Genomic DNA, 57671 nt, shown 5'->3' on the forward strand with positions numbered 1-57671 from the left:
GCCGATGGTACTGCGGTAACACGTGGGAGAGTAGGTCGGTGCCAGATCTTAAAGATACCCTGTAGTGAAAACTACAGGGTATTCTTGTTTATAAAAAAAAATCTATTAAAACAATAACCCTCACTCAATAGCATTACGCTAAGTAATGCTTCTTCTATTTTAGGTTTATTTTAATACTGGATAGTAACTGTTAAAAAATGTGAAATCAACATCTGCGCTTTAATATTACCGTATATTGTACATTGGATAACTTATAATGTAAAAGGAATGAAGTTTAATAGATTGTTAGTCATCGGGTTTTTGTTTTTATATGTTTCTGGATTTGGACAAAGTAAGGATGTAAAACTTCCTGCTAATTGGTTCAATTTGGACCTCGTTAAAGATGGTTATTTTGGTATTAGCACTGAGAAAGCATACAATGAGATTTTAAAGAATAGGAAGCCTAAGCAAAATATAATTGTAGCGGTGATTGATGGTGGAGTGGACATAAATCATGAAGATTTAAAAGATATTTTATGGACAAATACTAAAGAAATTGCTGGGAATGGAATTGACGACGATGGTAATGGGTATGTTGATGATGTTCATGGCTGGAATTTTATTGGCTCTAAGGGCACTAATCTTGAGTATGATAATTTGGAATTGGTACGTATAATAAGGAAATATAAGCCTCTTTACCAATCTTCATTGCCATCAACAGTAATGGACAGCACGCAAAGAGAAGAGTTTAATCTGTTTAATAAAGCACGTAGAGAGTTTGGTATAAAATATAATGAAGCTGATGAGAATTTTAGATATCTAAGTCTTATAACCCATGTTATTGACTCTGTTGCAAAAGTTACCAATAAGTCAGTCCCTTCTTCAGAGGATTTGGATAAGTATATTGCAGATAGTGAAGAAGAAGAACAAGTTAAGAAAGTCATCCGTTCTGGTATTAAGGAAAGTGGTAGCGTTGATAAGTATGTGAAAGATATGAAGGAAGCATATAAGCAATATGATGTTATGCTTAGGTACAACCTCAATCTTGAATACGACACCAGACAACAACTTGTTGGGGATAATTACGCAGATGTAAATGAAAGAAGGTACGGAAATAATGATGTTAAAGGGCCTAATGCTGACCATGGCTCCCACGTATCTGGAATTATTGGTGCCAAAAGGGATAATGGAATAGGCATTAATGGAATATCAAACTCTGTAAGTATAATGGCTGTAAGAGTGGTTCCAGAAGGTGATGAAAGAGATAAGGATGTGGCCAATGGAATCAGATATGCTGTAGATAATGGTGCCCGTGTTATTAATATGAGTTTCGGAAAGGGATTTAAGTGGGATAAAAAGGCCGTCGACGATGCAGTAAGATATGCAGAATTGAAGGGCGCACTTCTTGTACATGCCGCAGGTAATGATAGTGAGAATAATGATTTTTCAGATAACTATCCAAATAAGTATTATGATACCCCTGAAGCACTTGCTTATCAGAAATTAAAGAAAAGGAAAATGGCAATGTTGCCGGTTATAAAAATGGATCAACCAGATGTTTCAATGAATAGGGGCCGTCGTTATCCTTCTTTGCCCAACATCAAAAAGATTGAACCGGATACTACTAGATTTGGATTTGCTCAAGCAAGTAACTGGATAGAGGTAGGAGCGAGTGCTTACGCAAACGATGCAAATTTAAAGGCCTCTTTTTCCAACTATGGGAAGCATACTGTGGATGTGTTTGCACCGGGGTTTATGATCAAGTCGACTGTTCCGGATTCTAAGTATGAAGAATTTGATGGAACCAGTATGGCTTCGCCAGTTGTTGCTGGACTTGCTGCTATGATTCTTAGCTACCATCCAGAATTTTCTCCATCTGATGTCAGAGATATTATCATGAAAAGTGTAGTTAAAGTGCAACAGAAAGTTCGATACAGAAATGAAAAGGGCGAGACTTTAAGAGTACCACTGAGTGACCTTTGTGTAAGCGGTGGGATAGTAAACGCTTACCAGGCGATGCTACTGGCCGATAAATATAAAAAATAGATTTCTTGAGCAATAAAAAATCCCTTAACTTTTACATTAAGGGATTTAACCAAGTAGCGGGGAGCAGGATCGAACTGCCGACCTCAGGGTTATGAATCCTGCGCTCTAACCATCTGAGCTACCCCGCCGGAAATCTTATTTTTTTAAGAGTTGCAAATATAGAATAAATTACTTTTCTTTAGAAACAAATAGTAAAAAAATTAGTCTATTATTTCAGGTATAAGAATTAATCAATGTCGGATAAGAAGAAGTTTACTTTGGAGTATGAGCTAAGATCATCTCCTCGAATTTTATTTAGTTTTATAAGTGAACCAAATGGTTTATCTCAATGGTTTGCAGATGATGTTGTGTTCAGAGATCAAGTTTATACTTTTACATGGGATGATGAAATTCAGAAAGCAAAGCTATTAAGTATAAAGGAAAATAAGCTTGTGAAATTCAAATGGATAGATGATGAACCACATTGTTATTTTGAAATGGAAATTGTCCAAGACGAATTAACAAACGATGTGGCACTATATATTACTGATTTCGCTACTGACGAAACACTTGCTGAGAGAACATTGATTTGGGACAATCAAATTACCTATTTACATAGTGTAATTGGGGCTTAATCTTCATGTCTTTTTCTAACTTTGTAACTTGAAAAAGATACATCTACTTCTTTTAAAAGCTTTTATTAGGCCGTTTATAGTCACATTTTTTATTGTGATGTTTATACTACTAATGCTTTTTCTGTTTAAATATGTTGATGATCTGATCGGCAAAGGTTTTGAATGGTATACGATTTTGGAGTTGATGTATTATGCATCTGCATCCAACGTTTCAATGGCTTTACCATTATCTGTGCTCCTGTCATCGATAATGACATTTGGCACGTTAGGAGAGAACTATGAGCTTGTAGCAATTAAATCTGCCGGTGTATCTTTACAAAAAGCAATGATGCCTTTGTTTGTGCTGATAATCGGTCTTGCAATTGGATCTTTTCTGTTTTCAGACTATATGTTGCCGAAAGCGAATTTAAAATTTGGTTCTTTACTTTGGGATATTAGGAATAAGAAATTATCATTTCTGATAAAGGAAGGTATTTTTAATAACAGTATACCTGGCTATTCTATTAGGGTAGACAAGAAAAGTAAAGACGGAACGCTTTATAACGTTATGATCTATGATCACACCAATACTTCAGGTATAGCAAAAATCATTATTGCAAAAGAAGGCGAAATGTCAAGTAATGATCAGTTCTTGCTATTAAAGTTAAAAGACGGCATCCGATACGAAGAATCTCAAGGTAGGAATACTTATAGCAACCCAAGACAGGAGCTAACTAGAATGAGGTTTGGAGAAACTGATCAAAAGTTTGACATTTCTAGTTTTAAGATGAGCCGAACAAATGAGCAGGATTTTAGGGGGAATACCCAGATGCTTAATCTAAAGGGCTTAACAAAAAAAAGGGATTCTCTGTCTAATGAACTTGACAGTATTAACAAATTTGCTGCTACTAGTATAGGGACCTATTATAAGCAATATAATTTTGTTAAGGGGTACACAAAAATTAAAACGCCAGTAAGGAAGATTGGTAAAAATATTCTGGATTTAATACCATCAACGAAAAGATTAGGGGTAGTGCAAACAGCGATCGACCTGGCAACCTCAATTAAGCAAACCACTTTTGGAAGGATAATCGATCATGAAGAAAGAGCTAAAAATATTATAAAGGTAAAGATGGAGTATCAACGAAAATTTACCTTGGCAGCATCTTGTCTGCTTTTATTTTTTATCGGTGCTCCTCTTGGCGCAATAATCCGAAAAGGTGGGTTGGGTCTACCTGTAGTAATGGCCATTGTGTTCTTTTTGTTGTATCATATCATTGCTACTGTTTCTGAAAAATCTGCTACCACTGGTTCGCTTAATTCATTTTTTGGGATGTGGTTATCCATCTTTGTGCTTTCACCTCTTGGCGCATTTTTAACCTATAAAGCAACTGTAGATTCTGCACTTTTTGACATCAACTATTTTAAACAGATTGCACTAAATTTGTTTAAAAGGAAAAGGTAAGCTCTAATATAAATTACATTACTTATTTGTGATAATTTTATTGAGCATTATTGCGGCTTAAGGTTGTAACTTTGTTGTATATTAAAATTAGTCAACCTGTTAAAGTTGATCTTTTAGAGAAATAAATAATGGAAATCAAACTTAATACGATAGAAGAAGCCATTGACGATTTAAAGGCAGGTAAAGTTATTATCGTAGTTGATGATGAAGATAGAGAGAACGAAGGGGATTTTGTAACTACCGCAAGTAATGCAACTCCTGAAGTAATAAATTTTATGGCTACCTACGGTAGAGGGTTAATATGTGCAACTTTAACGGAAGAACGTTGCGATGAACTTGGACTTGAGTTAATGGTAAACAAGAATACTGCAGTTCATGAAACAAATTTTACTGTTTCAGTTGATCTAATCGGTCATGGTTGTACCACAGGAATTTCGGCATCTGACAGATCGAAGACGATCAAAGCTTTAATAAATCCAAAAACAACCCCTGATGAATTAGGAAGGCCAGGACATATTTTCCCATTAAGATCTAAGGATGGTGGAGTACTAAGGAGGTCTGGTCATACTGAGGCATCTATTGATTTAGCCATACTTGCCGGTGTAGAGCCTGCAGGCGTGCTTGTAGAAATTATGAAGGATGATGGTGAGATGGCTAGGCTTCCAGATTTATTTAAGATTGCTGCTCAGCATCAGTTAAGCATTATCTCCATTGAAGATTTGATTGCCTATAGGATCAGTCAAGAGAGTTTAATCAAATCTGAAGTTACAGTAAATCTTCCTACAGAGTGGGGTGATTTTAAAATGACTGCTTATACTCAGCTCGATACTAACGCAACTCACCTTGCAATTAGTAAAGGAGAATGGAAAGAAGATGAGGCCGTTCTAACAAGGGTACATAGTTCATGCGTGACAGGTGACATATTTGGTTCATGTAGATGCGACTGTGGTCCGCAGCTTCATAAAGCTATGGAGATGATTGACAAAGAGGGCAAGGGTGTAATTGTATATATGAATCAGGAAGGAAGAGGTATTGGACTCATAAATAAGTTAAGATCCTATAATTTGCAGGACGTTGGATTTGATACAGTTGAAGCGAATATAAAACTTGGTTTTAAAGGAGATGAGCGTGATTATGGTGTGGGAGCACAAATTCTGCGTGCACAAGGAGTTAAAAAGATGAAACTTATGTCCAATAACCCTACTAAAAGAGCAGGTTTGATCGGTTACGGATTGGAAATTGTTGAGAATGTTCCCATAGAGATAGAAAGCAATGTTCACAATGAACAATACCTTAAAACAAAGAGAGATAAAATGGGTCACCAGATTATGAAGGGATAGTTTAGTTTTTCTTCTGTTCTTTCTTTTCTGGAATTGAAGCTGCAGGTGTTATAACCGGTAATTTGGCCGGAATTGGTTTTTGTTCCTCATCCTTTTGCTTTTGGCTTTTGCGATATTGACCAGTAATTTTTTGAAGAAATTCATGAAAGGAATCAAACTGTTGGGTATATATCAGTCCAAGAGAAGTTACATTGTTATTCTGGCTTAATCCTAAAAAATTGTTCACTTGTGCTGGTGGTTTGTTTGCCAGCTTTCCTACTAATGTTCCGTCTTTTTTTATAAGTGTAAGTATTTCAACCTCCCCACCTACATTATTCTTTGTAAATCCTATCGGTGACAAATCATTCGTGCTACGCCTGTCTATAATTCCAGCATTCAGGATGACCCTGTCGTTAAATAGTCTGAAAGATGCATTGGCCTCACTCAAAGATCGAATATTGATGTCTACGAAATTCAAATTTAATGAGGACAGTACGTTATTGAATTGATTAAAAAGTAATTCAGTAGCGGTACTGGCCACGCCTGATGTTAATTGTTTTCCTAAATCCTCTTTACCAGTGCCAGGAGCGAAGCTTCTTCTAAGAATTAAACTCAATGCCTGCAAATTCCGGTTGTTTTCATCATTAAAGTAGGATTGAAGTTCTTCTTTAATTGAAGGATTTGAAGGGAAAAATATATCCAATGTAATCTTAGGTTTTAATAAAAGTTCTGTTAAGCCCATTTCTACTTCGGTAAGGACTCGCTCACTTGAATTTCTACCTTCGCGATTAGCGGCAGTATAGAGGTCACTAAGGCTTGCTCTGAGCGAGTAAATAGCCTTTAAATTAATCTGTGCAGTAGTTGGATTTCCCGTCCATCTGATAGTTCCACCTTGCCTGATTTGAAATTTTTTATTAATGATTTCTTGGGCAGTGAAATCGAAACTCCCACTTTCAATAATATAGTCGCCCGACATTTCAAAATCGCCTAAACTATTGATGTTCAGGTCTAGGTTTTTTGAATAGCCACGGCCTGAAAGATTACCCAGACTTGTAAAAATATTTGCAGTGGTGTTCGCATCCACATCTAATTTTAAACTCATGGTTAGACCATCAAAATTTGTGTCTTTTTTAATGACTTTTGTAGTGTCTTTGCTAATGAATGTTATAAAATCTTTGTTCGATACAGTTTCTGAGCTATTAAGGGGTAAATTAAATACTGTTCCACGCTCTGTTTTGGCATCAATGTCAATAAATATTTTGTTTGTTGGTCCTTTAAATTTGAAGATGCCGGTACCATATGCACGACCAAAGTAAAGTGGGTTGTCTTTTGATGTGGTATTGAGCGCCATAAAATTTTTGGCATTCACAACTACATCAATTGTTGGGTTGTTAATGTCATTTAAATCAACTGAACCATTTGCAACGGCTTGATTATTCTCAACATCGATCAATTTAAGGTCATTTATTTTTATTACGCTGTTGTCTACAGTCACACTGTTTGTGATGCTGTATGCAGTTTTTAAGTAATTAATGGTCATTGCTCCCTTGTCAAAAGAAATTTCTCCATTAATAGCAGGTGCGCTAAATGAACCTTTTACTTTAAGATCGGCTGATATATGGCCTTTTAAATCTGATACGAGATTTTTAACAAAAGGTCCTAACACGGCAAGTTCGCTTTGATTAAGTTTGATACTCATATCAATATCCTTTTTTTCCATGTTAAGAGTTCCCCTAGCCTTTAGAGTTTCCTTACTTTCTGCAATAATATTTGTAAATATATTAATTGCATTCTTTGTTCTGTCGTAGGAAGAAGTGTCTGTGAGTGTCCCAATGTAAGTATCGTTAAATCTTAACGAATCAATTTTCAAGTTATCGGAAAGGCGCGGGAATTTTAAAATATTATATAGTTTAGTTTCACCATTGGCCTTGCCAGATAACTTAACACCTAGGGTTTTTACAAAGGGATTGACAGTTTTTAAATCAAAATTTTTAAATCCTACTAATAAGAGATCTTCAGGTGATTCGGAAAGTATACCATCAACTGTTAAAAGTTGTGTGCCATTACTGAGATCGAAATTAGTAATTTCTGTTTTACCATTTTGAAAGCTGATTCGTACTTTTTGTTGAATTTTCCAATCCTCATTGTTGATTTTAAGAATTGATGGTAGCACACTAATTTTGGCAGTGGTATCACTTGCAAATTCTACTAGGCCGTTTAAATCTAATTGATTAATATCATCAGAGTTTGATAGTTTAATATTAAGAGCAAGGCTGTCATTCCTCAATATATTTGATATATTGACGTTTTTGATGTACAAGCTATCATTTAAGTCCACTCGATCTGACGTCATAGTTGCTTGTAATTGATCGGCTGAAGTGTTCTCATCTAATATGATGTTGTTAATTATTATGCCCTTGTATTTTAGTTTTTTAACAAATCCATTAAGCGTTGCTATGTTTTTTGGGGAGTCAAATTTTCCTATTAGAATTGCCTCATCCTCGATTTCCAGTCCTGGGGCAACAAGTTCTGCTATGGGTTCAAATTTCTTAATCTTTAAATTAAGATCGAAAATCTGATCGCCATACTTTAAACCTTTAGTTTTTAACGACGGTATATATCTTTTTGCCAGAGCAGTATAATAAGTTGCTATTGTGTTTAGGTCGTATTGACCTTTTAGACTTGCATCCAATATATCAGAGTTTATCGTCAAACTTCTTTCACGACCTATTCCGCTAGCCTGTAGTCCTACTGAGTCGATATTGTATATTCCCTTTACATTGTCAAGTCTAATTTCCTGAATCATTAATTTACCTTGTATATTATTGAGGTTGGTTCCAGAAAAATTTGTTTTGAACTTAGCATCTATTTTTAGGGAGTCTTTGTAGAGTTTAAGGGCTTTAAGCTTTGCATTTTTAATGGTTGCATTGAAGTTAAAAACAGGCAATTTCGGATTTAGATTAACACCACCATCAAAAGCCAGTTGGATATTTTTATCATTTATTTTAACTGAGCCATTAAAATATTTTTTAATAAAAGTGCCGTCTATTTTAACGTTTCGATAGCGGTAGTTTTTGAAGTCAACATAAGAAATATCGCCGTTAAGTTTCTCTGAAAGACTTTTAATTTCGGTACCACGGCCTTCGACATACAATTTAGCAGAAATTCTGCCAAGCATTTTCTCATCTATCAGGTTTCCAAGATTGAAGTCATAAGTTTTGACATTACCAAGATAGGAGGGGATTCCCTGTTTATCAATCTTCATATTAACATCTGAAACTATACGGCCAAGTTTTGTCTTAAATTCACCATAGGAAATAAAGTCATTCTGAAACCCCGTAAAGGACCCGTTAAAATTTATATTACCAAATTTTTTGACAATTGAAGGGACTAGATTTGATTTCTTTCTTGTTATGCCTGTAAGTATTTCGTCAAGATCGCTCTTATTTGTTCCGGCCATCTCAATCTTCAAATCCATAAAAGTATCCTTAATATTTGGCAACCCTTTTACGATAAAATCTCCTTTGATATAGGTCGCTTTACCTGCCTTAACAGAAAGTTTTTTTGCTTTTAAATTATTGACCAATCCAGAAACCTGCCCATCTAATTCAAGATTTAGAATAATATTGTTTAATTGCGAGGTGAAATAACTCACATCATTTGATGAAAGGAAGCTATTTTTGAAATTGGCTTTCATTCTAACCTTATTTATATAATCCCTAAAATCACTATATTTAGAAAAGCTCATTCTGAAATAATCTGCCAATCTGCTTTTATTCGTCACGAGCATTAAATTTTTTAACTCTATCTGGTTTGTATCGATTGTGACAAATGATGTTAAGTTCTTTAAATAAAACCCGCTTTTTTCCTTAAAATTCAGATTTTTAATATTTGCTTGTAAAATATGATCAGAGGTATTTAGCTGTTCGAATATGCCGTTTAGCGCATTAAGTTCTATGTCATCAAAATTAACGCCTTTTATTAGGGTGTCAATCCGTAAATTTTTATACTTGAATGAGATATTGTTAAGGATAATTCTATTAAATGATACCTTGTATGGTTGTTTCTTAGACTTTATTTTTGGTGATCCTGAGCTGAAATAGTTAATTATAAAATCCAGGTTTGTAGACCTATCTTTGTAAGATTTTAAGAAAAAGTGACCATTATTGATTTGAACGGTATTTACTTTAATGACCCTTTTTTTGAGCGAAAACTCAGTGATATCTATTAAAAATTCAGGTGTATTTAAAATGGTATCCTTTTGTAAATCGAGTAAAACAAGGTTTTCAAGTACAACAGATTTAAATGGTTTAATATAAATACCAGTTAATGATACGGTTGTATTTAATTCTTTTGAAAGATAAGACGCAGCTTTTTTTGCTACGTAAGTTTGAACGGGCTTAAATTGAATTGAAAAAATAATAATCGCTATCAATAATATAACTGATGCAACTAACCAAAGAAGTATTTTTAATAGTTTTTTAATAGTTTTGTAGCTTAATAAAATAAAACGTGTCGATAATACTTGCTATAGAATCTTCTTGTGATGAAACTTCGGTTGCTATTTGTAATAACGGCAAAATTACTGCCAATGTTATTGCAAACCAAACTATTCATCAAAATTATGGGGGTGTCATTCCTGAGCTCGCCTCGCGGGTCCATCAGCAAAACATAGTTCCCGTAATTCAGCAAGCTCTAATCGATGCTAAAGTTAACAAAAATGATGTGAATGCTGTTGCATTTACTCAGGGTCCAGGCTTATTAGGTTCTCTTTTGGTTGGGGTTTCTTTTGCAAAATCGTTTGGGATGGGGATGAAGTTACCTTTGATAGCTGTTAATCATATGCACGCCCACATTTTAGCTCATTTTATCGACGATCCTAAACCTACGTTTCCATTTATATGTCTAACAGTTTCTGGTGGTCATACACAAATAGTTTTGGTAAAAAGTTACTCTGATATGAAAATTGTTGGGGAAACTTTAGATGATGCAGCTGGCGAGGCTTTTGATAAGACCGCTAAAATATTGAACTTACCTTATCCTGGCGGGCCACTTATAGATAAGCATGCTCAGACAGGTAATCCCATTGCTTTTAAATTTGCAGTACCACAAATAAAGGGGCTTGATTATAGTTTTAGTGGATTCAAGACTTCAATCCTATATTTCTTAAGAGACCAGGAAAGGCAGAACGAGAATTTTATAGTCGAGAATTTAAGTGATATTTGCGCATCAGTACAATTTAGTATTGTGAATATTTTGCTAGATAAAGTCAAAAAGGCAGCAAAGGAATATAATATTGATCAAATTGCTATTGCAGGAGGTGTTTCTGCCAACTCGGGATTGAGATCTGGATTAAAAAATTTAGCAGATGAGCAAAATTGGAACATATTCGTACCAGCATTTGAATATTGTACGGATAATGCTGCTATGATTGCTATTGCAGGACATTATAAATATCTTAATAAAGATTTTGTTGGCCAGGATGTTGCTCCTTTATCCAGAATGGAATTTTAATCTAATTGATTGTTATGAGTATAATGAGTTTTGTTTTTTTCGGTTTGATGCTTTTTCCGCTAGTTTTATTTCTAATATGGTTGATAAAAAAAGATAAAAAAAGGGACTATTTGGGGCTGCTTGTACTAGTTGCTATGGCAATTGTGGCAATATATGCGATTGTGAAATTTGATAGCAATTTTATGGAAAGCAATCCTGCTGTAAATGGCAAGTCACAATCCCCCAGTTACAGGTAAGAAATAAAAAAAGAGTCTTTAAAATAGACCCTTTTTTTATTAATTTAATTAAACTTTTTCTTCTAGTTTTTCGCCGCTGACTTCAGCTCTGATTTTTCTTTCTATTTCTTCAGATAGCTCTGGATTGTCCATTAGTAATTGTTTAACTGCATCTCTTCCTTGTCCAAGTTTAGTTTCTCCATAAGAGAACCATGATCCAGCTTTTTTGATGATATTAAAGTCTACTCCAAGGTCAATGATCTCACCTGTTTTGGAAATGCCTTCACCAAACATAATATCAAATTCTGCAATACGAAAAGGTGGGGCAACCTTATTTTTAACAATCTTAACCTTTACCCGGTTTCCTGAAACTTCGTCCGAGTCTTTGATTTGAGAAGTCCTTCTGATATCAAGGCGAACTGAAGCATAGAACTTCAATGCATTACCACCTGTTGTAGTTTCTGGGTTGCCAAACATTACACCAATTTTCTCTCGTAATTGGTTAATAAATATGCAGCAGCACCCTGTTTTTGCTATAGTGCCAGTAAGCTTTCTAAGAGCTTGTGACATGAGTCTAGCTTGAAGGCCCATCTTTGAGTCGCCCATTTCACCTTCTATCTCCGCTTTTGGAACCAATGCTGCAACTGAGTCAATTACAATCACATCAATTGCTCCAGATCTAATTAGGTTGTCTGCAATCTCTAAAGCCTGCTCACCATTGTCAGGCTGAGATATTAATAGATTGTCTACATCTACTCCAAGTTTTTTAGCGTAGCCCTTGTCAAATGCATGCTCCGCATCAATAAATGCAGCAATGCCTCCTTTTTTCTGAGCTTCTGCTATTATGTGTGTTGCAAGTGTTGTTTTACCAGAAGATTCAGGGCCGTAAATCTCAATTACTCTTCCTTTTGGTACTCCACCAATTCCTAATGCTATATCCAGGCTAATTGAGCCTGTGGAAATCGATTCAATTGCTTCTACAGCACTATCACCTAATTTCATAACAGTACCTTTACCGTAAGATTTTTCTAGTTTATCTAGAGTGAGTTGTAATGCTTTTAATTTATCTGCGCTAGTGTTCATAATATTTTATTCAAAAAAGTTTATTTGAGACTTTGATATACTAATTATATTAGCAAATATATGTATAATTTAAATAAACGTACAACTTTATTTCTCTTTATTTTTTTTATTAAATTATTTCACTAAAAAAATTAGTTATTTAATTAGCTCGTTGAAAGAATTTGCAAAAGCTTGTGATTTCACAAATACTGCATTTTGGTGATCTTGCTACGCAAACATATCTTCCATGCAAAATCAGCCAATGATGTGCAATATTAATCGTTTCCTGCGGTAAATATTTAACTAATTCTTTTTCAACTGCAAGTGGTGTTTTTCCTGTGGAAAGTCCAATTCTGTTTGCCACTCTAAAAACATGTGTATCAACGGCCATGGCAGGCGCATTAAATATTACTGAGGCGATAACATTTGCGGTTTTTCTTCCTACTCCTGGTAGCTTTTGAAGATCATCTATGTCTGAAGGAACCTCACTGTTAAAATCTTCTACCAGCATCTTAGCCATTCCTACAAGGTGTTTGGCTTTGTTATTGGGGTAACTTACACTCTTGATATAATCAAATACTAAATCTGAAGTAACCCCTGCCATTAATTCTGGGTTGGGAAAACGACCAAATAATGGAGGGGTAACTAAATTAATTCTTTTATCGGTGCATTGCGCAGATAAAATCACGGCTACTAAGAGCTGGAATGGACTATTGTAATTTAGTTCTGTTTCAGCATTAGGCTGTTTAACAGAAAAATGGGACACAAAAAGTTTATAACGTTCTTTCTTGAGCATAGACAAACTTATATAAATTGTACGAATCCGATTGAAGGAAATTCAAAAGGTTAGTCACAAGCTATATCTCACCAACCTTTTTTAGCGTCTTAATTTTTGTTTTTAATTACTTTTTCATGGAATAGGCAAGAATCTTATTGATTGTTTCATCTAAAGGATTCCTGGCCAAAGCATCAAGCTCGGGTTTAAGATTTTGGTAAAATCTCAAATCAACAGAATCTATATTTTCAATAGTAGATTCCATGATTGTTTTTTCGTAATTTAGTTGATTAATTGAAGTAGAGGTTTCCATCATACGCGATTAATAGTTATAAGTTGCTATTAGAACGTAATCAATTATAATTTATTTTACTTAAGAAATAATTTCTGCGCGTAAACGCTCACCGTTAAGATATCTCTTTCACCTTCATCATCTTTCGTAGATTGCTAAGTGCATATCTCATTCGTCCAAGTGCTGTATTAATGCTAACTCCTGTCAGTTCAGCTATCTCCTTAAAGCTAAGGTCTGCATAATGTCGCATAATCAAAACTTCTTTCTGGTCATCCGGTAATAGCCGGATCATCGTTCTTAGTTCAAGATGTGTCTGTTCGCGCAGGATTCTGTCTTCTGCGTTTTCTTCATGGAATTGAAGTAGGTTAAAAATATCTGTACCATCGGCGCTTGTAATAACAGGCGCCCTTTTTTCACGTCTAAAATAATCTATTACCAAGTTGTGTGCAATTCTCATAACCCAAGGCAAAAACTTACCTTCTTCGTTATACTTACCGGATCTTAACGTATTGATTACTTTAATGAAGGCATCCTGAAAAATGTCTTCCGCAAGATATTGATCCTTAACCAAAAGATATATTGAGGTGTAAATTTTCGATTTATGCCTCCTTAAAAGTTCCTCTAAAACGGATTCTTCTCCATTTAGATATAATTTTACCAGATCTTGATCGTTGTAATGCTGTAGTTTCATAGGAGTTCCCTTACTAATTTCCCTTGCTGTTGGCTAAAAAATACTTAGTAGATGTTTGATTCGATATCGATTCTCCTATTGATGTTAGATGTGTGAGTTGACTAAACAGTTATAAATTCAAAAGAAGTAAATTTTTATCATATTCCAGTATAAAAAATGTTAAAAAATATTATTTCTCTCCAATTGGTATCAATTTAGCCCGCTGGTTCAAATCTGCATATTCATTATTTCAGGTATATTTGCAGCTTCTATCTAAAAACCAATGAGCAAAGAAATAGACAAAGATCCGCATAAACATATTATCATAAAGGGTGCAAGGGTACATAACCTCAAGAATATAGATGTGGCCATTCCAAAAAATAAACTTGTTGTTGTTACAGGGATGTCTGGCTCTGGAAAGTCCTCACTCGCATTTGATACACTTTATGCCGAAGGTCAGCGTAGATACGTAGAAAGTCTCTCTTCTTATGCCAGGCAGTTTATGGGGAGAATGAATAAGCCTGACGTTGATTACATTAAAGGCATTGCTCCTGCTATTGCTATTGAACAAAAAGTAATCACATCTAATCCAAGATCCACAGTCGGTACTTCAACTGAAGTTTACGATTACTTGAAACTTCTTTTTTCAAGAATAGGTAAAACCTATTCTCCAATATCGGGCAGTGTTGTAAAAAAAGATACGGTTACTACCATGGTTGATTTTGTAATCGGTTTAGGTAATGGTACTACTATAACTATTTTCTGTCCTTTGTTTCCTCATAACAACCGCTCAATAAAGGAGGAACTTGCAGTTTTGCTGCAAAAGGGATTTTTAAGGGTTTCTTATCAGGATGAAATTCAAAAAATTGAAACCATACTGGAAGATGAATCATTTGTCGATTTTGAACTGAAAGATGAGCATACGGTTAAAATATTGATTGATCGTATTGTGGTCAGTGAGGAAGAGGAAACGCTCAGCCGAATGGCTGATTCCGTACAAACTGCCTTTTTTGAGGGTAAAGGTGATTGCTATGTTTCGTACGAATCAGAGCTTAAGCACTTTTGTGATCGTTTTGAGCTGGATGAAATGAGGTTTGAAGAACCCACTCCTAATTTTTTCAGCTTCAATAATCCTTACGGAGCTTGTAAAAGATGTGAAGGATATGGAAACGTTATTGGTATTGACGAAGACCTCGTAGTGCCTGATAAAAGTAAAAGCGTGTTCGATAATGCCATTGCTCCATGGCGTGGTGAGAAAATGCGTGAATGGCTAAATAAGCTTATAAAAACAGCATCAAAATTTGACTTTCCAATTCACAGGCCTTTTAGTGAGTTAAACGAAGCACAGCAAAAACTGTTATGGACTGGTAATAGTTATTTTCAGGGATTGGATGCTTTTTTCAAAGAACTTGAGGAGCAAACTTATAAAATTCAATACCGGGTAATGCTTTCCCGATATAGAGGAAAAACCGTCTGTCCGGATTGCAAGGGTTCCAGGCTTCGCAAGGATGCTTCTTATGTAAAGATCAATGGCAAGTCTATCATTGATATGGTTTTGATGCCTTTGGAAACCATTTTTAGTTTTTTCGATAGCCTGGAACTTTCCACTACCGAAGCAATGATTGCCAAAAGACTTTTGGCCGAAATTGGTAACCGCATCCTTTATCTTAACAACGTAGGTTTAGGGTATCTTACCCTTAATAGGCTATCAAATACGCTTTCCGGAGGAGAATCACAACGCATTAATCTCGCAACTTCGCTTGGGAGTAGTCTTGTAGGGTCAATTTATGTTTTAGATGAACCTAGTATTGGCCTACATCCAAGAGATACAAATAAGCTGATCGAAGTGCTGGTCTCGCTTCGGAATGTTGGTAATACCGTTTTAGTGGTGGAGCATGAAGAGGAGATGATGAGGGCTGCAGATCATATTATTGATATTGGTCCCATGGCAGGAACGCATGGTGGTAACCTGGTTTTTAGCGGAACTTATGATCAGATTCTTAAAGATGAAAAAAGCCTTACCGGCCAATATCTTTCAGGTAAAGAACAGATTGCTATTCCGGGTAAAAGACGTAGTTGGAAAGATCATGTTATGATCAAAGGTGCCAGGGAAAACAACTTAAAAAATATAGATGTTAAATTTCCTATCGGCGTTTTCACTGTAGTCAGCGGCGTTTCCGGATCAGGTAAAACCAGTTTAATAAAAAAGATTCTTTACCCAGCACTCCAAAAAGCTATAGGTAAGTATTCAGGAGAACAAACCGGTGCCTACGATGGTATTTTCGGTAATTATGAACTAGTTAGCGAGGTTGAAATGGTAGATCAAAACCCAATTGGCCGTTCGTCCAGATCTAATCCTGTGACTTATGTTAAAGCTTGGGATGATGTTAGGGCATTGTTTTCTGCCTTGCCGGCTTCTAAAGCAGCAGGGCTAAAGCCCGCAGCTTTTTCATTTAATGTAGAAGGTGGTCGCTGTGATGTATGTCAGGGAGAAGGTGAGGTTAAAATAGAAATGCAGTTCATGGCTGATATTTATCTGCCCTGTGAAACCTGTGGGGGACGAAGATTTAAACAGCAGGTACTTGACATCACTTACCAGGATAGAAACGTGGCTGATATTCTTGACATGACTATCGATGAGGCTGTTTCTTTCTTCAGCAAGGAAACTAAGATATTAAACAAGTTGCAACCATTGGTTGATGTAGGTTTGGGATATGTTCATTTGGGGCAATCTTCAAATACATTGTCAGGAGGAGAAGCACAGAGAATAAAATTGGCCTCCTTCTTAATTAAAGGGAATAACGCTAATAAAACCCTATTTATTTTTGATGAGCCTACTACTGGTCTTCATTTTCACGACATCAAGAAATTGTTAATTGCACTTAATACTTTAATAGAACAAGGCAATACTATTTTGGTGATTGAACATAATATGGATATGATTAAATCTGCAGATTGGGTAATAGATATTGGTCCTGAAGGTGGCGACAAAGGAGGTAGTATAGTTTTCGAAGGTACTCCAGAAGATTTGGTGAAGATTAAAGAATCTTATACGGCTAAGTTTTTAAAGGCACATTTGAAATAATCGTATCTTCGCAAATGCTGTTTTTAACACTCTTTCTGGGCATTGTCTTAAACTTGGTGGGGTACATACCGCCAGGTAATGTAAATCTTACTGTTGTTCAGATCACGATTACGCGTGGTATTAGACAAGCGTTGTATTTTATTGCAGCATTTGCTTCTGTTGAGGTTTTATTCACTTTCGGGGTAATGCGATTCGTTCAATGGCTATCTAGCGAGATCAAACTGGGAGATATTATTGATGTCATTATGATCCTCCTGTTTGGGGTACTTGGAGTTATTACCTGGCGTTCCAGGAAGGAAATGCCAAAGACTGATTATTCGAAAAAAGACAGTATCAGATATGGCTTACTACTTGGGGTCGTCAATCCAATGCAAATTCCTTTCTGGCTATTTGTTGGTACCTACCTAATATCTCATGAGTGGATAAATATTGGTTACCTGTCATTGTCAATTTTTAGTATTGGGTCTGGTATTGGTGCTGCTTTAGCATTGTATGGTTTTGCCAGGTTTGCTCAGTATGTACAGGAAAAATTCACTTTAACCAGTTATAAAGTGAATAAAGGGATTGCTATACTATTCTTTGCCTTATCAGCATATCACATTTGTAAAATTGTGTATATACACTTTCTCAAATAGCTATTTTTTAAGGAACCCCACGGTCCAAATTTTTTCTGCCCTTCGCCCAATAAACCAAAAAGAAATAGCCAGCACACTAAAAAATAATGCCTTATTCCAGCTATCCCAAAAATATTCGAAATACCTGGTGTAAAGATTTAGGAACAAGAAGGTAATGCCGAATTCACGAGCAATGTCATCCCTGTACTTCAATCCGATAAAAATGCTGATTAATGATGCAGCAGCCGAAATAATTCCCCAATAAAATAAACTCAGCTGTTTTACGCTATACCACTCTTCCAAAGTTCCAAAATTTCCAAATACAGATAGTAGCCAGAGCGAGCAGAAAAAATATACCATACCAGCGATATAATTGACCTGAAAAAATATCCTGAGCTTTTGGCTTTTGCTGATAAGGAATGAAGCAGCAGTTATAATCAGGCCAAAAAACACGAACCTCAAAGGATAGTTCATTCCAATAAAATACCAGTTCCATCTAGATATATATCCGGTTTCTGTCCCAAACCAGGCACCAAGTGATATTAACGCGAATACCCATATTAACCTTGATTGAAAAATATATGCTAGTAATCCGTATATAAATACAGATAAAAGTATAAGTAGGGAGAAATGTGAGCTACCATCGTCTATTGCTTTTCCCAGATACGCAATTGCATTCGCAGTAAGCATCACTCCGCTAAATACTAGCGCTTCGTTACTAAATACCTGATGAGCTTTTGTTTTTTTTCTTTTAAAAGCGAAATAATAAGTAAAAAAAGCTGCTATAGCAGAAAGTATACTGATCATCATGTTAGAGGCATCGAAGAGAAACAGGAGATAATTCAAGATCTTGTCGTCAACCAGAAGGGCACCTAATGATATTACACCACAAGCCATTGCAATCCAAAACGAGTATTGTGCAAGTCGCCGCCAGTCAAATGTTTTTATCTCATAGCTGCCTTTAAGCCGTATTACATCATCTTTAGATAGGAGTTGCTCTTCCTGCCAATGGTTTAGCATTTCATCCAAGAATTCGCTCTTTTCCTGATCTATTTTCATTCGTGCTATACGGTCAGCTATTTTAACAATTGTGGAATCTTTTTGTTATTACCAACGATCAATATTACGTCGCCATCTTCAAATATAAGATTTGAAAACGGATTTTAGATTTTGATTAAGAGATGGACTTGCCGCCCAAGAAAAATCTATCCAAGTACAACAAGCCCCTTAACTTTCCATTCCCGCAATTGAAGCTTATTAGAAAGCTAACTATTACTATCGCCGTATAAGAGGCTTGCCATTTCTATAATATTACTTGTTTTTGAGAAAATCTAATGTTGTTTCTTTGTCTTTTTGAAGTTGTTCTTTTAGTGCCTCCAATCCTGTGAATTTAACATCATGCCTTAAGAATTTCAGGAAATTCATGGTAATAGACTGCCCGTAAATTTCCTGGTTAAAGTCGAAGATATTAACCTCTATGTTCCTGGTCATTCCGTTAATCGTTGGGCGTTGACCAATGTAGGCCATCCCCTTAAAAACGTCATTATTTAGTGCTACTGTAACGGCATAGATGCCATCAGAAGGGATCAATTTATAAGTTTCTTCTACAAATATATTTGCAGTTGGGAAACCAATTGTCCTTCCAATTTTATCTCCTTTAATTACCCGTCCGGATATTGAAAAATTGTATCCAAGAAATTCTGCACCTAAAGCTACCTCTCCATTCAGCAGGGCATTTCTGATTTTTGTAGAGCTCACAGAAACATCATTGATATCCTGCTCTGCTATTTCCTCAATCTTAAAGTCGTATAAGTCTGCAAATTCCTGTAAATCGTTCATTCCCCCGCACCTGTCCTTTCCAAAACGATGGTCGTAACCCACAATAATGTTTTTAATGCCTATCGTATCAACTAAGATATTTTTAATGTATTCTGCGGGGCTCATGTTCGAGAAATCGCGGGTAAATGGCGTTATAATTAAATGATCTACGCCTAAACTTTCCAGTATTTTTGCCTTTTCATCAATGGTATTGATCATCTTAAGGTTTTGATTTTCTGGATCAATAATTAGCCTTGGATGAGGAAAGAAAGTAAGTATTACTGATTCGCCTGCGGTAGCCTTTGCGAGTTCACAAAGTCTTTTAATAATTTTCTGATGTCCATAATGCACACCATCAAATGTACCTATGGTTACAACCGCATTATCTAGCTTTTTAAATTCAGAAAAATGATTATATATTTTCAAGTGAATTCCATTTAATGTAAAGGTTGGCGCTTTACTACGCCTCCTTTTATGTCGGCAATTTGCTGTTGCACCACAAAAGCATCAGGGTCAATCTGTCTAATTTCGCTTTGTAATTTACTCATCTCCAGCTTAGTCACTACTGTATATAAAATATCAATATCTTTTTTGATCCCATAGCCGCCTTCACCTTTATAAATGGTAACACCGCGTTTCATTTGATCTGTGATGATCTTTTTTATGTCGTCATTTTTATCTGAAATAATGGTTACTCCGGTATATTGTTCAAGCCCATTCACTACAAAATCTACCATTTTGGAGGCAGATAAATAGGTTAAGATGGAATACATTGCGGTTACCAGATTCAAAAAATAGGCAACAAAGCCAAATATTAAAATGTTTAAGGCCAAAATTATATTGCCTACCGTAAGAATACTATTGCGACTAATATACAATGCCAAAACCTCTGTTCCGTCTATAACGCATCCACCCCGCATAGCCAAACCTATTCCGGCTCCTAAAAATAAACCACCAAAAACGGCAATTAACAATTTGTCGCTGGTTACAGGTTCAAATGGGAGAAGGTGTAGTGAAATTGCCAGAACTGAGATGGCGATAGCGGTTTTAAATGCAAAACCTTTTCCTATTTGCTTAAATCCCAGTATAATAAAAGGGATGTTTATTGCGAGAATTAGGTAGGAAAGTTCCAGTCCTGTTAGCCTGCTTATTAACAAAGAAATCCCGGTTACGCCCCCATCCACAAAATTATTGGGCATTAAAAAGCTTTTTAAACCAAAGCAGGCGCATACAATTCCTAGGCAAACTAAGATGAGTTCTTTAAAGTATCTAATGTTTTTTTTAGCTTGAGCTGACATGAGGTTTTTATTTACTGCGAAGATAAGTAACCAGATCGGCTACCTCGTAGGCATCCGCTAACAAAAATTTACCACTACGGGTACGGGTAAGCTTCGAGAGATGAGCTCCATTGTTGAGTTGCTTTCCAAAATCTGATACCAGCGATCGAATATAGGTTCCTTTAGTGCAAACAATTTTAAAATCTACTTCAGGTAAATCAATTCTGGTAATTTCAAATTCAGATACGGTTACAAACCTTAACCTAAGCTCTGTTTCTTCTCCTCTTCTTGCTTTTACGTACAAGCGTTCCCCATTTACCTTAACGGCAGAATGTGCAGGCGGATATTGTTGTATGTCACCAATAAATGGAGCAGTAGCGGCATATACAGCCTCCTCCGTAATCCCATCTAAAGAAAATTCTTGGTCAACCACAGTTTCCAGATCAAAAGATGGGGTAGTAGCACCCAAAATCATAGTTCCGGTATATTCTTTTTCTTCTGCCTGGAAAGTATCAATTTGTTTTGTCAGTTTGCCTGTACATAGAATCAGCAATCCTGTAGCCAATGGGTCTAAAGTGCCCGCGTGACCTACTTTTAATTTTAAAGGTTTTAAAGAATTTCGAATCTTTCCTACAACGTCAAAACTTGTCCAATTGTAAGGTTTGTTGATGAGTAATAACTCACCGTCCGCAAAACTAAAAATCCTTTCCTGTATTTTTTCTATACTCAAAGTGACGTAGTAAATGGAAATTAATACTATATTATTTGCAGGTTATGACCGCTTTGTAACAAGATAATAATGATGATTCCCGCAATGATTCTGTACCATCCGAACATCTTAAAACCATTTTTATTTAGGTAGCCAATAAAACTTTTAATAGCCAGCAATGCTACAATAAATGCAATGATATTACCAATTGCCAGTAGTTGAACCTGCTCAAATGAAATGGTATGGCCTTCTTTATAAAAGTCCAGTAGTTTCTTAGCTGTTGCTGCAAACATGGTTGGAACAGCTAAAAAGAAGGAGAATTCTGCCGCTACTTTTCTGCTTGCTTTTAAATACATGCCACCAACAATTGTCGCCCCAGATCTAGATGTGCCAGGTATCATCGCCAAACATTGAAAAAATCCTATTTTTAAAGCCGTGATGTAATTAATTTCTTTTTCTTCAAGGATGGTCGGATTATTAAACCATTTGTCTACAAATAGGAGAATAACACCGCCTATAACAAGTGAGATTGCTACAGTAAGTGGACTTTCAAGCAACTTATCAATCCTATCACTCAATAAAAATCCAAAAATTGCTGCGGGTATAAAAGCAACCAGTAGTTTTAGATAAAAATTAATGCTTTGAAAGAAACGCTTAAAATATAATATGACAACAGAAAGAATAGCACCTAGCTGGATTGCGATGGTAAATAATTTAACAAAGGGATCAGTAGCAATACCCATAAAAGAAGAAGCAATGATCATATGGCCGGTAGAAGAAACAGGCAAAAACTCCGTTAGTCCTTCTATTACAGCAAGGATGATAGCTTGAAAATAATTCATAAATCTATTTCTTTAATATGGCATATACTCCAAAACCAAATCCAAACAATACCACCAAAGGGGCAAGTAAAGTTTTTCTAAAGTCATAAATATCTGTTGTACCCATCATTAAAATAAAGCCAACTACCACAATTGCAATGCTGATCAGCAACAGTTGATAGTTCTTCTTGTTAAAAACCAATTCTGATTTGTTCTCCTGCGTTGCAGGGGATGCTTTTTTTTCTATCATTATCTATAAAGGTCGTAAATTTTTAAACGTAAATACCTGCCAACTGCAAAGGAAGTGCTAATTGCGGTAATAAAGATGCCCACACCTACCAAACCAAGAAGTACAATTCCAAATTCTGTGTAATTTCTTAATATTATAATTTCTGGTATTTCGCGCTGTGCGTAATAAAGTAAACCAAGTAGTATTAAGATTGCAATAAATGCAGCAATTAAGCCATGTAATGCCGCAAGTAGAATAAATGGCTTACGGATAAAATTTTTAGTTGCGCCAACTAGTTGCATGCTTTTTATTAGGAAACGCTGAGAATAAATAGCAAGTCTAATGGTATTGTTAATTAGAGCAACAGATATGATTAGCAATATAGCAGCAAATCCAAGGATGATCAGTCCTATGGTATTGATGTTGTTGTTCACCATATCAATTAATGAACTTTGATATATCACTTCCTTAACTACGGGATTTTTAGCAATGCTGGTTTTAAGTGCTTCTATTCCTTTGGCATTTGCAAAATCGGCTTTCAAATAAACGTCAACAGTTGAAAGCAAGGGGTTATATCCTAAAAAGTTCACGAAATCTTCGCCAAGGTCATTGGTCAAATTTCTGGCTGCCATGTCCTTGTTAACATATTGGGTATTTTTTATGGCGGGATTTGCATTCAGTTCTTTTTGGAATTGAAGAATTTCTGCGTCTTTTGCACCCTCATCAACTATGATGTTCAGAACAATGTTCTCTTTTACGTAGTTAGAAAGGTTTTTAGCATGCACCAATATCAACCCAAGCATTCCCAGCATAAGCAAGACTAAGGCAATACTAAATATTGTAGAAATATAAATGGTCTTTGTCTTCTTAGAAGCATCACTCACTTCAAATTCTTCCATGTATTAGTAGTTTTTATTTGCGAAAATAAAAAATATAAGCAACTAAAGTAAATTATATCCTTTTTATATCTTTGGTGTTTTCACTTTTTAACATTATTTAACGCTTAAAATTTAACATATATCAAGGCTTTAATGCCTAAGCCTGTTAAAAGGCGGAGTTTTTAATCTTGCAAAAATTGCGATATAAAATATAATCTTTGATAGACGATTGCTAGCCCGGGCGCTCTATTTTACTAATCCTTTCCAAAACAGACATATTTCCTTATTTTTGCCTCTCACACAAAAATGCACCACGCTTAGGCAGCGTTAATCAAGACATTAGTAATGGATTACCAGTTTAAAGAAATAGAGCAAAAGTGGCAAAAACACTGGGCTCAAAATCAAACTTTCAAAGCAGATACAGACAATTCAAAACCTAAATATTACGTACTGGATATGTTTCCTTACCCTTCAGGGGCAGGATTACATGTTGGTCATCCTCTTGGTTATATTGCATCAGACATATTTGCACGTTATAAGAGACTAAAAGGATTCAATGTGCTTCATCCAATGGGCTACGATTCATTTGGCTTGCCCGCAGAGCAATATGCCATTCAAACTGGTCAGCATCCGGCTATAACTACCCAGACCAATATCAATACTTACCGCACACAACTGGATCAGATCGGTTTCTCATTTGATTGGAGTAAAGAGGTCCGCACCAGCGATCCTGAATACTATAAATGGACCCAATGGATTTTTATGCAATTGTTCAATTCCTGGTACAACCTGGAAACTGATCGTGCGGAAGACATTACCACACTTATTGAAAAATTTAATGCTTCTGGCAGTGCCGATGTAAAGGCGGTTTGTGATGAAGATGCCAACTCCTTTTTGCCAAGCGATTGGGCAACCATGTCTAGTGAAGAAAAACAGGTGGAGCTATTAAAATATCGTTTAACTTATTTAAGGGAAAGTACAGTTAACTGGTGTGCCGCATTGGGTACTGTTCTTGCCAATGATGAGGTTAAAGATGGTTATTCTGAACGTGGCGGTTATCCCGTTGAGCAAAAGAAAATGATGCAATGGAGCATGCGTATCTCCGCTTATGCCGAACGATTGCTCCAGGGTCTAAATTCGGTCGACTGGCCAGAACCGGTCAAAGAAATGCAACGCAATTGGATTGGCAAGAGTGTAGGTGCGAGCGTAAGGTTTGCTATAGATAATTCACCTGCTGACATTGCAGAATATATAGAAGTATTTACTACCCGTGTTGATACCATATTTGGTGTCTCTTATTTGGTGCTTGCGCCAGAGCATGAGTTGGTTTCTATTTTAACAGCTCCCGGACAGCAAGAGGCAGTCAATAATTACATTGCTCAAACCAGAAAGAAATCTGAGCTTGATCGTATGGCAGATACCAAAACTGTATCAGGAGCTTTTACCGGCAGCTATGTAATCAATCCTGTAAATGGTGAACGCGTTCAACTTTGGATTGCAGATTATGTACTTGCTGGTTACGGTACCGGGGCAGTAATGGGTGTGCCTAGCGGAGACCAACGCGATTGGTTATTTGCTACGCATTTCAATCTCCCTATTGTACAGATCTTAGATGGTCAAAAGGACATTCAAACTCAGGCAGACTCCACAAAAGAAGGTGCCTACATCAATTCCGGCTTTATAAATGGCTTAAGCTATAAAGAAGCTACCCAATCTTTAAACCTATGGATTGAAGAAAAGGGAGTAGGTAAAGCAAAAGTAAATTACCGCATGCGCGATGCCATATTCGGTCGCCAGCGCTATTGGGGCGAACCTATTCCTGTTTATTTCAAGGATGGGTTGCCATACCTGATCAAAGAGGAGGAGTTGCCTTTAATACTGCCAGAAATTGATAAATACCTGCCAACTGAAACCGGTGAGCCTCCATTAGGCAGGGCAGAAGACTGGAGTTATGAAGATCAATATGAATATGAATTAAGTACAATGCCGGGTTGGGCAGGATCCAGCTGGTACTGGTACCGTTACATGGATGCAAATAACACTAATAATTTTGCTTCCAAAAAAGCTATTGCTTACTGGAAAGATGTAGATCTTTATATTGGTGGTGCAGAACATGCAACTGGTCACTTGTTATATAGTCGTTTCTGGAATAAGTTTCTTAAGGATCTTGGTTACGTTCAGGAAGAGGAGCCATTTAAGAAATTGATTAATCAGGGGATGATCCAGGGACGAAGTAATTTTGTATATCGAGTGGTTGATGATGCAGGTAGAGGTACAAACACTTTGGTTTCTCAAGGTTTAAGGAAGAATTATAAAACTTCCGCCTTGCATGTGGATGTAAACATAGTAGAGAACGAGATACTGAATATTGAAAAGTTCAAACTTTTCAGACCTGAATTTGCTGATGCTGAATTCATTTTAGAAAACGGCAAATATATCTGCGGTGTTGAGGTCGAGAAAATGTCAAAGTCTAAATTCAATGTAGTCAACCCTGATGTTCTTATTCAAAATTACGGAGCAGATACTTTAAGGATGTACGAAATGTTCCTTGGTCCACTAGAGCAAAGTAAACCTTGGAACACCAATGGGATTGAAGGTGTGTTTAAATTCTTACGTAAATTTTGGCGTTTGTTCCACAATGATCAATGGGTGTTTAGTGTAGAGGATTCTATCCCTGCCAAAGCAGAGTTAAAGGCCTTGCATAAGATCATTAAAAAAGTTCAGGATGATATTGATCGTTTTTCCTTCAATACCTCTGTATCCAGCTTTATGATCGCTGTAAATGAGCTTACTGATTTGAAGTGTAAGAACAGACAAATCTTAGAAGATCTTACGGTTGTTCTCGCATCCTATGCACCACATATTTGCGAAGAGCTATGGGCGCTTTTGGGAAATGAGCCTGGAAGTCTATCTTTTGCCACGTACCCGCAATTTAAGCCTGAATATATGTTAGAGGATGAATTCAGTTATCCAATTTCAGTAAATGGAAAAACGCGTTTAAACTTAAATCTTAGTTTGGCCCTTGAAGTGAAAGAAATAGAAGAAACAGTTTTGGCTAGCGAAGAAGTTCAAAAATACCTTGACGGTAGCATACCTAAAAAAGTTATCGTTGTAAAAGGAAGAATAGTGAATATTGTTATTTAACAATATTCACTATTCTTCTTCAAATGTTATTTCCAGATAGATTTAACATTGTAAATCTCCAGGTTTTTAACTTCAATGTTGTTGCCCCAAAAATGTAAACCTTCTTTATTATATGCATCAGGTTTGCGTTCCATAGAATAAGAATATTTTCCTCCGTCTATAAAAACTTCAATAGAGGTTCTGTCAACAAATATATCGGCTGTTATTTCCATACTGCCTATTTTTTCAGGGGAATAGAGTACGCCATTGATCGTATTAAAGCTCATGTCGTAATCCAGTACACGCTGTGCAAACAAGTTAAAACCTGCACTAGTTGCATAGGATAACTTAATTGTGGCTTTTACTCTAAAACGGTCTGAATTGTAGAATTCCTTTAGTTTAGCATTCGCATCGTCAGATGTCAATAATGGCCATTCATGTACCTTTTCAAAAAGCTGCTCAGTTTCCTTAATTGGTGAGCTGAACAACCTTGGCCCGTCATTGGTAGTTTTTAAGGTTAGCTCTGTAGGCAAGAGCATCATGTTATTAAAAGGCATGCCAGGTTGCTGTACCCTTCCCCAGCCAATTTGAATCCTTCTTGGGTCACTTTCAGGCATATTGGTAAAGGTTTGCGCGGCATAGATCGTACCGGTGGTATATTGATATTTCCCATGTTCAGGGTTAAAGGTTTTTCCATCAAACGACCCGATCATATAGGTGTTGGAAGCTCCATACATTACCCATTTTGTATTGTTTTTATCACCATCAATTGGTAACTCAAATAAATCCGGACATTCCCAGAAGCCTGTAATGTGAGTTTGAAAAGTCCATTCTTTTAAATTTTTGGAATTATAGATAGAATGTCCGTCCCTTTCGTTCAATACCATCACCCAATGGTTTCCTGGTTTATACCAAAATACACGAGGGTCACGGGTATCCTTACTATTCCATTTAGCTTTAGAATCAATAACAGGATTGCCGGAGTACTTGGTCCATGTTCTTCCTTTGTCTAAACTATAAGCAATACATTGAATTTCTTTATCTGGATTATCTACTGTATAAGCGGCAACCATTGGAGGGGTTTTTCCATTGCCAAAGCCAGAAGTATTTTGATAATCAATAACTGTAGATCCCGAATACATTGTACCCAACTTATCTGGGTGCAATGCCACAGGAAGCTCCTCCCAATGGATCATGTCTTTACTTACCGCATGGCCCCATGACATGTTTTCCCATTCTCTTTCATAAGGGTTGTGTTGGTAAAAAAGGTGGTATTCACCTTCATAGAAAATCATCCCGTTAGGGTCATTAATCCACCCTCTTTTGGTGGTAAAGTGATATTGGGGTCGATTTTTTTCTTTATAGATTGAATCCTGGCCATTAATCTTATCATCTTGATAGATCTTGCTTAATCCTGCTGCCTCGCCATCATAACTAATCTTTATGGTCTTTCCTTTAAAAGCACTTACATCTGTAAAAGTCCAATACTCAGGATCGGCAGATAACCTGATTACAAAAGACCGCTCAAGTTTACCGTCAACTTCAAGGCGCATAGCGGCCCTGTTTTGCTTTTGTGAAATCGGAAAATTAAGGTATCTCTTCGTGATCTTAATTGAAATGTCTGTCGCTGATGCGATACCACATTGCAAAACGAAGGCTGCGGTAATGATATTTTTAATAACAGAATGCATACTAGATTTGGATTTGGTTATTAGCTGGGTTTCAACAGCTGAGACGAAACTATGAAAATATAATTAAATCGTCATCGCCAGATTTAGCTTTGGATTATTGTCTGGCTTCGGCTTGGGTAGTACCTGGCTTCGGCCTGGCTTCGTACGTCGGTTATCCGTTCGGTATCCGTCGGCTATCGGTTCTGCATCATTGGTATATCTAAATGATACTTCAATCATAGGTATATAGCGCCCGAATAATTATAGAAATACGGTGCCAGGACGGAAGAAGGATAGAGTTGAAGCAAGCTTACTTGCCTATTAATTTATCTCGAAATTAGCTTACGCGGACGTTTTATATTTATAACTTGTTTCTGATTTGGCTGACTAACCTTATCTTCATTATCGAAACGGTTTGGTCTAAATACCCTGGGCTTCTTTTCTCTATCTTCATCGGCAATTTTAACAGTAATTTTCCTGCCTTTAAAAACAGTGCCATGTAAGGCGGCAATGGCACGGTCTGCACCTGTTTGTTCAAGCATTTCAATAAAGCCAAATCCTTTGTGCTTGTTGCTTACTTTGTCCACTATTAAGTTAATGCTATGCATCATTCCATAAAAGCTGAACATTTCAATCAATTCCTCATCTTGAACGTCTGGCGGGTAGCCCGCAATAAAAAGTTTTATCATGTTATAAATAGAGGTACAAAGATAATGGTAAATAGCATACCAATCAACATTTGAAGCAGCATAACGTACCAGGATTTTACACCGATAAAAAGGACCGTTTCACCGATATTTGACCCTATTTTATCTAAAGTCCATTGTGGCTTAGTGTAACAATTACGACCTTGCGCAGACTAATTGAAGAAATAGAAAATATATGAAAAGAATTATACTTTTGCTTGTAGGAATAGGAATGTTAACTACTGCTAAGGCGCAGTTTCAGATGGGCGGAGGAGCATCTCAAAAACCAAAGGTTTTAGGTCGTATTACAGCTGTTGTACTAGACTCTGCTACAAAAAAGCCAATAGATTATGCCAGTATCGCGCTAACAAAATCAACAACAAATAAATCCGTTAATGGTGGTGTTACAGATGAAAGGGGAAAAGTAGTTCTGCAAGGTATCGCTCCTGATTCTTACTTAATGGCTATTGGTTTTTTAGGGTATAAAACCAAATCGGTTAAGGTTACTACCAGCCCGGAAGAACCTGATTATAATGTGGGTACTATTTACCTGGCTTCAACGGAAAGTAATTTGAAGGAAGTTGCTGTTGTTGGGCAAAAGGCAATGATAGAAAATAAAGTAGACCGGCTGGTCTATAACGCAGAAGCAGATATTACCAATGCTGGTGGTGATGCGACGGATGTTATGCGTAAGGTACCCATGCTTTCTGTTGATATGAATGGGAACGTTCAGTTGCGAGGTAGCGCAGTTAGGGTGCTCATTAATGGAAAGCCTTCAGGAACAATGGCAAACAGCGTTGCAGATGCCTTAAAAATGATTCCCGCAGAGCAAATCAAAAGTGTGGAAGTCATCACCAGCCCTTCCGCTAAGTATGATGCAGAAGGATCGGGAGGCATTATAAATATCATCACCAAGAAAAGCAATGCTGAAGGTACAAGTGGAAGCCTTAATACTTCTGTTGGTACCAGGTCCAACAATGGTGCCTTTAACCTAAATGTTAAGACAGGCAGGTTGGCCCTAACTACAAGTCTTGGTTTAAACCATGCCTACCCTCAAAATTCTCACGTGCAGAACTTCAATAATTCTACAGTTAATGGTGTAACAAGTACTATTTCTCAGGATGGATATTCTAAATGGTCCAGGGTTGGTTATAACGGCAGTGCTGGGTTGGATTATGATCTAAATGCTTACAATAACTTTTCAACCAATGTTAAACTGAACAGTTTCTCAAATGGTGGGCCTGGTAGTACAGATATCAATGTAAACAACTTGCTTTCACGTAATATCAGAGATATGGACATGGGATTCCGAAATATGGACTGGACTGCTGATTATAGAAAAACAAGTAAGAGAGAAGGAGAAGAATTTAGTGTGTCTGGTCAGCTTTCTACCGGCAGGAATACGAGTGATTTCTCCAATGAGTTTGTGGGCATTACGATACCATCTTCTTTCACGGTTGTTGGTAACAATACCGGGAAAAACAATGAGTATACGCTACAAAGCGATTATGTGTATCCTTTTACTAAAACCACTGTATTCGAAACGGGGATTAAAGGAATTGCCAGACAAATTACCAGCAACTATGACCAGGCTGCACAGGATTTTGATTATAATCAAAATGTGGCATCGGCTTACGGAGTTATAGGCTTTAAGCTTACCAAAAAGATTACAGCTAAAGCGGGTTTAAGGGCAGAGTACACAAAAATTGATGGCTTGGCGGGTAATTCGCTCAATTTTAATAACGATTACTTCAATTTGTTCCCAAGTGCAATTATTTCTCAAAGTTTGAGTGCTATGAGCACCCTTAAGGTGAGCTATAATCGTAGGGTACAGCGACCTAGTTTGTTCTATTTGAACCCTTTTAGGAACCAGAGTGATATTTATAATCCAATGGAGGGTAATCCAAAGCTATCTCCAGAGCTTACTGATAACATAGAGCTTGGTTATTCTACATTTATTAAAGGATCTGTTATCAATGCCTCTATATTTTATAGAAATACGCAAGATGTTATTGAAAGTACAATCAAGCCAATTGAAGACGGTAAGAATTTAACCACCTATACCAATGTTGGTACGAGTAAGTCTTACGGATTCAACGTTTTTGGGTCTTACAATCCAAAACCAAAGTGGACATTGATGAGTAACTTTGGATTAAACACTTATGAGGTTAATAACAGCAGTAGTAATGTAAGTACAGGAACGTTGGTTAATTATAATCTTTTTGCCCGGTCTGCATACGGATTTGGCAGTGGATGGAGTACAGAGCTTTGGGGAGTGGTGAATTCACCTAAGCGTACTTTTCAAGGTAAGACGGACATGCTATACTTTTACGGCGGAGCCGTTAAAAAGGAGATTTTGAATAAGAAAGCTACGATTGGCCTAAATGTGCTAAACCCCTTCAGCCGCGACCTTAATATCAAGACGGTAAATAAAACGCAAACGTCAATTCAAAGTACAGATATTCATTATCCGCTGCGTTCTTTTGGTATTAATTTCAGTTATAACTTTGGTAAACTTAAGTTTACTCAGAAGAAAACGGTTAAGAACGACGATTTGAAAAAGGAAGAGCAACAACAAGGTGGTGGCATGGGTGGAGTGCAACCGTAACTTATTTCTTTTTAACAGTTTTCAGTATCATTAAATTTAGCGGGTTTATCACAAACCCGCTAATATTTTTTTGGGTCATAGTTACAGACTGGTCGTAAAATATTGGGATCACATTCGCATATTCCATCACCATGTTGTCCATTTTCTGGTAAAGCTTGTGGCGCTCCTTATCATCACTAATGTAATAGCTCTGTTCAAAAAGCTTGTCAAAATCTTTATTGTAATAGGCGGTGTAATTAGGTCCGTTTGGTACCTTATTTTTGGAGTAAAACATAGCCAGGTAGTTTTCAGCATCCGGATAATCTGCAATCCATGAGCCCCTAAAAAAATTGACCTCGTTTTTAGACATCAGGTCGCGCAGGCTGGCACTCGGGCTTGCATCTACTTTTACGCTAATGCCTATTGCATGCAGCTCACCTTGTATAAACTCAATTAGGTCCTTATAAGTGGTTGAGGTATTTAATGTTACCTGAGGCATTCCCTTGCCATCTGGGAATCCTGCCTCAGTCAGCAGCTTCGCTGCTTTTTCAGGGTCGTAATGATAGCCCTTTACGGCAACACTATCGAAGCCCGGCATCCCTTCTGGTACAAAACCTGAGGTAGCGGGTATACCAACACCATTACGCAGGTACTTAATCAATTTTTTTTTATCAATAGCATAACTAATTGCTTGTCTTACTTTCTTATACTTTAAGGGAGATTTTTTTGTTATAGCGACATTGGTGTCCACAAGAATACCCACATACTCTGTACATAGGTAAGGACTTTTGGTTAGGTTAAACTTGCCTTTGTATTTACGAGTCATTTTTCCGCTTTTAGTCAGGATGTCATCCCGATAGCTTCCGTCTACTTTGTCAAAAAAATCAAGCTCTTTTTTAATAAAGTTCATAAATGCACTTTGCTTATCAGAAATGAAAGTAACTTTTACGGCATCCAGAAAAGGCAGTTGGACTCCGTTTAACTTTTCCCAATAGTGTTCATTTTTTAGCAAAACTAGTATCTCATCTTCTTTCCAGTATTTGAATTTAAACGGACCAGTTCCAATCGGGTGACTGCGAAAATCTTTTCCGTAGTGCTCCACAACTTCTTTTGGAACAACCGAGCAATATTGCGTTGCCAGGATTTTAATAAATGCAGGCGAGGGTTTGATCAGGTGTATCTGAAAGGTACTGTCATTAAGCGCCTTAAAGCTATTGACGTCTTTCACTTTGTCGCTAAATATCCAGCCCCCTGATGATGCTACTTTTGGATCAATGAGTCTGAAGAAGCTGTAGGTAAAATCCGAGGCGATTACTCTTCGTCCTTTACCACCAACAAACAAAGGATCGTCATGGAAAAAAACATCGTTACGCAGGTTAAATGTATAGATTAATCCATCGCTACTGATTTGCCATGATTTAGCAATGCACGGAACTGTATTTAATGCGCTGTCTATCTGAATCAGGCCATTAAAAACCTGGTTAATCATCCACATTGCGTTTTGGTTTCTGGAAAACGCAGGGTCCATAGAAGTAAGCCCCTGATCTATATTCATATTAAATGTTTTTTTGTTGCTTTTGGAAACGCTGCCCTTGCATGAAACTAAAAAGGAGAATAGCAGTCCGCAAAAAATATGGAATATAATACGATGCATCGGTAAGGAATACTAATTTTGCACAAAGTAACGAATAAATCAATATGTCCTTTTTAAATACACTGATAAATGAAGTTGAGAATGAGGATCTGCGAGAACGGCTTCAGGAGCGTGTAGACATCATCCAGCATAAGATTAAGTATATGGATAAGGTTTCTGTCCTGTGTCTGGATACAAATAATATGCTTGTAGGCAATTTTAGAGAACTGCTGGAAGAAGCAGGAGGTTTGCTCCAGTACGATGCGGCTGCCGCCAGAGTGCTTATCTACACAGACCATGATTATAGTGCTTTGCATTTGATGGGGGTGGTGCCAGCATTGTTAGATGAAGCCTGGCCTGCTGTAGAATTTAATCGCGTTTATTTATGGGATACCGAAGCTGCCTTTGCAACTAAAGCAGAAGAAGTAGTGGAATCTCTGGAAGATTTGGCTGAAATGTTATACCCTGGTTATTTTGTTTTTGGTAATGAAGGCAATACCTGGATTAGCTTTAAAACAAAATAAACTTATCCATTTGCTCTCCAGTAAATTTTAATGTGTCTTCTTTATAGAAGTCGCCGTTTTCATTAAATTCTGTTTTTATTGCAGGTATATGTATTCTTAGCGGCAAAACGTTAAGATGAAGGTAACTGCAAACGCCACCAAAATGGTCTATACCACGTATGTTTCCATACTTTCCAGACGATATGCCCACTAAGGCTGCTTTTTTATCATAAAAGCTCTCTGGAAAATCACAGGCATCTATAAATAATTTTAGTACTCCCGGGAAACTTCCATTGTATTCTGGTATAATAAAGAGGAATTTACTGGTGCTGGTAATCAAGCGTTGTATTTCCTGGAAACGAGCACTTCTTTTTCCGTATAAATCAGTATCAGCAAGATTGCCGGGTAAATCTTCCAGATTAAGTAGCTGAGCGTCTAAGCCTTTTGAAGACAGAGTTTTCTGATAATAGATAGCAACTTTTAAGGTGTTGCTTCCAGTCCTGTTTGTTCCCGATATGATGGTTAGCATGTCTAAATTGTTAATAAGATGTGTAAAACACTTATGGCGTAAGTACCGAAATTATCATTTACTTTGTATCTTAGCTATTCATAAAATGTGCCCGAAACATTGCAAAAATAGCATTTTTTATACATTTATACCGGGCAAAAGACAAGTCTTACATAACAATTGAAATTAGTATTAGAATAGATGAGTAAAATTATTGCATTGGCAAATCAGAAGGGTGGTGTAGGTAAAACTACTTCCTCCATCAATCTGGCCGCAAGTTTGGCCGTACTGGAATACCGCACTTTGTTAGTTGATGCTGATCCACAAGCCAATTCTACTTCAGGTATTGGGTTTGATCCTAGAAATATAAAAAATAGCATTTACGAGTGCATTATTAATGACATAGAGCCATCTGAGGCTATTCAAAAAACAGAAACCCCTAATTTGGACTTGCTTCCTGCGCATATTGACCTTGTTGGGGCAGAGATAGAGATGATCAACTTGAATAACAGGGAGTACAAGATGAAAGCTGTTCTGGAGAAGGTAAAAGATCAATACGATTTTATTATTGTGGACTGCTCACCTTCATTGGGCTTGATCACGATCAATGCCTTAACAGCTGCTGATTCTGTTATCATTCCTGTTCAGTGCGAATATTTTGCATTAGAGGGTCTGGGAAAATTGCTGAACACAATTAAAATTGTACAAAACCGTTTAAATCCTGAACTGGCTATAGAAGGAATACTATTAACCATGTATGATGTTCGTCTACGCCTCTCTAATCAGGTGGTTGAAGAAGTGAAAACCCATTTTCAGGACTTGGTTTTTGAAACTATTATACAACGTAATACCAGGCTTAGCGAGGCGCCAAGCTATGGAATATCCGTTATTATGCACGATGCCAATTGTAAGGGAGCGATAAATTATCTTAATCTTGCACGTGAAATTGTTCGTAAGAATGGAATGGTAAAGGAACTAGAGCACCAAACGACAGCAATTATTTAATTTATTTTTAATGACATCTTTTCAGCGAAAAACAGGTTTAGGTAAAGGGTTAAGTGCGCTTTTAGATGACTCTGATTCTATAAACCCGCCAAGAAATAGCAATGGGGTTAATTCTGTTAGTGAAACCAGGCACGAAGGAGTTGTTAGTAACAACATAGGAAATGTTAAGATCAGCGATGTAGAAACCAATCCCTATCAGCCGCGTACTGAATTTGATCAGGTAGCCCTTATGGAATTGTCTGAATCGATCCGTGTACAAGGCTTAATCCAGCCAATAACTGTAAGAAAGAAGCCTGATGGAGGTTACCAGTTAATTTCCGGAGAACGACGTTTAAGAGCTTCAAAATTAGCCGGGTTAACCGAAATACCTACCTACGTACGTAGTGCAAATGATCAGCAAATGCTGGAAATGGCGCTAATAGAAAACATTCAGCGTGAAAATTTGAACGCCATAGAGGTGGCTTTAAGTTTCCAAAGAATGATGGAGGAGTGTAACTTAAAACAGGAGCAACTGGGAGATAGGGTAGGTAAAAACCGTTCTACAGTTACCAACTACCTGCGATTGCTTAAATTACCACCTGCAATACAGATCTCTATACGCGATCAAAAAATATCAATGGGACATGCCAGGGCACTTGTTAGCGTTGATTCTGTTCAGAAACAGCTTTTTCTTCACGATCAAATTATCCAACAAGGGTTGTCTGTTCGTAAAGTAGAAGAATTGGTGAGGAACCTTGGTAATGAGGAGGTCAATAAACCTGCTAAAAAAACAGCACCCATATCTTTTGAATATCAGAAGCTCCAAAGAGAGCTGGCATCAAAATTTTCAACTGGTGTAAAGCTGAAGGTATCAGATAATGGGAAAGGTGCTATAGAGATCCCCTTTGTTTCACAGGATGACCTGAGTCGTATCCTTGAACTATTAGACTGGTAATGAATAGAGGACTGCTTTTATGTTCACTGCTATTTCTGTTAGCTTTTGGAGCACAGGCCCAGATGAAAACATCGGCAAAAATGCGCGATAGCGCATTTTTAGACAGTTCAAGGACAAAAAGAACGGATACGTTAAAGCCTAAGTACGTAAATCTGGGTAAAATCGCCGCTAGGCGGGCAGCTATAAGTTCTGCCCTACTTCCTGGTTTAGGTCAGATCAGAAATGGGGTTACTGTTTATCGTTTGGCAAAAGTAGCCGGTATTTATACCGGAATAACTTTGTTAACCCTCTCTTATATGAGCAACGATAAAAGCTATAAGATTTATCTAGATGAATTGCAATTCCGAAGTAAAAATAAAGGGGTATCACCTCTTGGAAGTATTTATACAACTTTCCCGCAAGAAGGCCTAATAGCAGCTAAAGATATCGCTCGCAGAAATCGTGAGGTAGTTATTTTTTCACTTGGGGGCCTATACCTTATGAATATCGTAGAGGCTTATGTTGACGCGCGTCTTAAATATTTTGATGTTGGCGATGTGGCATTCAAAGTTTCTCCTGGTATAATTAATGGGGGCAGTTTGTATGGTAATAATTCCATTGCTCCAGGATTGAAAATTACGCTTTCATTATAATATATTTGCAGCCAACTCAAATAAGGGAGTATACTCAATGCCCTTTGTCGGGCCTATTTTAACAGATGGACAATACAATGAAACCTGCGTAAGCAAGTTTCATTAACTTAATGAAAATATAAATACAATGAAAATAGCATTGCTTGGTTATGGAAAAATGGGGCAAATCATAGAAAGATTTGCAGAAGATAGAGGCCATGAAATAGTACTTAAGATTACGGTAGATAATAAAGAAGACCTTACGGAAAGTAATCTTCGTATGGCAGATGTAGCTATTGATTTTAGCACCCCTGATGCTGCATTAGATAATATTTATGCTTGTTTTGCCGCTAATCTGCCAGTAGTTGTAGGTACAACAGGGTGGTACGGACAATTACAGGAGGTAAAAAACGAATGCCTCAACAGTAACAACACATTGCTTTATGGGTCAAACTTTAGTATTGGAGTAAATATCTTTTTCTACATGAATAAAGTACTGGCTAAATTGATGAATAACTTTCCTGCATATGAAGTACAGGTGGAGGAAATTCACCATACGCAGAAACTGGATTCGCCAAGCGGAACTGCAATGACCATTGCGGAAGGTGTTATTGATAATTTGGATCGGAAAACAGAATGGGTTAACGAGTTGGTAGGGACACCATTTGAAGAGGTGATCAAAAAAGAACAGTTGTTGATAGAGTCCCATCGAATAGAAAATATTCCTGGTACGCATACTGTTGTTTATAGCTCGGAAGTAGATGAGATCGAATTTAAACACACCGCACACAGCCGATCCGGTTTTGCATTAGGGGCTATAGTAGCTGCTGAGTGGCTGGAACACAGACAAGGTTTTTATAATATTACTGATATATTTAATTTTAAATAGCAATAAGCATGAGTTGGAAATTCTGGCAAAAAGATAAGGTTGCCAAGCCAAAGAAAAAAAAGACCAAAAGCCGTGAATGGGTAGATGCAATACTTTTTGCAGTTATTGCTGCAACCATTATCAGGGTATTCTTTATTGAAGCCTATACGATACCCACAGGATCAATGGAGCGTTCCCTGTTAATTGGAGATTTTCTTTTTGTAAGTAAGGTCAATTATGGACCAAGGATACCTATGACTCCAGTTGCATTTCCTTTTGCACATCACACCATGCCTTTGACCGGTACTAAGGCATACTGGGATGGTGTAGAGTTAAAGTACCACCGTTTGCCCGGACTGCAAGACATAAAGAATAATGATGTTGTTGTATTCAATTATCCGCAAGGTGATACGGTAGCTTTAGAAGCGCAGGACAATGATTATTATAGGATGGTTAGAAATAGCAGCTGGCAGCAGATAAATTCTCAATATACTGTCATCTCCCGACCGGTGGATAAGCGGGAGAACTATATTAAAAGGTGTATAGGCATTGCCGGAGATGTGATAAGCTTAAAGGATGGTCTAGTTTCCGTTAACGGTAAACCGGAAAAGCTAAAAAACACTGGGAACTTTAGGTATTTGGTTACTTTTAAAACATTGGATGTGAACTTCAGTATCTTTAGTGAAATGGGTTTCAGTTTAAGAGATGCAGATCCAGATATCAGTCAGGAAGGAGAGAAGAGTTACATTTTTACCGGTTCTGAATTGATGATGGACAAGGTAAAAAGCCTTGACTTTGTTGAATCTGTAAAACCATATTTAAAGCCTGCCGGCGAGCGTGAAGCAGATGTTTTCCCTTTTGACCCAAACAGGAACTGGAACATGGATAATTTTGGGCCTATTAAAATCCCTAAAAAGGGTTGGACTGTTCAATTGGATACGGTTAATATGCCTTTATATGAAAGGTGTATCAGAATTTATGAAGGTAATAAGTTAGTGAAATCTGGGGCAGGATGGCTAATCAATGGCGTGCCGGCAACTAGTTATACCTTTAAGATGGATTATTACTGGATGATGGGAGATAATAGACACAATTCATTAGATTCAAGATATTGGGGTTTTGTGCCAGAGGATCATATTGTTGGAAAAGCCTTATTTATCTGGATGAGTTATGATACGAATGGATCGTTCCTCAGCAAGATCAGATGGAGTAGAATTTTAAAAGGAATTCACTAGGATAAACCATTAATATCTAGTTTTTTAGCTAGCTCATTTAAGTCTTTAACAACGGCATCTATCAAAGGGATGCCGTTTTTTTTGCGTTCGTTTTCGAAATCAAATTCAGGCTCGCCGGGAATGATCACTTTCTTATTAGGGTCCACGGTTTTTGCATTTTTAAAGCGAGCAATCCAATTATCAAGATGATCCTTGAACTCCGCAGCTGGACGAAATCCATCAATACGCATGGCGCCAAAAAAGTGGCCAATTCCTTCACCAACAGGATTGGCTGATGGTTCAAGAAAAGATACAAATGGAGGAACCCAGGGGCCGTAATTGGCGCCTGAGAGTACTGCCGATAGGATATCAACAGTAGCGCCCAATCCATAACCTTTATGACTGCCATGGTCTTTATCACTGCCAAGCGGCAGTAAAGAACCCCCGTTTTTAAGGCCATTGGCATCAGTAGTAGTTTTTCCATCTTTGTCTTGTGCCCAACCCTCGGGTATGGGTTTATTTGCTCTTTGCGCAATTTCCAATTTGCCATTTGCTGCAGCGGCGGTTGCCATGTCAACAACAACTGGAGGATACTTCCCTGCTGGAAATGCATAACACATTGGATTGGTACCCAATAATCTTTCATTAGCATAGGTTGGAGCAACAAGCGGACTGGCATTTGTCATGCTGATACCAATCATGTCCTGCTCTACTGCCATTAGTGCGTGATAACCGGCAATTCCAAAATGATTGGAATTTTTAACAGCTACCCATCCGCTACCATACAGTTTAGCTTTTTCTAAGGCAATTTTCATAGCAAACGGTGCTACAACAAGGCCAAGACCCGCATCACCATCTACAGTAGCTGTAGTGAAAGTTTCATGAACAACTTTTATGTTCGGGTTAGCGTTGATCCTTTTCTTTTCCCAAAGCCTTACATAGCCACTTAAACGAGCAACTCCATGAGAATCTATACCCCTGAGGTCAGATTTTAACAAAACACCCGCGGCCAGCGAAGCATCTTTTGCAGGGCATCCGATTCTCAAAAATACAGCCTCTGTAAACTGGCGTAGTTGAACTTCAGTAAAGGTTATAAAATTCATTTTAATCAAAAAGAATGGTGAACTTATTGTCGAGGGGTTTAAGGTGCTCTATCAGCGAATCGATAAATCCGTCTCCATAAGTAACATACATAGGAGCGATATTCATAATACGTTCCTGCAAACCCCCGGAAGGAAATAATTTGGCCTTTAAGTTTTCAATCTGTGCAAGTGAAGTTTTGTGTTTTCGCTTTTCCGCGCGAAGCATTTTTTTCTCCAGACTAGATATCAACCTAAGTGCACGCGTTCTTGCAGCATCTGCAGATTGAGCAAGCGTTTTATCAATGATGAAAGCATTGGCTTTTATTTGATCAAATACGGCATCTATCGCCTTCTCTTCGTCGCTTAAACTGAGCTGCAAATTAACGTGAGACCTTATCCAATCATTCTCCAACTGCAATGTGTCATTGAAAAGATCGTGTTGTGAAATCCCAAGGATATGCATTCTTTGCTCGCTGCGTTTGTCAATAAACTGTACTGAATTACGTAAAAGCAAGATTGGAAATGGCACATGATAATGATCAAAATTTGCCTTTAACTGCAACCAGTAGGTTACTTCGGCACCACCCCCAATGTAGGCAAGATTGGGTAAAATAACCTCCTGGTAAAGTGGCCGCATTACTACATTCGGACTAAACCTTTCAGGATAAGCATTGATTTCAATCTTTAACTCCTCTTTTGTAAAACGAAGTGAGGTATTCTTTATTTTGTAAGCGCCTTTATCGTAAATAATTCTTTCTCTCAATCCTTCAGTCATGTAGAAAAAGTTAATCTCTCTCGGGTTCACTTGAGGCTTATAGCCCAATCCTTCTAATTCCACGTTGCTCTTGGCGATGAACTTTGAGCTATTTTCTTCAATAATGTCTGTATATATAATATCGGCAAACTGTGCTTTCAATGCAGGTTCATCAGCATCTATACTTACCAATCCATGACGGCCGAACAGACTATCTACTAGTTCTCTTGTTGCATCACTAAGGCTAACATGTTTGGTATACGCATCTTCAACTAATTGGGAAAATTTCAAGCCATTTTCTGTGATCCCTAAGAAACCTTTATAGGCAATAAGAACGTCTTCAATGTCTTTTGTATTTAACTTTCCTGTTGCTCCACTTACTTTCTTGTCCCAAGTGAGCATCTTATCTTCCAGTTTCACATGATTTATCTCTTCAAAGTCGTGATCTTCAGTAGCCATCCAGTAAACTGGCACAAAATTATAATTTGGGAACTCATGTTTCAATTCCTTTGCTAAGTTAATAGCCGTTACAATCTTATAAATAAAATAAAGCGGACCGGTAAATATATTGAGCTGGTGACCAGTAGTGATAGTAAAAGTACGCTCATCTGCTAGTAGGTTAATGTTGGCTTTAACTGAGCTGCTTGACCTTATTGATCCATATTGCTTTTGTAAAATATCCACTAGCAATGCCCTGTCGCCCTTAAAGTTGCGGTTAGGAATCGCCGAAGCAAAGCCTTTTATATTTGGGCTATATTTGTAAAAAGGTCTAAGCTGGTCCTTGCCTGCCGTGTAATCCAGTACAACTGCAGAAAACGCGTGTGTGTCTTGATAAGAAATATATTTAGCCTGCATCGCAACGAATTTAGGTTAATAAACGACAACTCATTAAATCACGCCTTTATTTTACAATCCGACCATATAGATCAAAATCTTCGGCGCGGTAAATCTCCACATTTACGAAGCTACCCACAGCTGCATAACCAGTTATGGCATCAATTAACACTTCGTTATCTACTTCCGGAGAATCATATTCCGTTCTTCCAATAAAGAAATCACCTTCCTTTCTATCCACTAAAACTTTATAAGTTTTTCCCACTTTATCTTGGTTGATGTCAAACGAAATACCTTGTTGCAGCTCCATTATTGCATCTACACGCTCCTGTTTAACTTCTTCGGGGACGTCATCTATAAGGATATGTGCATGCGTTTTCTCTTCATGAGAGTAAGTAAAACAACCAAGTCTATCGAACCGTGTGTTTTCCACCCAACTCATCATATCTTCAAAATCTTCTTCCGTCTCTCCAGGGTAACCACATATCAGGGTTGTACGCATGGCAATTCCCGGAACCTTATCTCTAATTTGGTTTACAATGTCAATAGTCTTTTGCTTGGTGATACCACGGCGCATTGATTTTAACATGTTGTCAGTTATGTGCTGCAAAGGCATGTCCAGATACTTGCAAATGTTTTCTCTTTCATTCATCGCATCCAGAATTTCCATTGGAAAGCCAGAAGGATAGGCGTATTGGAGTCTGATCCACTCTATGCCAGCCACATCTGATATTCTGCGCAACAATTCATCCAAATTACGCTTTCCATAAATATCCAATCCGTAGTAAGTAAGATCCTGAGCAATTAATATCAGTTCCTTCGTGCCATTAGCAGCCAGGATTTTTACCTCATTTACCAATTCCTGCATATCGCGGGAAACATGCTTACCCCTCATTAACGGGATGGCGCAGAAGGAACAAGGGCGATTACATCCCTCAGCAATTTTTAAATAAGCAAAATGGGAAGGAGTAGTTAACAATCGCTCACCGATTAGCTCATGTTTGTAGTTTGCACCTAAAGCGTGTAATAAATTGTTAAGATCGTTTGTGCCAAAGAAAGCATCTACATTTGCAATTTCTGCTTCCAATTCAGGCTTATACCGCTCAGATAAACAACCGGTAACTATAACCTTTCCAACCTTTCCCTCCTCTTTTAGTTGGCTATATTGTAAGATTGTATCGATTGATTCTTGTTTTGCATTATCAATAAATCCGCAGGTATTGATCACCACAATATCATCCTTTCCAACTTTGTTGGCTTCATGAACCACATCCATGCTATTACCCCTTAACTGACCCATTAAGACTTCAGAATCATAGGTGTTTTTGGAACAACCCAGTGTGATAACATTAATCCTTGGTTTTTTAATAGGCACTATTTTAGCTATCGTTTTGGTATTCATGTATTATAAATCTGTATTAATTAAATAAACTATCAACGAAAGCTTTTTTGTCGAATAATTGAAGATCATTCACTCCTTCGCCTACGCCAATATATTTAACTGGTATTTTGAACTGGTCGGATATCCCGATGACTACACCACCCTTGGCAGTTCCATCCAATTTTGTAATTGCTAATGCGTTTACATCTGTCGCTTCAGTAAATTGCTTGCATTGTTCAAAGGCATTTTGGCCGGTAGAGCCATCTAATACCAACAGGATTTCATGTGGTGCACCAGGAACCACCCTATTCATCACATTTTTTATTTTGCCGAGCTCATTCATCAGCCCTACTTTATTGTGCAATCGGCCTGCAGTATCAATAATCACCACGTCTTCACCATTTGCTACTGCCGATTGTAGTGTATCAAAAGCTACCGAAGCAGGATCAGAACCCATAGGCTGAGCAACAACTCTTACGCCAACACGCTCACCCCAAAGTTTAATCTGTTCAACTGCAGCTGCTCTGAAAGTGTCAGCAGCACCAAGAACTACCTTTAGGTTTTCGGATTTTAGCTTATTGGCAAGTTTGCCTATCGTTGTTGTTTTACCTACCCCATTCACGCCAACAACCATAATTACATAAGGCTTATGATCACTACCATATTCAAAACTACGGAAATCGTTACTATTATTTTCAGCCAGCAGAAGCTGGATTTCATCACGTAACAAACTATTAAGTTCGGAAGTTGAAAGGTATTTGTCTTTAACTACACGACCTTGAATACGGCTAATTATTTTTAAGGTTGTGCTTACACCTACGTCAGAAGTTACTAGAACTTCTTCTAGATTATCCAGAACATCATCATCAACGGTCGATTTTCCGGCGACAGCTTTGGTGATTTTGTTAAAAAAACCTGTTTTAGTTTTCTCTAATCCTTTGTCCAAGGCCTCCTGAGCTTCAGGAGCAGTTTCTTTCTTCTTGAAAAAATCGAATAAACCCATAAGAATGTATAGCAAAACAAAAAAAGCCCTCCCAGTTTAAAGGACGGCTTTAAAGTTATTAAATATTAATATTATTTCTTAGACGCGATAGCATCTGCAACGTGATCGTTATGAACAATAACTTCTTTAAAAGAATAGGCACCTGATTTAGGTGATTTGGTCATTGTAATAACTTTCGAATATTCTTTTCCTTTACCCGTTTTTAGGGTCGCAACTACTTTCTTTGCCATGATCTAAATAAATTGTATTTTAATTTAATACAAAAATGTATTACTTAATTTCTTTGTGTACCGTTACTTTTTTCATTACAGGGTTGAATTTTTTCAATTCTAAACGCTCAGTAGTGTTTTTGCGGTTTTTAGTAGTTATGTACCTAGACATACCAGGCATGCCACTGGTTTTATGTTCTGTACACTCTAGAATAACTTGTACTCTGTTACCTTTTTTTGCCATTTTCTTAATATTAAGGTTGATTCACATCAACCAATTTTTCTATAAATATCCTTTTTTCATGAAACGGTTAATCGCTTCAGATATACCAATTTTATTGATGGTTTTGATAGCTGAAGTAGACACTTTCAGTGTTATCCAACGATCTTCCTCAGGAATATAAAATTTCTGAAGTTGTAAGTTGGGATAAAACTTACGCTTAGTTTTAACGTTTGAGTGAGAAACATTAAAACCTGTCATCGCCATTTTTCCGGTTAAATCACAAACTCTAGACATGCTTTGTTATATATTGTTAATTGTTCTTCGCTTAATTTTTTAAGAGTGTGCAAATATCAATAAAATAATTGTAATCATCAAGAAGCCACCTAAAATAATTTCAATTAGATTAATGAAAGAAGCATTATATGTTTTTGATTGTCCAATTTTCTAATATAGATGGGATAGATCTATAGTGGGGTGGGATTTTAGTTCCTTAATCACAAAAGAGGTTTTTAAGGTTTTTGTAGGGCTAGTATTAATTAATTTACTATGTAGTTGATTATATGCATTCATATCTGAAACGGCAATATGAAGCAGATAGTCATATTCGCCGCTTACAACGTAACATTGGATGATTTCTGTGTAATCATTTATTTCATTCAGAAAGATTTCCCTATTCTTTTCAGATTTTTCATTTAATGTCACTTCAATTTTTGCGGATAGTCCCTTCTTTAATTTGGTTCTATCAAGTATTATTGAGTACCCTATCACAAAACCTTCTGACTCTAGAAAGCCTATTTTTTTTAAAATAGCAGCGGATGAGAGATTAATTTTCTTGCCAATAGCTACAGCACTCGACTTGGAATTTATCTGTAGGCATTCTAATATTTTTATGTTATTTGTTTCAATTTTTTGATCCATCAATAATTTTAATTGAGTTAATTTATATTCGTTGTAATTGAAGTGCAATTTTAATTATTTGCAGGAAATTATACAAATTTTGGGATCAAAATATTTGATTAATTTTTCTTAAATGTAAAATTATGGGAGGTCAATAAATTGCTATTTGGTGATAATGCTGACCATCAGAATCTGCAAAAAGCTGGGCTTTTATTTATTAAAAATATGCAATTGGCTTCAATGGTATTGATTTGTTATATTTAACGCTCTTAACAATGCCAAATATGCAGATCAAATCACTAGAAGAATATAAAAAAACCTACCGGTTAAGCGTTGAAAATCCTGAAGAATTCTGGGGCACTATAGCAGAAAATTTTTTTTGGAGAAAGAAATGGGATAAGGTACTTTCCTGGAATTTCAAAGAACCAAACATTAAATGGTTTGAAGGTGCAAAATTAAATATCACTGAAAATTGCCTGGACCGGCATCTAGAAAAAAATGGCGATAAACCTGCAATAATTTGGGAACCGAATGATCCTGATAGAAATAGCATTACTTTAAGTTATAAGATCCTTCATGAACAGGTTTGCCGTTTTGGAAACGTATTGAAAAAAAATGGCGTAAAGAAAGGTGATAGGGTTTGCATCTATATGCCCATGGTTCCGGAACTTGCAGTTGCAGTATTAGCCTGTGCACGTATCGGTGCAGTTCACTCTGTTGTTTTTGGCGGCTTCTCTGCCAAATCCATCGCCGATCGAATTAACGATGCAGCATGTAAAATCGTAATTACTGCTGATGGTGCTTTTAGAGGGAGTAAACAGATTCAGCTTAAAGAAGTAATTGATGATGCACTGATTGGGTGCCCGACAGTAGAGACAGTGGTCGTATTAACGCATACCAGAACCCCAGTTTCTATGCTAAAAGGCAGAGACATCTGGTGGGAAGATGAAATCAAGTTGGTGGATACGGATTGTCCCGCTGAGGAAATGGATGCGGAAGATCTATTGTTCATCTTATATACATCAGGATCTACTGGTAAGCCCAAAGGTGTTGTACATACAATCGGCGGATATATGGTTTATGCTGGTTATACTTTTTCAAACGTATTTAATTATCAACCTGATGAGGTATTCTTTTGTACTGCAGATATTGGTTGGATAACAGGTCATTCTTACATTGTTTATGGCCCGCTTTCTCAGGGTGCAACGACATTGATGTTCGAAGGGATTCCTACTTATCCTGATGCTTCCAGAATGTGGCAAATTGTAGAAAAGCATAAAGTTAATATTCTATATACAGCACCAACTGCAATCAGGTCTTTGATGAGCTTTGGTTTAGCGCCTTTAAATGGAATTGACATGAGTTCTATAAGGGTCTTGGGATCGGTAGGAGAACCGATTAATGAAGAGGCCTGGCATTGGTTTGATGAACATGTTGGCCAAAGTAAAGCACCTATTGTTGATACCTGGTGGCAAACAGAAACTGGTGGTATAATGATTTCTCCAATAGCTTATGTTACGCCAACTAAGCCTAGTTTTGCAACATTACCTTTACCCGGCATACAGCCTGTACTTGTTGATGAACAAGGCGTGGAACTCTTAGGTAATGATGTTAGCGGTAACCTCTGTATCAAATTCCCATGGCCGGGAATGCTGAGAACGCTTTATGGTGATCATGAGCGTTGCCGTCTCACTTATTTTTCTACTTATCAGCAACTGTATTTTACAGGTGACGGGTGTTTGCGTGATGAAGATGGTTATTATAGAATTACCGGCAGGGTTGATGATGTGATCAATGTTTCGGGACATAGAATTGGTACTGCAGAAGTGGAGAATGCCATTAATATGCATGCAGGTGTGGTAGAGAGTGCTGTAGTTGGTTTCCCACATGAGGTAAAAGGGCAGGGCATATTTGCCTTTGTGATTTTCCCTAATACACACAATGACGAAGAACTTACCAGGAAAGATATACTGCAAACCGTTACCCGAATGATCGGGGCAATAGCAAAACCTGATAAAATTTTGTTTGTATCAGGGTTGCCTAAAACCAGGTCAGGCAAAATAATGAGAAGGATATTAAGGAAAATCGCCGAAGGTGATACCACTAATTTGGGCGATATTACAACTTTATTGGATCCCGCAGTAGTTGAAGAGATCATTTCAAAAGCGAAGCAGTAAAAACATTAGTCATACTTGTCTGTTGTATTTAACACAACCAATTGTTAAACATTAAACAGAAACTATCATGGATAAGTTAGAATTAAAAGGAAAATGGAATGAAGTTAAAGGTAAAGTTAAACAGGCTTATGGCGATTTGACCGACGATGATTTGAAATATGAAGACGGGAAGGATGATGAGTTGTACGGAAAATTACAGCAAAAAACAGGTAAAACTAGGGATGAACTGGTAGACTGGATAAAGAGCCTATAATTGACTATAAAAAAAGCTCCTGACAAAATCAGGAGCTTTTTTTATAGATTGAAAATTATCTAGTAACCAAAGATCTGATCAAGACTCAGTTTGGTAACCGTTCCGAATTTTTGCATGTCTTGCAGGCTAACTTTTTTCTCGGAAGCTACAATACAATAGTTGTATGGTTTACCTGCAACGTTTGCTTTATGGAAAGATTTAATGTCTTCGAAAGTTAGCGGTTTTAAACCTGCAAACTCTTCAATTCTAGAATCATGATCTATACCCATTTTCTTGTCGGCCAGATAGCTCATGATGATGCCATCCTGCGTGATCCTGTCTGTAGCAATTGCGTTTAATGCATTGTGTTTAGAAGCATCGAAGGATTTGTCAGCCTGTGGCAATACATTCAATAACTCATTCATGCCATTTACTGCTTCGTTCATTTTGTCCGCCTGGCTGCCCACATAAGCAACCATAGTAGTTTGTTTGTCTCTTCTATCTGGAGTTTGATAAACCGCAAATGTTGAATATGCAAGTGCCTTGGATTCGCGAATGGTTTGGAAAACAATAGAACCCATTCCGCCGCCAAAATAGCTGTTAAACAGGCTGATCTTAGGTGCCATTGCCGGGTTGTAATTGCCGCCATTGCGTACCCATCTAATTTCAGACTGCACCATGTCGTAATCTGCAAAATAAACCTGATTAGCTATGTTGTTGGTATAAGTAAAAACTTTAGCAGGGGCAGCAGTGGTAAATTCAGTTGGCAACTTATGGATTTTGGCAATTGCTGCGGCAAATACTGCTGGGGTTTGCGGACCATAGTAGGTAATCGTATGTTTATAGTTATTGATATTGTGCAGGATATACAGCAATTGCTCTGAAGTCATTCCCTTTACTTCATCATTACTTAGTGTAAAATTGTATGGGTTACTCGGTCCGTATTGTGCGTAGCTCATCAAGCCGCTAAGGATTGCGCCTTTATTTAATTTGTTGTTTTCTCTTGATTTTAGAATCCTGCTTTTCAGGTCGCTCAAAGCCTGTTCGTTAGCTTTACAATTCGAAAAAATGTGTTCTACCAGACTAACCGCCTTGTCAAAATTTTCCTGCAAGCCACTAATGTTAATGGATGCTGTTTCGTTAGAAACGCTGAAATTATAATTGCAGGCAATGTTATAAAATTGCTTGCTAATCTCTTCAGCAGTGTATTTGTCTGTAGCCAGGAATGTAAGGTATTGTGCTGCGTACGGAGCAAGTTTATAGTTCCACGTACCCATGTCAAAACGATATGAAATACGAAAGATGCTATTTTCTTTATTTTGAACAGCGATTACATCTGCTATACCTACTTTACTAAAATTCAGGTCTTTTTTGTAATCTAAAAATTGTGGTGCAATTTCTCTAGAGGGATCCTCAAGCAACTTAGTCATAAAAGCAGAAGTAGCATCTGCATTTGGATTGATTGGGGTAATAATTGGTTTCTCTACTTTTACGGTAGTTTTGTCCTCGCCCTTGTGTTTGTAACCAACCTCATAATTGTTAAGGAAAAATTTATTGGCAAAGGCAACCACTTGTTGTTTCGTTATTTTAGCCATATCATCCGGTGTACTTAGAGATTTGTTCCAGTTTACACCTCTGTTCAGGATAAAATCATTGGATGCTGCTTCCACACGGTATGCGTTGTTGTCAAAGGCCTGCAATAGATTTAGCTTGGTATTGGCTACGGTTGCTTTAATCAAACTTTCATCAAACTCCCCGTTTTTAAGCAACTGGATTTGCGCAAGCAAAAGCTGTTGTGCCTCTTCCAGTGTCTGTCCTTGTTTTGGTTGCGCAGACAAGCTAAATACGCCGTAATCTTTCATTTGCTGGTATCCAGCATTTGCACGTAGTAATTTTTGTTGTTTGTTCAGGTTAATGTCAAAAAGTCCCGCCTTCCCGTTAGATAGAATGCTGGAAATTAGTTCAAGCATCAGACTCTGACTGGTGCTTTGCGCATACCCGCGATAATACATTTCTACACTTTCTGCACTTGGTCCATATACATTTATTTTTTGTATAGTTGTACGTGGTTTTTCAGGTGCCGGATTGTACAGTTGGAGTGGCTTAGGTAGCATAAATGAGAACGACTGATCTACCTTTTTGATCATCTCATCAGGATTGAAATCGCCAGCAAAGCCTATTGCCATGTTGTTTGGAACATAGTACTTGTTGTAATATTTCCTGATCTCTACCAGAGAAGGATTTTTTAAATGTTCAATTGTACCTATTGTAGTTTGCTGACCGTAGTTATGAGTGGGGAATAGTAATTCTGACATTTTCTCGTCTAATTTCCATCCGTCGTTATCTAGTCCACGATTCTTTTCTTCGTAAACGGCTTCCAATTCTGTATGGAAAATACGGAAAATTGGGTTACGAAAACGCTCTGCCTGCAATGCTAAAAATTTATCAGTAATATTTGAAGGAAAGTCTTCATTATAAATGGTCTCCTCATACCAGGTATGCGCATTGGAAGCTTGTCCGCCAAGTGCCTTTATCATTTTGTCATATTCGTTCGCGATGGAATAGTTTGATGCCAAACCTGATGTTTTATCGATCTCTGCATAAATCTCTTTTCTTTTGGCAGGATCTGTAGTTTTGTGATATGTTTCGTAAAGTGTATCAATCTTATCAAGAAGCGGCTTCTCTTTAGCAAAGTTCATTGTTCCAAATTTGTCGGTTCCTTTAAACAACAAATGTTCTAGGTAATGAGCCAAACCTGTTGCGTTACGCGGATCAGTATTACTACCTGCGCGAACTGCCATACGAAATTCTATTTTAGGTTCTTTGATGTTCTGCGATAGAATAACAGTTAAGCCGTTATTTAAGGTATAAAAGCGTGTCTTTGTAGGATCGCCAGTTACATATTTATAAGTGTAACCAGCAGATGTAGCTTTTTTCCATTGGTAAGCAGATTGAGCCGTAATATGCTGCCCTAAAAAGAGCAGGCAAGCAAATAGTAACAGTTTATTCTTCATGTATTATAAGTTATAGTCAAACATATATAAAACTGTGTTATGATTCGTTATAAGGGCATAAAAAATATTTAAATGTGTATTATTGATGTTGTACTTTTACTTCATTGATATAAAAAGTTTAATTAAAAATGAAAAAGCAGCAAAATAAGCCAAATATCCTTGTGGTAAACGACGATGGAATTACAGCGCCAGGTATCAAGAACCTGATTGAGGTAATGCAGGGTTTGGGAAATGTGGTAGTCGTAGCCCCCGATGGTCCACAATCTGGAATGGGCCATGCCATTACTATTGGTAAGCCACTTCGTTTTGATAAAGTTGATCTTTACCCGGGTGTGGAAATGTACAAATGTTCAGGAACTCCAGTAGATTGCGTGAAACTAGCTGTTAACAAGATTTTTAAAGGCAAAAAACCAGATTTATGTGTCTCTGGTGTAAACCACGGCCTGAACAATTCCATCAACGTGATTTATTCAGGCACCATGTCTGCCGCTGTAGAAGGAGCAATTGAAGGTATTCCATCTATTGGGTTCTCACTTGATGATTTTAGTCAGGAAGCAGATTTTAGTCACGTCAAGAAATTTATAAAAGCCATTTCTTTACAAGTGCTGGAACATGGCTTGCCGCAGGCAACATTGCTAAACGTAAATTTCCCCAAAGGGGAGAATTTAAAAGGTATAAAAATATGTCGCCAGGCGAATGCGAAATGGGCAGAAGAGTTTGATGAAAGAAAAGATCCTTACCAGCGCCCTTATTACTGGTTAACTGGTGTTTTTCAAAATAATGATAAAGGTGAGGATACAGATGTTTGGGCATTGGATAATGGATTTGTTTCTGTAGTGCCTGTTCAGTTCGATCTTACGGCTCACCATGCTATTCCAGTTTTAAATTCCTGGACATTTGAGGTTGAAGGTGCTTAATTAGAGTAAATAGGAGAATATGCAAGAAACTAAAGGCAAAATTTCAAATTCAGTTTGGGCAGGATTGGCTGTAGGACTGGTGCTACCGGCCCTACTGTTATCCCTTGCCTGGTATCTGATGCACCGGTTTGCTTTTTTAGCAAAAGCAGACTTGCTACTAATTGCCGCCATTGCAGTAAATGCGCTATTAATGCATTACTTTTTTAAACAGGATAAAGAGAAGACAGCAAGGGGTGTAGTCAGCGCGACCTTTCTATGGGCCTTTGCTTTCTTTTTCTACAAAATCAGTCAGTCATGAAATACTATCTAATAGCCGGGGAGGCATCAGGCGATCTGCATGGCTCCAATCTAATGAAGGCACTAAAAATGGAAGACCCAGAAGCAGAATTTCGCTTTTATGGCGGCGATAAAATGGAGGCCGTTGGTGGAAAGTTGGTCAAGCACTATGCTGATATGGCCTTTATGGGCTTTACAGAAGTATTGCTAAACATTAGAACCATCTTTAAAAATATGAAGGCCTGTAAGGCAGACCTACTTTCCTATCAGCCAGATACATTAGTGCTAATAGACTTTCCTGGCTTTAATCTGAACATTGCTGAGTTTGCAAAGAAGAAAGGACTAAAAGTTTGCTACTACATATCACCAAAGGTTTGGGCCTGGAACCAAAAAAGAGTACACAAAATAAAGCGCGTTGTAGATAAGCTGTTTTGCATCCTGCCATTTGAAGTAGAATTCTACAAAGGCTGGGGAATGGATGTTGATTATGTAGGCAATCCTTTGCTAGATGAAATTGCACAATTTACACCAAACGAACATTTTAAAGGGTTGCACCATATTACAGATAAACCCATTATTGCCCTCTTACCTGGAAGCAGAAAACAGGAGATAGAGCGCTTGCTGCCAGATATGCTGAGTATTATTTCGCGGTTTAAAGGGTACCACTTCGTTGTGGCTGCTGCACCGGGATTTACTGAAGAGTATTATCAGCAATTCAGCACTAGTGAGGATGTCACATTAGCTTTTAATGAGACTTACGATCTCCTTAATGTGGCGCACGTCGCTATAGTTGCTTCTGGTACAGCTACGCTGGAAGCCGCGCTCTTTCACGTGCCACAAGTAGTGGTATATCGTGGAGGAAGTATTTCTGTGGCAATTGCCAAAGCACTTGTAAAGATCAAGTTTATATCACTGGTAAACTTGATTATGAATAAAAGGGTGGTAACAGAGTTAATCCAAGAGCAATGCAATGAAAGTGCTATTGCCAATAGCTTAAAGATGATTACGAAAGGCATGATCAGAGAAATGATGCTCGAAGAATATAAGCAGCTTAGTGAGCTAATGGGTAAGCCTGGTGCCTCAGAGAGAACCGCTAAATTGATCGTAAAATTTCTTAAGTAATTTAAAATTCCTATTATTGGGATACTAAAACGTTTTAAACCAAATAAAAAGCCTTGTTAGTTAGGTAGCAAGGTCCTACGCAAATATGAAATCAAAACAACTCTTAATTGCAATGCTATTGTTAGCAAACGTTTCGTTTGCCCAACAGGCAGACCTCGTTAGCTACGTAAATACGCTTCAAGGTACCAACTCTAAACACGAACTTACAAGGGGTAATACGTACCCAACAACTGCATTGCCTTTTGGTATGCACACCTGGACGCCACAGACCGGCAAGAATGGCGACGGTTGGAAATACCAGTATTTTATTGATAAGATAAGGGGCTTTCAACAAGCGCATCAATGTAGCTCCTGGACCAGAGATTATGCTGTATTTTCTTTAATGCCCATGACTGAGTTAGTGGTGGATGAAAATAAACGTGAAGCTAAATTTAGCCATGCAAACGAAATAGCTAAACCCAACTATTACAAAGTTCAGTTTGACAATAAAATCACCACAGAGATCTCGCCATCAGAAAGAGGTGCCCATCTCCGTTTTAGCTATCCTAAAGGAGAGAAGAGTATCCTTGTTTTAGATGGCTATAACCGCACTAGTGGCGTAAAAATCTTTCCTAAGGAAAGAAGGATTACAGGATGGGTTAGTAACGGACAGGGATTCAGAAACAATTGGAAAAGTTATTTTGTGATTGAGTTTGATCAGCCTATTAAAGCGTATGGTACCTGGGAAAACAGAAACAATACAGTGATGGCAGATTCTCTATCGGCAGAAGGCCTGGGTAAGGGAGCTTACATAGAATTTACAGCGGGTGCAAAGGTTCAGGTTAAAACTGCTTCTTCTTATATTAGCCCAGAGCAGGCACAGCTTAACCTAAAAAGAGAGCTGGGAGCCGATAAAACTTTAGAGCAAACTAAAAAGAATGCTGCTGCAATTTGGAATAAATCTTTAGGTCGCGTGGCCGTTGAGGGTGGCTCAGAGGAAGATAAGGCAACTTTTTATTCTTGTTTTTTTAGGGCAAGCCTATTCTCCAGAAAATTCTATGAGATTGATGCTGCCGGAAAACCATATTACTTTAGTCCATATGATGGAAAGGTTCATCTAGGTTATATGTTTACAGATACTGGTTTTTGGGATACCTTCCGTGCCCAGTTTCCTTTAAATACTTTAATGCATCCAGAAATGCATGGCCATTACATGCAAGCCATGATTGATGCGTATAAGCAATGCGGTTGGCTGCCGTCCTGGTCATTTCCAAGCGAAGGCGGAAGCATGATTGGTAACCACGCTATTTCCTTGCTGGCAGATGCATGGGCAAAGGGAATACATACTTTTGATCCTAAAGAAGCGCTGGATGCTTATTATCATGAGGCCATGAACAAAGGCCCATGGGGGCCAGCTAATGGTCGCGATGGTGTTAAAGAATACAATGAGCTTGGCTATGTTCCATATCCTAAATATAGAGAGTCTACCGCTAAAACATTAGAATATGCTTATGACGATTACTGTGGATATGAGTTGGCAAGAATGACCGGTAATAAAAAATACATGGAGATCTTTGAGAAACCTATGTATAACTACAAAAATGTTTACGATCCATCTACTAGGTTTATGCGTGGGAAGGGAGCAGATGGCTCCTGGACTAAAAACTTTGATCCAATTGAGTGGGGTGGTCCATTTACTGAAGGAAATGCTTGGCATTACCACTGGTCGGTTTTTCAGGATACTAAAGGACTTATTAATTTGATGGGTGGCGATAGGAATTTTACCGCCAAACTGGATTCCGTGTTTACTGAGCCCAATAAAGTTAAAGTAGGTACCTATGGAGGGATGATCCACGAAATGACCGAAATGGTAATGGCCAATCTTGGTCAGTATGCCCATGGTAACCAACCCATCCAACACATGGTTTACCTATATAATTATGCCGGACAACCTTGGAAGGCACAGGCACACGCCAGAGAAGTGATGACTAAGTTGTACAACGCTACGGAGAATGGATACCCGGGTGATGAAGATCAGGGGCAGACCTCATCATGGTATGTATTGAGTGCATTAGGTTTTTACAGTGTTACACCGGGTACGGGAGAATATGTACTGGGAAGCCCAATGTTTAAGAAAATAACCCTTAATTTAGAGAACGGAAAAAAATTCATTATAGAAGCCCCGGCTAACGATAAAGACCATGTCTATATCCAGTCGGCCACATTGAATGGGAAGGCATATACTAAAAACTATATTACCCATGCCGATTTAACAAATGGTGGTGTGCTAAAATTAGAAATGAGTAAAAAACCAAATGAGAATAGAGGTTTACTACCAGAAGACAAGCCTTTTTCTCTAACCAAATAGAAATATGAAAAGAAGAATTTTTTTACAAAACACAGGATTATTGGCAGCCGGAGTAATGGCTAGCAAAGTGTCATTTGCGGCTGCACCAGATTTCCCAGTAGTGAGGGTTGCCGCTTCACAAAGGCACTTCCAAAGTAAAGCTGTCGACAGCGCCATTGCTGAGTTTCACAAAAATGTGAAGAACAAGGAATTGGGTTGGTTGTTTGAAAATTGCTTTCCAAACACACTGGATACCACGGTGACTTACACAGAAAAAGATGGCAAACATGATACCTATGTAATCACCGGAGATATTGATGCCATGTGGCTTCGCGATAGTACTGCACAAGTTACACCATACCTTCAACTGATAAAGGGTGATAAGCAATTGCAAAACCTTATTGCCGGTGTGGTAAACCACCAGGTAAAAAGTATTATAAAAGACCCATACGCAAATGCATTCTATGGAGATCCCAATAAGGTAGGAGAGTGGAAAACCGACCATACCGATATGAAGCCTGGCGTTCATGAACGTAAATGGGAAATTGATTCATTATGCTATCCAATTCGCCTAAGCTACCAGTACTGGAAACTTACAGGAGATACCACCCCATTTGATGCTACATGGAGAGAAGCAATTGCCGTAATTGTAAAAACCTTTAAAGTTCAGCAACGTAAAGACGGACAAGGCCCTTATCATTTCCAACGCGAAACGATGTTTGCTACAGACACTACGCCGCTAAGCGGTTATGGTTACCCTGTAAAACCAGTTGGTTTGATCTGTTCGGCCTTCAGGCCAAGTGATGATGCTACCATTTATAACTTCCTGGTGCCTTCCAACTTTTTTGCAGTAGTAAGTTTAAGACAAGCTGCAGAAATTTTAGCAGCCGTTCATAAAGACACCGCTTTAGTTGCAGAATGCAGAGCTTTAGCTACAGAGGTAGAAGCAGCATTGCAGAAACATGCTATAGTTAGTCACCCAACTTTTGGTAAAGTGTATGCCTTTGAAGTAAATGGTTATGGCAGTTTTAATATTATGGACGATGCGAATGTGCCAAGCCTACTTGCATTGCCTTATTTAGGTGCGGTAAAGCCAAACGATTCTGTTTATATCAATACTCGTAAGCTAATCCTTTCTGCTGAAAATCCTTTTTATTTCCAGGGAAAAGTGGCAAAAGGAATTGGAAGTCCGCATACCGGTATCAATAAAATCTGGCCTATAGCGGTAACTATGCAGGGATTAACTAGCAACAGCGAAGCAGAAATTAAATCTTGCCTGCAAATATTACAGAAATGCCATGCTGGTACGGGTTTTATGCATGAATCGTTTAATATGGATGATCCTTCCAAATTCAGCAGATCATGGTTTGCATGGGCAAATACAATCTTTGGAGAGTTCTTATGGAAAGTCTACAAAGAGAAGCCACATTTATTGGCTTAATATAAAGTAACCAAGGCTGCTCAAATTGGGCAGCCTTTATTGTTTCTTGAAATAAATATATTTTGGTAGATCTTTAAAAACAGTTTTAGTAACCCCACAAAGCCAGAGTTCGTGATTAAGCAGGTTGCTCTTGTAGCATTCTAAAATGTAAATACCACCGCCGCCAAATTGATCTAACTTGGGTCTGTCCAGTATTAAAACTTCAGCATCATCAAACTTCTCGTCAGACATTATTAGGTGGCATTCTTCGCTATATTTACTTACAATATCCAGCATTTTATCAGCACCTTCTACCATTTCCAAATCCTCAATATTGCCGCCCCAATCCGGTAGGTCCACAAACCATTTGTGTGCTGCGGTTTTATAAAATCTAAATGTTTGTTCCAATGTGCTATTCTATTGATTTAACCATTTCATTAAACAACTTGAAAACAACATCCTGTGCTTTGTCAGTAGCTGCATTTGCCATAATGATATAAGCAATGTTTTTATCTTTGTTAATAAGGGTATATACGTAAAAAGTACCTGCAGAACCCGCATGCTCAGAAGAATGTTTTTCTGGCTTGTTAACGTTTAACCAGCCAATAGCATATTCTGGCAGTCCGTAATGCAGGTAGTTATAAGTTTGAGCTTTTAAAAAATTGTCATTTCCCTGCAGTCCATCCAGATTCATTTGAATAAGTTTTGCATAATCAGCAATAGGCATACTAATATCACCTGCAGGCTCAATCAGATTCAAATTATAAGATGTGGCTGAGTCAAGCGGCGTTAGTACCTTGTCTTCCATCCAATGCCCAGAGGGTTGGTTTTTATCTGTTCTGTTTGGCCAACCGAATTTATAATTGAGGTGAAGCTTTTTATTCAATACCTCATCAACCAGATCTTCCCATGTCTTTCCACTGGCTTGTTCCAACATAAGCGCTGCAATGCTATAGCCCGCATTTGAGTAGGTATAGGTATCATTGTTCTTTTTTATAGGTTCGTTAGTAAGCAGATAGTAGGCAAATAGTTTTCGTTGCTCAGATTTGGTGCCTGTAAACTTAGGCAGACTTTGAAATTCCGCTCCGCTGGTATACGGCT

General features: G+C 37.6%; 50 protein-coding genes and 1 tRNA gene (1 of these 51 running past the window's edge). 22 read left to right on the forward strand and 29 right to left on the reverse strand.

Annotation, left to right across the window (positions count from 1 at the left end):
• The first annotated feature begins 267 nt into the window (after positions 1–267).
• The gene (locus ACVWYN_RS16435) at positions 268–2025 is read left to right on the forward strand and encodes a S8 family peptidase (RefSeq protein ID WP_457289973.1); all 1758 of its coding nucleotides are present in this window, start codon (positions 268–270) and stop codon (positions 2023–2025) included.
• Positions 2026–2079: 54 nt separating this feature from the next.
• Here ACVWYN_RS16435 and ACVWYN_RS16440 read toward each other — a convergent pair.
• Positions 2080–2153, reverse strand: a tRNA-Met gene (locus tag ACVWYN_RS16440).
• 105 nt (positions 2154–2258) lie between these two features.
• Between ACVWYN_RS16440 and ACVWYN_RS16445 the strand changes: the two genes are divergently transcribed.
• The 3 genes from ACVWYN_RS16445 to ACVWYN_RS16455 all read left to right on the forward strand — a co-directional run bounded on the left by ACVWYN_RS16445 (position 2259) and on the right by ACVWYN_RS16455 (position 5423).
• On the forward strand, positions 2259–2639 hold the full coding sequence (locus tag ACVWYN_RS16445) for an START-like domain-containing protein (RefSeq protein WP_457289974.1): 381 nt from the start codon (positions 2259–2261) through the stop codon (positions 2637–2639).
• Between the two features lie 28 nt (positions 2640–2667).
• Complete coding sequence (locus ACVWYN_RS16450; protein ID WP_457289975.1) at positions 2668–4083, forward strand: LptF/LptG family permease; 1416 nt, start codon at positions 2668–2670, stop codon at positions 4081–4083.
• Positions 4084–4211: 128 nt separating this feature from the next.
• Complete coding sequence (locus tag ACVWYN_RS16455; RefSeq protein ID WP_457289976.1) at positions 4212–5423, forward strand: bifunctional 3,4-dihydroxy-2-butanone-4-phosphate synthase/GTP cyclohydrolase II; 1212 nt, start codon at positions 4212–4214, stop codon at positions 5421–5423.
• Between the two features lies 1 nt (position 5424).
• On the opposite strand, the gene ACVWYN_RS16460 is transcribed toward ACVWYN_RS16455, so the two are convergent.
• Positions 5425–9837: a translocation/assembly module TamB domain-containing protein gene (locus ACVWYN_RS16460; protein ID WP_457289977.1), complete on the reverse strand. Its 4413-nt coding sequence runs from the start codon at positions 9835–9837 to the stop codon at positions 5425–5427.
• A gap of 77 nt (positions 9838–9914) precedes the next feature.
• Here ACVWYN_RS16460 and tsaD point away from each other — a divergent pair, with 77 nt between their 5' ends.
• A complete protein-coding gene (tsaD, locus tag ACVWYN_RS16465) occupies positions 9915–10916 on the forward strand; it encodes a tRNA (adenosine(37)-N6)-threonylcarbamoyltransferase complex transferase subunit TsaD (RefSeq protein ID WP_457289978.1) in 1002 nt (333 codons plus the stop codon).
• Between the two features lie 284 nt (positions 10917–11200).
• Here the strand turns inward: tsaD and recA are convergent, their stop codons facing one another.
• The 4 genes from recA to ACVWYN_RS16485 all read right to left on the reverse strand — a co-directional run bounded on the left by recA (position 11201) and on the right by ACVWYN_RS16485 (position 13951).
• Positions 11201–12214 carry a recombinase RecA gene (gene recA / locus ACVWYN_RS16470; protein WP_457289979.1) on the reverse strand — a complete coding sequence of 338 codons (1014 nt, stop codon included), beginning with the start codon at positions 12212–12214 and terminating at the stop codon, positions 11201–11203.
• 139 nt (positions 12215–12353) lie between these two features.
• A complete protein-coding gene (nth, locus tag ACVWYN_RS16475) occupies positions 12354–12989 on the reverse strand; it encodes an endonuclease III (RefSeq protein WP_457289980.1) in 636 nt (211 codons plus the stop codon).
• Between the two features lie 106 nt (positions 12990–13095).
• On the reverse strand, positions 13096–13233 hold the full coding sequence (locus ACVWYN_RS16480; protein WP_457289981.1) for a hypothetical protein: 138 nt from the start codon (positions 13231–13233) through the stop codon (positions 13096–13098).
• Positions 13234–13375: 142 nt separating this feature from the next.
• Positions 13376–13951, reverse strand: a complete 576-nt coding sequence (locus ACVWYN_RS16485; protein WP_457289982.1) for an RNA polymerase sigma factor — start codon at positions 13949–13951, stop codon at positions 13376–13378.
• A 262-nt stretch (positions 13952–14213) separates the two neighbouring features.
• On the opposite strand from ACVWYN_RS16485, the gene uvrA reads away from it, so the two are divergent.
• Together uvrA and ACVWYN_RS16495 are read left to right on the forward strand one after the other, a co-directional pair.
• On the forward strand, positions 14214–17015 hold the full coding sequence (gene uvrA / locus ACVWYN_RS16490; RefSeq protein ID WP_457289983.1) for an excinuclease ABC subunit UvrA: 2802 nt from the start codon (positions 14214–14216) through the stop codon (positions 17013–17015).
• A 14-nt stretch (positions 17016–17029) separates the two neighbouring features.
• On the forward strand, positions 17030–17650 hold the full coding sequence (locus tag ACVWYN_RS16495; protein ID WP_457289984.1) for a LysE family transporter: 621 nt from the start codon (positions 17030–17032) through the stop codon (positions 17648–17650).
• On the opposite strand, the gene ACVWYN_RS16500 is transcribed toward ACVWYN_RS16495, so the two are convergent.
• The 7 genes from ACVWYN_RS16500 to ACVWYN_RS16530 all read right to left on the reverse strand — a co-directional run bounded on the left by ACVWYN_RS16500 (position 17651) and on the right by ACVWYN_RS16530 (position 23382).
• Complete coding sequence (locus ACVWYN_RS16500) at positions 17651–18688, reverse strand: DUF2157 domain-containing protein (RefSeq protein ID WP_457289985.1); 1038 nt, start codon at positions 18686–18688, stop codon at positions 17651–17653.
• 252 nt (positions 18689–18940) lie between these two features.
• The gene (locus ACVWYN_RS16505) at positions 18941–19873 is read right to left on the reverse strand and encodes a bifunctional riboflavin kinase/FAD synthetase (RefSeq protein WP_457289986.1); all 933 of its coding nucleotides are present in this window, start codon (positions 19871–19873) and stop codon (positions 18941–18943) included.
• An 11-nt stretch (positions 19874–19884) separates the two neighbouring features.
• Positions 19885–20745 (reverse strand): YitT family protein, encoded by an 861-nt coding sequence (locus tag ACVWYN_RS16510; protein WP_457289987.1) that lies wholly within the window; start codon positions 20743–20745, stop codon positions 19885–19887.
• Between the two features lie 7 nt (positions 20746–20752).
• Positions 20753–21454, reverse strand: a complete 702-nt coding sequence (gene truB, locus ACVWYN_RS16515) for a tRNA pseudouridine(55) synthase TruB (RefSeq protein WP_457289988.1) — start codon at positions 21452–21454, stop codon at positions 20753–20755.
• A gap of 26 nt (positions 21455–21480) precedes the next feature.
• Entirely contained in the window at positions 21481–22275 is a 795-nt protein-coding gene (locus tag ACVWYN_RS16520; protein WP_457289989.1) for an undecaprenyl-diphosphate phosphatase, read from the reverse strand.
• 4 nt (positions 22276–22279) lie between these two features.
• On the reverse strand, positions 22280–22504 hold the full coding sequence (locus tag ACVWYN_RS16525) for a DUF3098 domain-containing protein (RefSeq protein ID WP_457289990.1): 225 nt from the start codon (positions 22502–22504) through the stop codon (positions 22280–22282).
• Positions 22504–23382, reverse strand: a complete 879-nt coding sequence (locus tag ACVWYN_RS16530; protein ID WP_457289991.1) for a cell division protein FtsX — start codon at positions 23380–23382, stop codon at positions 22504–22506. The genes ACVWYN_RS16525 and ACVWYN_RS16530 overlap by 1 nt, the downstream gene beginning before the upstream one ends.
• Before the next feature lie 324 nt (positions 23383–23706).
• Here ACVWYN_RS16530 and leuS point away from each other — a divergent pair, with 324 nt between their 5' ends.
• Positions 23707–26505: a leucine--tRNA ligase gene (gene leuS, locus ACVWYN_RS16535; protein WP_457289992.1), complete on the forward strand. Its 2799-nt coding sequence runs from the start codon at positions 23707–23709 to the stop codon at positions 26503–26505.
• 26 nt (positions 26506–26531) lie between these two features.
• Here the strand turns inward: leuS and ACVWYN_RS16540 are convergent, their stop codons facing one another.
• The 3 genes from ACVWYN_RS16540 to ACVWYN_RS16550 form a co-directional block, all read right to left on the reverse strand.
• On the reverse strand, positions 26532–28175 hold the full coding sequence (locus tag ACVWYN_RS16540) for a GH32 C-terminal domain-containing protein (protein WP_457289993.1): 1644 nt from the start codon (positions 28173–28175) through the stop codon (positions 26532–26534).
• 63 nt (positions 28176–28238) lie between these two features.
• On the reverse strand, positions 28239–28394 hold the full coding sequence (locus tag ACVWYN_RS16545; protein WP_457289994.1) for a hypothetical protein: 156 nt from the start codon (positions 28392–28394) through the stop codon (positions 28239–28241).
• Between the two features lie 86 nt (positions 28395–28480).
• The gene (locus tag ACVWYN_RS16550) at positions 28481–28843 is read right to left on the reverse strand and encodes an RNA recognition motif domain-containing protein (RefSeq protein ID WP_457289995.1); all 363 of its coding nucleotides are present in this window, start codon (positions 28841–28843) and stop codon (positions 28481–28483) included.
• A 193-nt stretch (positions 28844–29036) separates the two neighbouring features.
• On the opposite strand from ACVWYN_RS16550, the gene ACVWYN_RS16555 reads away from it, so the two are divergent.
• On the forward strand, positions 29037–31448 hold the full coding sequence (locus ACVWYN_RS16555; protein ID WP_457289996.1) for a TonB-dependent receptor domain-containing protein: 2412 nt from the start codon (positions 29037–29039) through the stop codon (positions 31446–31448).
• A 1-nt stretch (position 31449) separates the two neighbouring features.
• On the opposite strand, the gene ACVWYN_RS16560 is transcribed toward ACVWYN_RS16555, so the two are convergent.
• Complete coding sequence (locus ACVWYN_RS16560) at positions 31450–32982, reverse strand: ABC transporter substrate-binding protein (RefSeq protein ID WP_457289997.1); 1533 nt, start codon at positions 32980–32982, stop codon at positions 31450–31452.
• A 143-nt stretch (positions 32983–33125) separates the two neighbouring features.
• Here ACVWYN_RS16560 and ACVWYN_RS16565 point away from each other — a divergent pair, with 143 nt between their 5' ends.
• Positions 33126–33584, forward strand: a complete 459-nt coding sequence (locus ACVWYN_RS16565) for a hypothetical protein (protein ID WP_457289998.1) — start codon at positions 33126–33128, stop codon at positions 33582–33584.
• On the opposite strand, the gene ACVWYN_RS16570 is transcribed toward ACVWYN_RS16565, so the two are convergent.
• Positions 33571–34092 carry an NADPH-dependent FMN reductase gene (locus ACVWYN_RS16570; protein WP_457289999.1) on the reverse strand — a complete coding sequence of 174 codons (522 nt, stop codon included), beginning with the start codon at positions 34090–34092 and terminating at the stop codon, positions 33571–33573. The two genes, ACVWYN_RS16565 and ACVWYN_RS16570, sit on opposite strands and share 14 nt — an antisense overlap.
• A 180-nt stretch (positions 34093–34272) precedes the next feature.
• On the opposite strand from ACVWYN_RS16570, the gene ACVWYN_RS16575 reads away from it, so the two are divergent.
• From ACVWYN_RS16575 to lepB, 5 genes are all read left to right on the forward strand, one after another.
• On the forward strand, positions 34273–35076 hold the full coding sequence (locus tag ACVWYN_RS16575; RefSeq protein WP_457290000.1) for a ParA family protein: 804 nt from the start codon (positions 34273–34275) through the stop codon (positions 35074–35076).
• Positions 35077–35086: 10 nt separating this feature from the next.
• Complete coding sequence (locus ACVWYN_RS16580; RefSeq protein WP_457290001.1) at positions 35087–36010, forward strand: ParB/RepB/Spo0J family partition protein; 924 nt, start codon at positions 35087–35089, stop codon at positions 36008–36010.
• Entirely contained in the window at positions 36010–36642 is a 633-nt protein-coding gene (locus ACVWYN_RS16585; protein WP_457290002.1) for a DUF5683 domain-containing protein, read from the forward strand. Before ACVWYN_RS16580 ends, ACVWYN_RS16585 begins: the two co-directional genes overlap by 1 nt.
• A 127-nt stretch (positions 36643–36769) precedes the next feature.
• Positions 36770–37510, forward strand: a complete 741-nt coding sequence (dapB, locus tag ACVWYN_RS16590; RefSeq protein WP_457290003.1) for a 4-hydroxy-tetrahydrodipicolinate reductase — start codon at positions 36770–36772, stop codon at positions 37508–37510.
• An 8-nt stretch (positions 37511–37518) separates the two neighbouring features.
• Positions 37519–38724: a signal peptidase I gene (gene lepB, locus ACVWYN_RS16595; RefSeq protein WP_457290004.1), complete on the forward strand. Its 1206-nt coding sequence runs from the start codon at positions 37519–37521 to the stop codon at positions 38722–38724.
• Here the strand turns inward: lepB and ACVWYN_RS16600 are convergent.
• The 8 genes from ACVWYN_RS16600 to ACVWYN_RS16635 all read right to left on the reverse strand — a co-directional run bounded on the left by ACVWYN_RS16600 (position 38721) and on the right by ACVWYN_RS16635 (position 45107).
• A complete protein-coding gene (locus ACVWYN_RS16600) occupies positions 38721–39806 on the reverse strand; it encodes an Ldh family oxidoreductase (RefSeq protein ID WP_457290005.1) in 1086 nt (361 codons plus the stop codon). The genes lepB and ACVWYN_RS16600 overlap by 4 nt on opposite strands.
• Position 39807: 1 nt before the next feature.
• Positions 39808–41394 (reverse strand): bacillithiol biosynthesis cysteine-adding enzyme BshC, encoded by a 1587-nt coding sequence (gene bshC, locus ACVWYN_RS16605; protein ID WP_457290006.1) that lies wholly within the window; start codon positions 41392–41394, stop codon positions 39808–39810.
• 46 nt (positions 41395–41440) lie between these two features.
• Positions 41441–42775 carry a 30S ribosomal protein S12 methylthiotransferase RimO gene (gene rimO / locus ACVWYN_RS16610; RefSeq protein ID WP_457290007.1) on the reverse strand — a complete coding sequence of 445 codons (1335 nt, stop codon included), beginning with the start codon at positions 42773–42775 and terminating at the stop codon, positions 41441–41443.
• A gap of 16 nt (positions 42776–42791) precedes the next feature.
• Entirely contained in the window at positions 42792–43757 is a 966-nt protein-coding gene (ftsY, locus tag ACVWYN_RS16615; protein ID WP_457290008.1) for a signal recognition particle-docking protein FtsY, read from the reverse strand.
• A 71-nt stretch (positions 43758–43828) separates the two neighbouring features.
• Positions 43829–43987: a DUF4295 domain-containing protein gene (locus ACVWYN_RS16620; protein WP_457290009.1), complete on the reverse strand. Its 159-nt coding sequence runs from the start codon at positions 43985–43987 to the stop codon at positions 43829–43831.
• A gap of 40 nt (positions 43988–44027) precedes the next feature.
• Positions 44028–44210: a 50S ribosomal protein L33 gene (gene rpmG / locus ACVWYN_RS16625; protein WP_136837740.1), complete on the reverse strand. Its 183-nt coding sequence runs from the start codon at positions 44208–44210 to the stop codon at positions 44028–44030.
• A gap of 39 nt (positions 44211–44249) precedes the next feature.
• On the reverse strand, positions 44250–44483 hold the full coding sequence (rpmB, locus tag ACVWYN_RS16630; protein ID WP_131597730.1) for a 50S ribosomal protein L28: 234 nt from the start codon (positions 44481–44483) through the stop codon (positions 44250–44252).
• A gap of 150 nt (positions 44484–44633) precedes the next feature.
• Positions 44634–45107 carry an Lrp/AsnC family transcriptional regulator gene (locus ACVWYN_RS16635; RefSeq protein WP_457290010.1) on the reverse strand — a complete coding sequence of 158 codons (474 nt, stop codon included), beginning with the start codon at positions 45105–45107 and terminating at the stop codon, positions 44634–44636.
• A 263-nt stretch (positions 45108–45370) separates the two neighbouring features.
• On the opposite strand from ACVWYN_RS16635, the gene acs reads away from it, so the two are divergent.
• Positions 45371–47263: an acetate--CoA ligase gene (gene acs, locus ACVWYN_RS16640; protein WP_457290011.1), complete on the forward strand. Its 1893-nt coding sequence runs from the start codon at positions 45371–45373 to the stop codon at positions 47261–47263.
• A 67-nt stretch (positions 47264–47330) separates the two neighbouring features.
• Complete coding sequence (locus ACVWYN_RS16645) at positions 47331–47516, forward strand: CsbD family protein (RefSeq protein ID WP_457290012.1); 186 nt, start codon at positions 47331–47333, stop codon at positions 47514–47516.
• 59 nt (positions 47517–47575) lie between these two features.
• Here the strand turns inward: ACVWYN_RS16645 and ACVWYN_RS16650 are convergent, their stop codons facing one another.
• Positions 47576–50509, reverse strand: coding sequence for a M16 family metallopeptidase (locus ACVWYN_RS16650; RefSeq protein WP_457290013.1), 2934 nt, complete (start codon positions 50507–50509; stop codon positions 47576–47578).
• A gap of 128 nt (positions 50510–50637) precedes the next feature.
• Between ACVWYN_RS16650 and surE the strand changes: the two genes are divergently transcribed.
• From surE to ACVWYN_RS16675, 5 genes are all read left to right on the forward strand, one after another.
• The gene (gene surE / locus ACVWYN_RS16655; protein ID WP_457290014.1) at positions 50638–51426 is read left to right on the forward strand and encodes a 5'/3'-nucleotidase SurE; all 789 of its coding nucleotides are present in this window, start codon (positions 50638–50640) and stop codon (positions 51424–51426) included.
• A gap of 19 nt (positions 51427–51445) precedes the next feature.
• Entirely contained in the window at positions 51446–51724 is a 279-nt protein-coding gene (locus ACVWYN_RS16660) for a stationary phase survival protein SurE (protein ID WP_457290015.1), read from the forward strand.
• The gene (gene lpxB, locus ACVWYN_RS16665) at positions 51721–52824 is read left to right on the forward strand and encodes a lipid-A-disaccharide synthase (protein WP_457290016.1); all 1104 of its coding nucleotides are present in this window, start codon (positions 51721–51723) and stop codon (positions 52822–52824) included. The genes ACVWYN_RS16660 and lpxB overlap by 4 nt, the downstream gene beginning before the upstream one ends.
• Before the next feature lie 85 nt (positions 52825–52909).
• The gene (locus ACVWYN_RS16670) at positions 52910–55171 is read left to right on the forward strand and encodes a GH92 family glycosyl hydrolase (protein ID WP_457290017.1); all 2262 of its coding nucleotides are present in this window, start codon (positions 52910–52912) and stop codon (positions 55169–55171) included.
• Positions 55172–55175: 4 nt separating this feature from the next.
• The gene (locus ACVWYN_RS16675; protein ID WP_457290018.1) at positions 55176–56591 is read left to right on the forward strand and encodes a glycoside hydrolase family 125 protein; all 1416 of its coding nucleotides are present in this window, start codon (positions 55176–55178) and stop codon (positions 56589–56591) included.
• Between the two features lie 36 nt (positions 56592–56627).
• Here the strand turns inward: ACVWYN_RS16675 and ACVWYN_RS16680 are convergent, their stop codons facing one another.
• Together ACVWYN_RS16680 and ACVWYN_RS16685 are read right to left on the reverse strand one after the other, a co-directional pair.
• Positions 56628–56978: a DUF6717 family protein gene (locus ACVWYN_RS16680; protein ID WP_457290019.1), complete on the reverse strand. Its 351-nt coding sequence runs from the start codon at positions 56976–56978 to the stop codon at positions 56628–56630.
• Between the two features lie 4 nt (positions 56979–56982).
• Positions 56983–57671: the 3' portion of a serine hydrolase domain-containing protein gene (locus ACVWYN_RS16685; protein ID WP_457290020.1), read on the reverse strand. The gene runs 400 nt beyond the window's last position; only the last 689 of its 1089 coding nucleotides appear in the window; its start codon lies beyond the right edge, outside the window; its stop codon occupies positions 56983–56985.

The organism is Pedobacter sp. UYP24 (assembly GCF_054057295.1).

What these genes read in the sequence shown, in the direction of transcription:
- ACVWYN_RS16435 (WP_457289973.1), top strand. Translation starts at nt 268, where the DNA reads ATGAAGTTTAATAGATTGTTAGTCATCGGGTTTTTGTTTTTATATGTT.
- ACVWYN_RS16445 (WP_457289974.1), top strand. Translation starts at nt 2,259, where the DNA reads ATGTCGGATAAGAAGAAGTTTACTTTGGAGTATGAGCTAAGATCATCT.
- ACVWYN_RS16455 (WP_457289976.1), top strand. Translation starts at nt 4,212, where the DNA reads ATGGAAATCAAACTTAATACGATAGAAGAAGCCATTGACGATTTAAAG.
- recA (WP_457289979.1), bottom strand. Translation starts at nt 12,214, where the DNA reads ATGAACACTAGCGCAGATAAATTAAAAGCATTACAACTCACTCTAGAT.
- nth (WP_457289980.1), bottom strand. Translation starts at nt 12,989, where the DNA reads ATGCTCAAGAAAGAACGTTATAAACTTTTTGTGTCCCATTTTTCTGTT.
- ACVWYN_RS16480 (WP_457289981.1), bottom strand. Translation starts at nt 13,233, where the DNA reads ATGGAATCTACTATTGAAAATATAGATTCTGTTGATTTGAGATTTTAC.
- ACVWYN_RS16485 (WP_457289982.1), bottom strand. Translation starts at nt 13,951, where the DNA reads ATGAAACTACAGCATTACAACGATCAAGATCTGGTAAAATTATATCTA.
- uvrA (WP_457289983.1), top strand. Translation starts at nt 14,214, where the DNA reads ATGAGCAAAGAAATAGACAAAGATCCGCATAAACATATTATCATAAAG.
- ACVWYN_RS16495 (WP_457289984.1), top strand. Translation starts at nt 17,030, where the DNA reads ATGCTGTTTTTAACACTCTTTCTGGGCATTGTCTTAAACTTGGTGGGG.
- ACVWYN_RS16500 (WP_457289985.1), bottom strand. Translation starts at nt 18,688, where the DNA reads ATGAAAATAGATCAGGAAAAGAGCGAATTCTTGGATGAAATGCTAAAC.
- ACVWYN_RS16510 (WP_457289987.1), bottom strand. Translation starts at nt 20,745, where the DNA reads ATGTCAGCTCAAGCTAAAAAAAACATTAGATACTTTAAAGAACTCATC.
- ACVWYN_RS16520 (WP_457289989.1), bottom strand. Translation starts at nt 22,275, where the DNA reads ATGAATTATTTTCAAGCTATCATCCTTGCTGTAATAGAAGGACTAACG.
- ACVWYN_RS16525 (WP_457289990.1), bottom strand. Translation starts at nt 22,504, where the DNA reads ATGATAGAAAAAAAAGCATCCCCTGCAACGCAGGAGAACAAATCAGAA.
- ACVWYN_RS16530 (WP_457289991.1), bottom strand. Translation starts at nt 23,382, where the DNA reads ATGGAAGAATTTGAAGTGAGTGATGCTTCTAAGAAGACAAAGACCATT.
- leuS (WP_457289992.1), top strand. Translation starts at nt 23,707, where the DNA reads ATGGATTACCAGTTTAAAGAAATAGAGCAAAAGTGGCAAAAACACTGG.
- ACVWYN_RS16540 (WP_457289993.1), bottom strand. Translation starts at nt 28,175, where the DNA reads ATGCATTCTGTTATTAAAAATATCATTACCGCAGCCTTCGTTTTGCAA.
- ACVWYN_RS16545 (WP_457289994.1), bottom strand. Translation starts at nt 28,394, where the DNA reads ATGATTGAAGTATCATTTAGATATACCAATGATGCAGAACCGATAGCC.
- ACVWYN_RS16550 (WP_457289995.1), bottom strand. Translation starts at nt 28,843, where the DNA reads ATGATAAAACTTTTTATTGCGGGCTACCCGCCAGACGTTCAAGATGAG.
- ACVWYN_RS16555 (WP_457289996.1), top strand. Translation starts at nt 29,037, where the DNA reads ATGAAAAGAATTATACTTTTGCTTGTAGGAATAGGAATGTTAACTACT.
- ACVWYN_RS16560 (WP_457289997.1), bottom strand. Translation starts at nt 32,982, where the DNA reads ATGAATATAGATCAGGGGCTTACTTCTATGGACCCTGCGTTTTCCAGA.
- ACVWYN_RS16565 (WP_457289998.1), top strand. Translation starts at nt 33,126, where the DNA reads ATGTCCTTTTTAAATACACTGATAAATGAAGTTGAGAATGAGGATCTG.
- ACVWYN_RS16570 (WP_457289999.1), bottom strand. Translation starts at nt 34,092, where the DNA reads ATGCTAACCATCATATCGGGAACAAACAGGACTGGAAGCAACACCTTA.
- ACVWYN_RS16575 (WP_457290000.1), top strand. Translation starts at nt 34,273, where the DNA reads ATGAGTAAAATTATTGCATTGGCAAATCAGAAGGGTGGTGTAGGTAAA.
- ACVWYN_RS16580 (WP_457290001.1), top strand. Translation starts at nt 35,087, where the DNA reads ATGACATCTTTTCAGCGAAAAACAGGTTTAGGTAAAGGGTTAAGTGCG.
- ACVWYN_RS16585 (WP_457290002.1), top strand. Translation starts at nt 36,010, where the DNA reads ATGAATAGAGGACTGCTTTTATGTTCACTGCTATTTCTGTTAGCTTTT.
- dapB (WP_457290003.1), top strand. Translation starts at nt 36,770, where the DNA reads ATGAAAATAGCATTGCTTGGTTATGGAAAAATGGGGCAAATCATAGAA.
- lepB (WP_457290004.1), top strand. Translation starts at nt 37,519, where the DNA reads ATGAGTTGGAAATTCTGGCAAAAAGATAAGGTTGCCAAGCCAAAGAAA.
- ACVWYN_RS16600 (WP_457290005.1), bottom strand. Translation starts at nt 39,806, where the DNA reads ATGAATTTTATAACCTTTACTGAAGTTCAACTACGCCAGTTTACAGAG.
- bshC (WP_457290006.1), bottom strand. Translation starts at nt 41,394, where the DNA reads ATGCAGGCTAAATATATTTCTTATCAAGACACACACGCGTTTTCTGCA.
- rimO (WP_457290007.1), bottom strand. Translation starts at nt 42,775, where the DNA reads ATGAATACCAAAACGATAGCTAAAATAGTGCCTATTAAAAAACCAAGG.
- ftsY (WP_457290008.1), bottom strand. Translation starts at nt 43,757, where the DNA reads ATGGGTTTATTCGATTTTTTCAAGAAGAAAGAAACTGCTCCTGAAGCT.
- ACVWYN_RS16620 (WP_457290009.1), bottom strand. Translation starts at nt 43,987, where the DNA reads ATGGCAAAGAAAGTAGTTGCGACCCTAAAAACGGGTAAAGGAAAAGAA.
- rpmG (WP_136837740.1), bottom strand. Translation starts at nt 44,210, where the DNA reads ATGGCAAAAAAAGGTAACAGAGTACAAGTTATTCTAGAGTGTACAGAA.
- rpmB (WP_131597730.1), bottom strand. Translation starts at nt 44,483, where the DNA reads ATGTCTAGAGTTTGTGATTTAACCGGAAAAATGGCGATGACAGGTTTT.
- ACVWYN_RS16635 (WP_457290010.1), bottom strand. Translation starts at nt 45,107, where the DNA reads ATGGATCAAAAAATTGAAACAAATAACATAAAAATATTAGAATGCCTA.
- acs (WP_457290011.1), top strand. Translation starts at nt 45,371, where the DNA reads ATGCAGATCAAATCACTAGAAGAATATAAAAAAACCTACCGGTTAAGC.
- ACVWYN_RS16645 (WP_457290012.1), top strand. Translation starts at nt 47,331, where the DNA reads ATGGATAAGTTAGAATTAAAAGGAAAATGGAATGAAGTTAAAGGTAAA.
- ACVWYN_RS16650 (WP_457290013.1), bottom strand. Translation starts at nt 50,509, where the DNA reads ATGAAGAATAAACTGTTACTATTTGCTTGCCTGCTCTTTTTAGGGCAG.
- surE (WP_457290014.1), top strand. Translation starts at nt 50,638, where the DNA reads ATGAAAAAGCAGCAAAATAAGCCAAATATCCTTGTGGTAAACGACGAT.
- ACVWYN_RS16660 (WP_457290015.1), top strand. Translation starts at nt 51,446, where the DNA reads ATGCAAGAAACTAAAGGCAAAATTTCAAATTCAGTTTGGGCAGGATTG.
- lpxB (WP_457290016.1), top strand. Translation starts at nt 51,721, where the DNA reads ATGAAATACTATCTAATAGCCGGGGAGGCATCAGGCGATCTGCATGGC.
- ACVWYN_RS16670 (WP_457290017.1), top strand. Translation starts at nt 52,910, where the DNA reads ATGAAATCAAAACAACTCTTAATTGCAATGCTATTGTTAGCAAACGTT.
- ACVWYN_RS16675 (WP_457290018.1), top strand. Translation starts at nt 55,176, where the DNA reads ATGAAAAGAAGAATTTTTTTACAAAACACAGGATTATTGGCAGCCGGA.